Genomic DNA, 56,753 nt, shown 5'->3' with positions numbered 1-56,753 from the left:
GTCGCCGGGGAGCGGGCCCTCGCCCACGCGCGGCGGGTGCTGCGGCTCCTGGAGGTGATGGGTGCCGAGGTGCGCGCGGCGGGGGAGGGCGCCGCCGGGGCCGGAACGGGCGCTGTCGCCGGGCCCTTGCGGATCGCCGCCTTCCGCAGCGCCGCGCTGCGGCTGCTCCCGCCCGCCCTCGAACGGCTCGCGGCCCGGCATCCGGGCATCGTCCCCGAGGTGCGGATCGTCCGGGAGGTCGGGCGCGGGGCGGCCGGCGAGGTCCTCGACGGGCGGGCGGACCTGGGCATCGCGACGATCGGGACGACCTCTCCCGTACCGCCGGAGCTCGTGGGCGGCGTGCTGGTCGAGGAGGGGTACGCGCTGGTGCACCCGGCCGGGCACGCGGCGCCGCGCACGCTGCCGCTGGTGGACTGGGTGGAGAACTGCACCTCGTACACCCGCCGCTGGTGGGCCGAGCAGGACTGGCTGCCCGCGGCGACCGTCGAGGCCGAGGACGACGGAGCCGTCCTCTCGATGGTGAGCAGTGGCTTCGGCATGGCCGTGATGCCGGAGCTCTCCCTGATCGGAGCACCGCCCTCGGTGGAGATCGCCGATCTCGGTCCGGCCCGCCCGACCCGGTCCGTCGGCTATGTCACCACCCCTGAGCTGGCGAAATCCCTCGCCGTGCGGGCGCTCATCCGGGAACTGCGCGCCGGCGCGCGCTGATCGGAGCCCTGTGGCCGTCTCAGATAGTAGGAAGTCCGAGTAATTGTGGAGACAGATGAGGGCGGCTGTCCTAGCTTTGTAGGAGCCGAACGTCTCGCTCCATCAGCGAATGGCGGTCGTGAGCGCGCTGCCCCTCGTGCAGGCAACCCCTGCGGGCCCGCTCCCCGCCTCTTCCGGCGCCTTCGATCACCACTGAGCTCCGCTCTCGGAGCACCACTGATCTCAAGGAGTCGATCCCCCATGGCCGCTGAGACCGCCCGCCGAGTCCGTCACTCCGTCGCCCGCCCGGGTGCCGACGACGCCCGCAAGAACGCCGCCGCCGCCCTCCAGCGCGCCCTCGACCGCCGTGACAACGGCGGGTCCACGGGCCACTGACCCGACCTGCCCGCGCGCCGTCGTGCCCGCCGGACGTGACCGGCGGGCGCAACGCGCCACCGTCCGCATCGTGGACGATGAGTGTCAGACGATGGGACGAGGAGTAGGGTGCCGACATGTCTCACAGCATCAATCTCGCAGTCATTCCCGGCGACGGCATCGGCCAGGAGGTCGTGGCCCAGGGCCTCAAGGTCCTCGCTGCCGCGCTTCCGCAGGATGTGAAGCTGGAGACGGAGGAGTACGACTTCGGCGCCAAGCGCTACCACGCGACCGGTGAGACCCTCACCGACGCCGACGTCGAGAACCTCAAGCGCCACGACGCCATCCTGCTCGGCGCGATCGGCGACCCGTCGGTCCCGTCCGGCGTGCTGGAGCGCGGCTTCCTGCTGAAGCTCCGCTTCCTCTTCGACCACCACGTCAACCTGCGGCCGTCGAAGCTGCTCCCGGGCGTCTCGACCCCGCTCAAGGGCGCGCCCGAGATCGACTTCATCGTGGTCCGCGAGGGCACCGAGGGTCCGTACACCGGCAATGGCGGCTCGATCCGCACCGGCACCCCGCACGAGGTCGCCACCGAGGTCTCGGTCAACACGGCCTTCGGCGTCGAGCGCGTCGTCCGTGACGCCTTCGCCCGCGCCCAGGCCCGCCCGCGCAAGAAGCTGACGCTGGTCCACAAGAACAACGTCCTGGCGTACGCCGGTCACCTCTGGACCAACATCTTCAACAAGGTGGCCGAGGAGTTCCCCGAGGTCACCACCGACTACCTGCACGTGGACGCGGCGACGATCTTCCTCGTCACGCAGCCCGAGCGGTTCGACGTGATCGTCACCGACAACCTCTTCGGCGACATCATCACGGACCTCGCCGCGGCCGTCTCCGGCGGCATCGGCGTCGCCGCCTCCGGCAACATCAACCCGAGCGGCGAGTTCCCGTCCATGTTCGAGCCCGTCCACGGCTCCGCGCCCGACATCGCGGGCCAGGGCAAGGCCGACCCGACGGCCACCGTGCTCTCCGTCGCTCTCCTCCTGCGCCACCTCGGCTACGAGACCGAGGCCGGCCGCATCGAGGCCGCCGTCGCCGCCGACCTGACCGAGCGCGGTGACTCCGTCCGTACGACGGACGAGATCGGCGACGCGCTCGCGGTACGCGTAGCGAGCTGACCCGCCGACTGAACGCCACACAGCCGCCGGGTCGCCATCGAGCACCCGGCGGCTGTACCTATGCGGTCGCAGGGTGCCACCATCGAACCCTGGACCGCGTCACACCGTTTTCCGCAGGGCCCTCCACGGGCGATAATCGAACGTGGGGCCGCGGCATGCGGTAAAGCTCGGACGTCCTAGCAGAGCACTGATAGCGGCGTGAGCGCGGTCCGTCACACACAACCGGTGAAGGACTAGCACTGATGACGACGACGCCCACGATCGAGCTCAAGCCCTCCTCCAGCCCGCTGTCCGACGCGGAGCGCGAGACGATCCTGGCCAACCCCGGGTTCGGCCGCCACTTCACCGACCACATGGTGACCATCCGCTGGACGGAGGGCCGCGGCTGGCACGACGGCCAGCTCGTGCCGTACGGCCCGCTCGCCCTCGACCCGGCGACGAACGTCCTGCACTACGCCCAGGAGATCTTCGAGGGCCTGAAGGCCTACCGCCGTCCCGACGGCTCCGTCGCGACCTTCCGCCCGGACGCCAACGCCCGGCGCTTCCAGGCCTCGGCCCGCCGCCTCGCCATGCCGGAGCTGCCGGTCGAGACCTTCATCGAGGCGTGCGACGTCCTCGTCCAGCAGGACAAGGCATGGGTCCCGGCGCACGGCGGCGAGGACTCCCTCTACCTGCGCCCGTTCATGATCGCGACCGAGATCGGCCTCGGTGTGCGGCCGGCGAACGAGTACCTCTTCGTCGTCATCGCCTCGCCGGCCGGACCGTACTTCCCCGGTGGCGTGAAGCCCGTCTCGATCTGGCTCTCCGAGGACCGCGTCCGCGCCGTCCCGGGCGGCGTGGGCGACGCCAAGACCGGCGGCAACTACGCGGCCTCCCTGCTGGCCCAGGCCGAGGCCGCCGCGAAGGGCTGCGACCAGGTCGCCTACCTCGACGCGGTGGAGCACAAGTGGGTCGAGGAGCTCGGCGGGATGAACCTGTACTTCGTGTACGGGGACAAGATCGTCACGCCGACCCTCACCGGTTCCCTGCTCGCGGGCATCACCCGTGACTCGCTCCTCCAGCTCGCCAAGGACCTCGGCTACACCTCCGAGGAGGGCCGGGTCTCCATCGACCAGTGGCAGGCCGACTCCGCGAACGGCACCCTCACCGAGGTCTTCGCCTGCGGCACGGCCGCGGTCATCACGCCCGTCGGCACGGTGAAGTCGGCGCGCGGCGAGTGGCAGCAGTCGGGCGGGCAGCCCGGCGAGGTCACGATGAAGCTGCGCGACGCGCTCCTGGCCATCCAGACGGGCAAGTCCGAGGACGTGCACGGCTGGACGCACCAGCTGGGTCAGTAGCCAGAAGCCCGTGGTCCCGTCGACCGATGGATCGGCCGACGGGACCACGGGTCTACGGGATCACGGGATCACTGGTCTACGGGACCACGGGTCTACGGGATCACGGGACCACGGGTCGACTAGTCGACCAGGGCCTCCGCGGCCGCCGGCCGCGCGGTGCGCGCGGTCCCGGAGGCGGGCGTCAGGGCGGCGTACAGCGCGCCGCCCACCAGTCCCGACAGCACGAAGCTGCAGTCGATTCCGCCCGTCAGGGCCAGCAGCGGCCCTTCGTACAGCGGTGTCGACACCGCCGCGAGGCCCACGCCCGCACCCAGCGCCCAGCTCAACGTCGCCCGCGGGTGCCAGCCGGCCGTGTACCAGTACGCGCCGCCCCGCGCCCGGCGGTTGTAGACCTGGAGCGCCTCCGGGTCGTACTCGCCCCTGCAGCGCGCGTGACCGATCAGCGTGATGACCGCCCACGGCGTGCCGATCGCCGTCAGGAGCAGGACGAACGAGGTCATCGCCGACTGCGCGTCCGAGGCGAAGTGGCCGAGGAAGACGAAGGCCGTCGCCACCGCCGCCACCACCAGCGTCGCCCGCGCCCGGGTCGCCCGGGGCAGGATCGCGTCCAGGTCCAGGCCCATCGAGTACAGCATCAGACCCGCGTTGCCGACCGTGCCGGCGGTCGCGGCGAGCAGCAGCGGCACCACGTACCAGGCGGGGGAGGCCGCGACCAGCGGGCCCGCGTAGTCCAGGGCGCCGCGCGCCGCCAACGCCGTGTACGTACCGAAGAGCTGAGGGATCAGCAGGCCGGCGACCAGGCCGATACAGGTGGTCCTCCAGACGGTCCTGGAGCTGTACCGCGCGGGGGATATGTAGCGGGTGTAGTCGCCCAGCAGGGTGATGAAGGCGACCGGGCCGCTCAGTCCGGCCGCCACCGCCGCCAGCACCCAGGTCGGCCAGAACGAGCCGAGCAGATACGGGGTGTCGGCGACCGGGGCCGTGGTGAAGTCGCCCGCGTACGCGACCAGGCCGAGGCCGAGGAGCAGGGTCATGCCGATCGCGAGCGCCTTGCTGAGCCGGAGCAGCAGGCCGTAGCCGTACACCGCGCCGACCACCGTGCAGGCGGCGAGCACCGCGTACACCGCCGCGTGGGCGGCGCCGCCGGTGGGCAGGCCGGTCAGCCGCGCGAGCGTGCCGACGACGACGTCCCCGCCGATCCACAGCGTCAGGGCCGTGTAGCCGAGGGAGAGCAGCAGCCCCACCACCGAGCCGACGAGCCGGCCGCGCACGCCGAAGAAGGCGCCGCTGGAGGTGGAGAGGTTCGTCGCGGTACGCAGCGAGACGAGGGCGAGCGGGGCGGTCACGGCGACGCCGACGAGCGTGCCGGTGACCACGGCGGAGACCGAGGCCCACAGGCCGAGGCCGAAGGAGACCGGCAGCCAGCCGAAGACGATCACTCCGAGGCAGAGGTTCGAGCCGAGGAGGATGGCCAGGAGGTCACGCGGGCCGCTGGTGCGTTCCGCTTCGGGGATGGTGTCGACTCCGCGCTGTTCGATCGGCATGGGCGCTCCTGCGGGGGCAAGCGGGCGGACAGAGGTCGGTTCTCGTTTTAGAGTGGCGCTCAATGTGACGCACTACTGTCCCGTACGTCAATCCTTGGATACCGCGCGTTCACCGTTTAGAGTGTCGCTCAAACAGGAGGTGAGTGGACGTGCGTCTGACCCCCACGGAACGCGACCGGCTGCTGCTCTTCGGCGCCGCCGAGCTCGCCCGGGCCCGTCGGGCCCGGGGCCTTCGGCTCAACGTGCCGGAGGCGACGGCCCTCATCGCGGACACCGTCTGCGAGGCGGCCCGCGACGGCCGGCGGCTCGCCGAGGCGATCGCCGCGGCCCGCTCCGTCCTGGGCCCCGCCGACGTGCTGCCGGGTGTGGCCGATGTCGTCACCGAAGTGCATGTCGAGGCCGTTTTCGACGACGGCTCGCGGCTCGCGGTCGTCTCCGACCCGATCGGCGGCCCCTCCCTGGGCGAGTCCGCTCCCGGTGCGCTGCTGCCGGGCCCCATCGAGGCCGAGCAGCCCCCCGCGCTGGTGCTCACCGTCCGCAACACCGCCACCGTGCCGGTCAGCGTGACCTCGCACTTCCACTTCTTCGAGGCCAATCCCCGCCTGGACTTCGACCGCGCCGCCGCCTACGGCATGCGGCTCGCCGTCCCCGCGGGCTCCTCCTTCCGCTTCGACCCGGGCGGCCAGGAGGAGGTCGGTCTCGTCCCGATCGGCGGCGAGCGGATCGCCATCGGCTTCGCGGGCCTGGTCGACGGCCCGCTGGACGCGCCGGGCGCGAAGGCCTCCTCCGACGCGCAGGGGATGGGAAGGGCCGGCGAGGCCCCGATCCGCTCCGAACCGGTCGAATCCATGTCTCTGAACCGTCTCTACTTCCTCTGAGGATCCCTCCCATGAACTCCGCGACCTTCCGCATGCCGCCCGAGTGGGCCCCGCACGAGCGCACCTGGATGGCCTGGCCGGGCCCCAACCCGACCTTCACCAACGACGAGGAGCTGGCGCAGGCCCGCTCCGCGTGGGCCTCCGTCGCCCGTGCCGTCCGCCGCTTCGAGCCGGTCACCGTGGTGGTCGGCCCCGGCCAGCTGGACTCCGCGCGCGCCCTGCTCGGCGACGCGATCGACCTCGTCGAGCGCGACCTCGACGACGCCTGGATGCGCGACATCGGCCCCACCTTCGTCAGCGACGGCACCGCCCTCGCGGCCGTGAACTGGGTGTTCAACGGCTGGGGCGCCCAGGACTGGGCCCGCTGGGAGCACGACTCCAAGATCGCCTGCCATGTCGCCGACCTCGCGGGCGTCCCGGTGCACGACAGCGCCCTGGTCAACGAGGGCGGCGCGATCCACGTCGACGGTGAGGGAACGGTTCTGCTGACCGACACCGTCCAGCTCGGCGCGGGCCGCAACCCGGAGTGGAGCCGCGCCGAGGTCGAGGCGGAGATCCACGCCAAGCTCGGCACGACGAAGGCGATCTGGCTCCCGCACGGCCTGACCGGCGACTACGGCCTCTACGGTACCCAGGGCCACGTCGACATCGTCGCCGCCTTCGCCCGGCCCGGTGTCGTGGTCGTGCACAGCCAGCAGGACCCGGCCCACCCCGACTTCGAGCGCTCGCGGATGTACGTCGACATCCTCAGCCGCGCGACGGACGCCAAGGGCCGGCAGCTGGAGGTCGTGGAGATCCCGGCCCCCACCGTCCTCAAGGACGAGGAGGGCGACTGGGTCGACTACTCCTACATCAACCACTACCTCTGCAACGGCGGCGTGGTCCTGTGCGGCTTCGACGACCCGAACGACGAGATCGCGGCGGGCATCTTCCGCCGCCTCTTCCCCGAGCGGATCGTCACGCTGGTCGACGCGCGCGCGATCTTCGCGGGCGGCGGCGGCATCCACTGCATCACGCAGCAGCAGCCGAAGGTCTGACCCGCGGGACCGGTCCGCGACGGCCGCACGTGGGGCGACCACGTGGGCCGTCGCGTCCGGCGACGAACGGGTCCGCGACACCGCGGCCGAGCCGATCGGGTAGAACGTACGAGTGAGCAGCATCAGCCCGAATTCCCCCGCTTCCTCCGAGGCTTCCGCCGGGGCCTCCGCCGCCTCGGCGCCGTCCGCGGCGTCCGCCTCGCGCCGCCGCCGCAACCAGGCGGCGCCGCCCCGGGAGGACGTCCTCGCCGCCGCCATGGCCACCGTCGCCGAGCGCGGGCTCGACGGGCTGACCATGGCCGGGCTCGGGCGCGAGGTCGGGATGAGCAGCGGGCACCTGCTCTACTACTTCCGCACCAAGGACGAGCTGCTGCTGCAGACCCTGGAGTGGAGCGAGGGGCGGCTCGGCGCCGAGCGCAGCGCGCTGCTGTCCCGGCCCGGCAGCTGCGCCGGGCGGCTCGACGGCTACGTCGACGTCTACGTGCCGGACGGGCCCCGCGACCCCCACTGGACCCTCTGGCTGGAAGTCTGGAACCGCTCCCAGAACGCCGACGACGACGCCCGCGCCCGCCAGGCCGCCATCGAGGGAGCCTGGCACCGCGACCTCGTCGCACTCATCGCCGAGGGCGTCTCGCGCGGCGAGTTCCGGCCCGTCGACCCCGACCGGTACGCCACCCGGATGCGCGCCCTGCTCGACGGCTTCAGCGTCCATGTCGCGGTCGGCATCCCCGGCACGAGTCGCGACCATGTCCTCGCCCACGTACGGGAGTTCGTGGCCGAAACCCTGCTGCTGCGACCGTAACGCACGCAAGTAGACCCGATCGTTGCCGCTTCCACCCTTGTTGCGCCCGCCGCGCGTCCGGCACGGTTCCGGATCATGGGACGAGAGCACTGGAAGAAGATCTGGGTCGGGTCGGCCGGCAACATGGTCGAGTGGTTCGACTGGTTCGTGTACGCGAGCTTCGCCACGTACTTCGCGGGGGCCTTCTTCCCCGAGGGCAACGACACCGCCAAGCTCATGAACACCGCCGGCATCTTCGCCGTCGGCTTCTTCATGCGCCCCGTCGGCGGCTGGCTGCTCGGCCGGGTCGGCGACCGCAAGGGCCGCAAGGCGGCGCTCACCCTGACCGTGACGCTGATGTCCGCCTCCGCCGTGCTGATCGCCGTCGCCCCGACGTACTCCGTCGCGGGCTACGGAGGCGCGGCCGTCCTGCTGATCGCCCGCCTCCTCCAGGGCCTCTCCGTCGGCGGCGAGTACGCGGCCAGCGCGACCTACCTCACGGAGGCCTCGGCCCCGCAGCACCGGGGCTTCGCCTCCAGCTTCCAGTACGTCTCGATGACCGCGGGCCAGATCCTCGGCCTCGGCCTGCAGATCGTCCTCCAGCGCACGATGTCGACGGAGGCGCTGCACAGCTGGGGCTGGCGCATCCCGTTCATCATCGGCGCGCTCGGCGCCGCGGTCGTCTTCTACCTGCGGCGGAACATGCTGGAGACGGACGTGTACGAGGAGACCGCCGACGACGGCGTGGCGCGCGGCGAGAAGGGCACGCTCAAGGCGCTGTGGGCGCACAAGCGGGAGGCGTTCCTCGTCATCGCCCTCACCATGGGCGGGACGGTGGCCTACTACACGTACACCACCTATCTGACGAAGTACCTCTCCAACTCGGCGGGGCTGCCGAAGCAGACCGCGACCCTGGTCTCCTTCTGTGCGCTGATCGTCTTCGCCTGCCTGCAGCCGCTGGCCGGCCGGCTGTCGGACCGGATCGGCCGCAGGCCGCTGCTGATCACCTTCGCGCTGGGCTCGACGTTCCTGACCGTGCCGATCATGACGATGCTGCGGCACGCGGGCTCCTTCTGGCCGGCGTTCGGCCTCTCGCTGCTCGCGCTGGTCGTCATCACCGGCTACACGTCCATCAACGCGTGCGTGAAGGCGGAACTCTTCCCGACCGGCATCCGCGCGCTCGGCGTCGCCCTCCCGTACGCCATCGCCAACGCCCTCTTCGGCGGCACGGCGGAGTACGTGGCCCTGTGGTTCAAGGACGCGGGCATCGAGTCCGGCTACTACTGGTACGTGGCGGGGTGCGCGGCGGTGTCGCTGGTGGTGTACCTGACGATGCGGGAGACGCGCGACATCGACCTGGGGAGGGTGGGGCGCCGTTCGGCGGAGCCGAAGGACGGCGCGCGGGAGACGGCGCCCACGCCGGCGGTCTGACGGGCGTCACTGCTGGGCGGTGGTGGAGGCGGCCTCCAGGCGTTGCTGGAGTTCCTGGAGGGTGTCCTTGCCACGCTTGTTCAGCGCCGCCGCGTTGGCCGGCTCGTCCAGCGCGATGGTGATCAGCACGGTGTTGCCGACGCGCCCGGTGAAGTAGACGTAGCGGAAGTCGGTCTTCTTGCCCTCGGAGTCGGCCGATTGCGTCCCCTCCTCGGCCACGACCTCGTCGAAACCTGTCACGGAGGGGGCGGTCGCCTCGCGGATTCCGGTCCACCGAGACTTGCCGCTGTGCTGGGAGGGGCACCGATGAGTGTTGGCTTCGACATCGCGCATGTACGACTCCGCCGTCGCGGCGTCGGTGAAGACACGGACCTCGGTCGACGAACTGTTGCCTGACGACTCGTAGTAGACACCGCGGTACACCGAGGCCAAGGTGCCTGCTCTGCTGGCACGGGTGACCCACTCGCACCCAGAGGTCACATGGGATTCGTCTGCGGGGTCGGCCTCGTAGTCCTCGCTCTTCGCGTACCCGGCGCCCCAGTCCTGAGGTGCCATGGCCACACGGGTCGCCACCGCGTGCGCCTCCGCCTGGCCGGCCGAGAGGCCCGTCGCCGTGACGGAGGCCGCGGGACTGGACGCGTCCGCCGATCCGCCGCCCCCGTCGTCACCCCCCTGCAGCACCGCCACCAGCGCCACCGCCAGGCCGAGGGCGACGAGCACGCCGGCCCCGGCGATCATGAGGGTGCGGCGGCGCCGGCCGTCCGGGGGAGGGGGCTCGGAGCCGTCAGGGGGAGGCGGTGGGACGTTGCCGCCACCGGAGCCGGAGCCTGGGGGCGGTGGGACGTTGCCGCCGCCGGAGTCGGGAGGAGGGGGGACGCTTCGGCCGCCCGAGCCTGGGGGGATGCTGCCGCCACCAGAGCTCGGCCCCAGTGGCCCAGGTGGTGGTCCCTCTGGCTGGCCGGAAGGAGGCTGAGTGCTCATACAGGGACCCGTACCACCCGACCCCCGCCCGCATCCTGAGACCGCTATCCCGCCACCCGTACGGATGTGGCAGACTGCCCGCGTGCTCGCTACCACCATGATTATCGGCAGCAGCGCGCCGGTCCGCAGTGGCCACTGAACCGCGATCCCACCCCCGCGGCAGTGGACACCGTGCCTCAGACCCGCGCGCAGACCTCTCGCACCCGCGAGGGGTTTTTTCGTTTTACGGCCCCACCATCGGCCCGAAACGGACAGCGCGTGAGAATGGGGGCAAGTGGATCCAGACTTCCGGAGCCACATCCGACAGGAGCCATCAGAGCCATGACCACGGAGAACGACGAGAGCTCGCGTCTCGACGACAGCTTCCACGTCTTCGACACGACGCTGCGCGACGGAGCCCAGCGTGAAGGAATCAACCTCACCGTCGCGGACAAGCTGACCATCGCGCGGCACCTCGACGACTTCGGCGTCGGCTTCATCGAGGGCGGCTGGCCCGGTGCCAACCCGCGCGACACGGAGTTCTTCGCCCGCGCGCAGCAGGAGATCACCTTCAAGAACGCGCAGCTCGTCGCGTTCGGCGCGACCCGCAGGGCCGGGGGCCGCGCCGCCGAAGACCCGCAGGTCAAGGCGCTCCTCGACTCCGGCGCCCCCGTGATCACGCTGGTCGCCAAGTCGCACGACCGGCACGTCGAGCTCGCCCTGCGCACCACCCTGGACGAGAACCTGGAGATGGTCCGCGACACCGTCGCCCACCTCCGCTCCCAGGGCCGCCGTGTCTTCGTCGACTGCGAGCACTTCTTCGACGGGTACAAGGCCAACCCGCAGTACGCCAAGGACGTCGTCCGCGCCGCCTCCGAGGCCGGCGCCGACGTCGTGATCCTGTGCGACACCAACGGCGGCATGCTCCCCGCCCAGATCCAGGCCGTCGTCGCCACCGTCCTCGCCGACACCGGCGCGCGCCTCGGTATCCACGCCCAGGACGACACCGGCTGCGCCGTCGCCAACACCCTCGCCGCCGTCGACGCGGGCGCCACGCACGTCCAGTGCACCGCCAACGGCTACGGCGAGCGGGTCGGCAACGCCAACCTCTTCCCGGTGGTCGCCGCCCTGGAGCTCAAGTACGGCAAGCGGGTGCTGCCCGAGGGCGCCCTCGCCGAGATGACCCGGATCTCGCACGCCATCGCCGAGGTCGTCAACCTCACGCCCTCCACCCACCAGCCGTACGTGGGCGTCTCGGCCTTCGCCCACAAGGCCGGCCTGCACGCCTCCGCGATCAAGGTCGACCCCGACCTCTACCAGCACATCGACCCCGAGCTGGTCGGCAACACCATGCGGATGCTGGTCTCCGACATGGCCGGTCGCGCCTCCATCGAGCTGAAGGGCAAGGAGCTGGGCGTCGACCTCGGCGACGACCGGGAACTCATCGCCCGGGTCGTCGCGCGGGTCAAGGAGCGCGAGCTCAAGGGCTACACCTACGAGGCCGCCGACGCCTCCTTCGAGCTGCTGCTCCGCGAGGAGGCCGAGGGCCGCGCCCGCCGCTACTTCCGTACCGAGTCCTGGCGCGCGATCGTCGAGGACCGGCCCGACGGCACCCACGCCAACGAGGCCACCGTGAAGCTCTGGGCCAAGGGCGAGCGGATCGTCGCCACCGCCGAGGGCAACGGCCCGGTCAACGCCCTCGACCGGGCGATGCGGGTCGGTCTGGAGCGGATCTACCCGCAGCTCGCCAAGTTCGAGCTGGTCGACTACAAGGTCCGCATCCTGGAGGGGCGCCACGGCACGGAGTCCACGACCCGGGTCCTGGTCACCACGAGCGACGGCCACGGCGAGTGGTCCACGGTCGGCGTCGGCGAGAACGTGATCGCCGCCTCCTGGCAGGCGCTGGAGGACGCCTTCACGTACGGGCTGCTGCGGGTGGGGATCGACCCGGCCGAATAGGCGCGTCGTGCCGTCCGATACGTCCTGGTACGCCGCAGCATGGGCGGCATGGCAAGGACGCTCCGCAGTACCCGTACGAGAACGGCGGCGGCCCTGGTGGCCGCCGCCGTTCTGACCGGATGCCTCACGGCCGCCTCGGCCGCCACGGACCCGGCCGTCACGGACCCGAACGCCACCGACCCGGTCCGGATCGTCGTCGCGCCGGTCACGACCGTGGCCGAGGGTGCCACGGCCCGGGTCCGCGTCACCCTCCGGTCGGCCAGGGCCCTCACCGAGCCGGTGACCGTGGCGTACGAGACCGGCGCCGGAACCGCCCGCGCGGGCACCGACCATCCGGGCGCCGGCGGTCGCCTCACCTTCCCCCGGGGCACCGCCCCCGGCGCCACCCGGACCATCGCCGTCCCCACCTCCCGCGACCGCGTCGCGGAAGCGGCCGAGACCATCCCGCTGCGCCTCACCGTCCAGGGCGCCAGGGGGCCCGCGGACGCCCCCCGGGTCGTCGTCGACGCCCATGGCCTGCCCTACCTCGACGCCACGCGCCCGGTGCGCGAGCGGGCCGCCGACCTGCTCGGCCGGATGACCCTCGCCGAGAAGACCGGCCAGATGACGCAGGCCGGCTCCAACTCGCTGGCCTCGCCCGAGGACATCACCACGTACGCCGTCGGCGCCTTCGTCTTCGAGGGCGAGGCCAAGCCCGTCGCCCGCACCCCCGAGGAGTGGCGGCGGGCAGCCGACGCGCAGCAGGCCCGCGCCCGCGCCACCCGGCTGCAGATCCCGCTCCTGCTGGCGTCGGACGCCGTCCACGGCCACGCCTTCGTCAAGGGCGCCACCGTCATGCCGCACAACATCGGAGTCGGCGCCGCCCGCGACCCCGCGCTCGCCGAGCGGCTCGCGGCCGTCACCGCCCGTGAGGTCCGTGCCACCGGCGTCAGCTGGAACTTCGCGCCCTGCCTCTGTGTCGTCCGCGACGAGCGCTGGGGCCGTACGTACGAGTCCTTCGGGGAGGACCCCGATCTGGTCACGTCCATGGCGACCGTCGTCCGCGGCCTGCAGGGCGCCCCCGACGGGCGGGACCTGGACCGCGACGACAAGGTCCTCGCCACCGCCAAGCACTTCATCGCGGACGGCGGCACCGCCTACGGCACGGGCCGGGCGCCCTACACGATCGACCAGGGTGTCGCGCGGATCGGCACCAGTGAGCTGGAGAAGGTCCACCTGCCCCCGTTCCGTGAGGCCCTCCGGCTCGGCGCGGGCTCGGTCATGCCCTCGTTCTCCTCCCTCGCGCTCGACGGCGACCGCAGGGGCGAGATGAAGATGCACGGCTACCCGGAGATGCTCGACGGGCTGCTCAAGCGGCGGCTCGGCTTCCCCGGGATCGTGGTCAGCGACTGGGAGGCCGTGGAGCAGATGCCCGGCGAGGCCGTCGCCAACCTGCGGGACGCGGTCAACGCCGGCATCGACATGAACATGGCCCCGCTCACCTACCGGGACTCCGTGCGGATCATCGCCGACGAGGTGGCCGCCGGGCGCGTCCCGCAGTCCCGGGTCGACGACGCCGTCCGCCGGATCCTGGAGCAGAAGTTCCGCCTCGGGCTCTTCGAGCGCCCGTACGCCGACACCACCCAGGCCGGCACGATCGGCTCCGCCGCGCACCGGGCCCTGGCGCGCGAGGCCGTCGCCAAGTCGCAGGTGCTGCTGAAGAACACCTCGGGCGCGCTGCCGCTCTCCGCCGGACAGCGGGTCTACGTCGCCGGGTCCAACGCCGACGACCTCGGCCACCAGACCGGCGGCTGGACCGTCACCTGGCAGGGCACCTCCGGCCGGATCATTCCCGGCACCACGATCCTGGAAGGCATCCGCGCCGTCGGCGGCGGCCGTGTCACGTACTCCAGGGACGCCTCCGCGCCCTTCGCCGGACACGACGTGGGCGTGGTGGTGGTCGGCGAGACCCCGTACGCCGAAGGCGTGGGGGACGTCGGGGTGAACGGACACGACCTGGAGCTCTCCGAGGCCGACGGCAAGGCCGTGGACGCGGTGTGCTCCGCGATGAAGTGCGTGGTGCTGGTCGTCTCCGGGCGTCCGCAGCTGGTCGGCGACCGGCTGGCGCGGATGGACGCCCTGGTCGCCTCCTGGCTGCCCGGCACCGAGGGCGCGGGCGTGGCCGACGTCCTCTACGGCAAGCGGCCCTTCACCGGAAGGCTCCCGCTGACCTGGCCGAGGAGCGCGGCACAGGTGCCGATCAACGTGGGAGACGCCGCCTACGACCCGCAGTTCCCCTACGGCTGGGGCATCACCACGGGGCACATCGGGCAGAGCGGCTTCCCGTGGCTCCGCGGGACCGTCCAGGAGCAGGTCCAGAGCGGCGGCGCGCGCGGTATGACCCCGGCCGTGGCGAAGCCGTTCGCCGAGGCCGAGCGGAAGTTCGCACGGGGTGACCGGGCGGGCGCGCTCGCGGAGCTGAAGTCGGCGCAGCGGGCCGTGGAGCGGGCGGTGCGCAGATAGTCCGACGACTATGGCCTGCTTTGCCTCCTTTCGGGTACTTTCAAGGCATGAGGACCAGGCCGTTCCACCTTCTGTCGGCCCTCGCGGGGCTGGCGTTGCTGCTGCTCCTGGTCCTGGCCCCCTCCGCGGGGGCCGGGACCACCGGGATCATGGGGATCCCGGACGCCAGCGCGGCCCTGAAGCAGGGGCCGGTGTACGTCGATCCGGGCGCTCGTGACCAGCTCTCGACGGCCGAGGCGGACGCCCTGGCCCAGAAGATCAAGGACGCGGACAAGCCGCTCTTCGTCGCCGTGCTGCCCGCGACCAGCGAGTATCCCCCGGAGAACCTGCTGCGCAATCTGCGCACCGAGACAGGGGTGACGGGGCTCTACGCGGTCCGGCTCGGGGACGGCTTCGACGCGGCCGCCGACCGCACGGTGATGTCGGCGAACGCCGTGGACAACCTGGTCACCGCCGTGCGCCAGCCCGGGGTCGACGCGGCCACCGAGTTGAACAACTTCGTGGACCAGGCCCTGCCGACCCTGCGCGGCACCGCCCCCGCCTCCTGGGGCTCGGTCGGTGCGGACGACGGTGTCCCCGTGGGCGGCCTGATCACGCTCGGCGCGGTCGTCGCCGCAGGCGGCGCGGGCGCGTACGCGATCGTCCGGCGCAACCGGCTCCGCAAGGAGGCCGAGGAGCGCGAGGCCCTCGACAAGCTGCGGGTCGTCGTGGACGAGGACATCACCGCCTTCGGCGAGGAGCTGGAACGGCTCGACTTCCACCCCGCCGAGCCCGGAGCCGACGACGCCAAGCGCGGCGACTACGAACGCGCGCTCGACTCCTACGACAAGGCCAAGTCCCTGATGGGCTCGGCCACCCGCCCGCACGACGTCAAGCCGGTGACCCAGGCCCTGGAGGACGGCCGCTTCTCGCTCGCCGTCCTTGCCGCGCGCCGCGAGTCCCGGCCGCTGCCCGAGCGCCGACCGCCGTGCTTCTTCGACCCGCGCCACGGCCCGTCCCTGGAGGACAGGACCTGGACCCCGGCGGGCGGCTCCGCCCGTGAGGTCCCGGTCTGCGCCGCCGACGCCGCCCGCCTCGACGACGGCCAGGAGCCCCTGGCCCGTACCGTCGACACCTACGACGGCCGCCGCCCGTACTGGGAGGCGGGACCGGCGTACGGCCCCTGGGCCGGCGGCTACTTCGGCGGGGGCATGCTCCCCGGCCTCCTCGTCGGCACCATGCTCGGCTCGATGCTCGCCACCCCGGCCTACGCCGGTGAGTACGGCGGCGGGGAGTTCGAGGGCGGCGACTTCTCCGGGGCCGACTTCAGCTCCGGCGACTTCGGTTCGAGCGACTTCGGCGGAGGCGGAGGCGGCGGCTTCGGGGACTTCGGCGGCGGCGGCGACTTCGGAGGCGGCGGCTTCTAGGCCGCCCGGTCCCCCCCCGTGAGGGACGGGCCTTGCGGCCCGTCCCCGCGCAGTCCGTCCCCTACGGACCGATCTCGAACACGGGCGGCTGGAGACCGGCGAGGCACCGCGTGTCCGCCGCGCCCGGAGTGGCGAAGAACGAGCGGGTGATCGTCTGCGCACAGGGCGAGTCGGCGAAGACCACGTGGGCGACGTAGGGAACCGTGACGGCGGTCGACCGGCTCAGCGTCCGCGCGGCGTACGGTCCGCTGCTCGGCGCGGTCTGGGCGTCGAACCCTCCGGACAGGACGAGCGTCGGGATGTCGCTGTACGTCCGCTGCCGGATCGAGCGGTCCGCCGGGGGGACGTCCCAGGCGCGGCAGTCCGCGTGCATCCAGCTGAGCAGCGGGGCGTTGGCCAGCACCGAGCGGGGGAACGACGGGAACGCGCGCCGTCCTGCGCGGATCACGTCGGCCTCGCTCTCGAACGGTGTCCACTCCCTGCAGAAGACGCCGAAGACGAGCCCGTGGGAGACCCTGCCGATGGCCTGCGGGCTGTACTTTCCGCCCGCGTACTGCTCGGCGATCCGCTGCGCGTTGCCATGGGCCAGTTCGTCGATGGAGCGGGGCACTCCGGCCGCGAGATGGCTGGCGAAGGTCAGCCAGTTCACCAGGAGCCCGCCGTCCACCACGACCTTGACCGGCTCCGGCTGACCGGGAACCGTGACGGTGGTGGTGAGCGGCTTGGCCTCGAGATCGACCACGAGGCGCTCGAAGGTGGCCTTGAGGTTCGGATAGCGGGTGTTGCAGGCGGGCTGCTGCGCGCATGCCGTGAAGATGCCGTCGAAGCCCTCGCGTGCGGCCTTCCAGGTCACCGCGCCGCCGGCCAGGGACGGCGGCAGGACGCCGTCGATGCCGACCGACCGGATGCCCTTCGGGTGCAGGCGCATGTACTGGAGCGCCAGGTCGGTGCCGTAGGAGATGCCGAACACGTTCCACTGCCTGATGCCGAGAGCCTTGCGCAGGGCGTCGTAGTCGGCGCTGCTCTCGGTGCCGTTGTAGGCGCTGAGGTCGGCTCCGCGCCGCACCAGCTGGTCGCGGCACTTGCGGGTCTCCTGGACGTGCAGACGTCCGGTGGACGGCGCGCCGAAGACGAGACCGAGCGAGCGCGCGGCGAATTCGTCGACGTTCCGGCAGGTGAGCTCGGGGTCGGCCGAGTAGGTCCCGCGCTGGGACATGAAGATCACGTCCCGGTCGCGGTTCAGACCGCCCGCGACCGCCATCGGGATCTCGGAGACCGCGTCGTCGCCGGGCCCGCCGGCGAACCACACGATCGGGTCGGGTGCCGGTCTCGTGGCGACCGCGGGGATGATCGCGACCGCGAGGGTGATCTTCCGCCCCTTGTGCCGGGGGTGCCGGGAACGGTTCTCCGGGACGGTGAGCGTTCCGCAGCGGGCACGCGCCAGATCGGGGATCGGGTCCGCCGTCCGCGGGCAGGGGCCGGGCTCGAAGCGGGCGTCGCCCGCCGTCCGGGCGACGGTGCCGAGCGATGTTCCGGTGCCGGACTCGGCCCGGGCGGGCAGCGCGGCCAGGCCGGCGACGAGGGCGCCGACGGTGGCTCCGGCCAGCGCGGCCGGGAACCGGCGCGGCGCGCGCCGGTGGCGGGGTGGGCTGAAGGACATCACGTTCTCTCCGGTTCGGGGGTGAGGGTGAACGGACCAGGGGCGAGCCCCGCCACGCAGCCGGTGTCGGGCGAGGCCGGACGCGCGAGGAAGGAGGTCAGGACGCTCGCCGCACAGGGCGACTGGGGGACCACGAAGTGGCCGATGCCGGGAATCAGCACGGCGGTCGAGCGGGGCAGCGTGCGGCCGGCGTACGGCCCCCAGCTCGCGCCCGTCTTCGCGTCGAACGAGCCGGAGATGATCAGCGTCGGGACCTTGCTTCGGGTGGTCACCCGCTGGATCGCGGTGCGGTCCGGGACGTTCCAGACGCGGCACAGCTCGTACTGGAAGGGAAGCTGCGGCGCATGGGTCAGGACCGTGTCCGGCCACCCGGGGAACGCCCGGCGCCCCGCCTGGAGGATGTCGGACTTCGTGAAGCCCGGCGCCCACTCGGCGCACACGACCGAGTGCGTCAGACCGTAGGCCTGGGGGACGACGGGCGTCCCCGCGCCGGCGGCCTGTGCCCGCGCCAGGCGTTCCGGATTGCCGCGCGCGAGTTCGTCGAGCGCCGCGGGGACCTGGGCGGCCGGCAGGGCGCTTCCGTTGGTGACCAGCAGGTTCACCAGGGTGCCCCCGTCGAGGACGACCTTCACCGGGCTGCCGCCGCCGGGCGGCTCCACCGTCAGCGACAGGGGATTCGCCTCGAGGCGCCTGACCTGCTCCGTCAGCGTGCGCGAGAGGTTCGGGTAGCGGCTCTTGCAGCTCGGCTGGGCCTCGCACGCCGCGAAGATCGTGTTGATCCCCTCCTGGGCGCTGTCCCAGGCCCACGGCAGGCTCACGATCTGCGGCGGCACGACCGAGTCGATGGTCACCGTGCGGACGCCCTCGGGGTGCCGGCGCAGGTAGGTGAGGGCCAGGTCGGTGCCGTAGGAGTAGCCGTAGACGTTCCACCGCTTGAGGCCGAGCGCCTTGCGCAGGTCGGCGAAGTCGGCCGCGTTCTCGGTGGTGTTGTAGCTGCTCAGCCGGATTCCGTCGGCCGTCAGACGGTCCTTGCACTCCTTCGCCGCGCGGACCAGCAGCCGTCCGGTCGAGGGCGCGTCGTAGGGCAGTCCGACGGCGGTCGCGTTGAACCGGTCGATCTCCGGGCAGGTGAGGTACGGCTGGGAGTAGGGCCCGCCGCGCTGGGTCATGACGATCAGATCCCGATCCCGGTTCACGCCGGAATCGATCAGGAAGGGGATCGCCCCGATCGCGTCGCCGCCGGGCCCCCCTTCCATGAAGACCACCGGGTCCCCGGCGGGTTTCTTCGACGTGGCCGGAATGATGGCGACGGCCAGTTTGATGGTCCGTCCGCCGCGGTGTGTGCGGTTCTCGGGGACCTCCAGAACCCCGCACCGCCCGGGGATCTCTTCGGGCGCCTCCGGGCAGGGACCGGGCACGAACCGCGCCGGACCTCCCGGGCGGGGCCCGCCGAGGGGTGGGACGGCGCTGGTCGGTGCCGCACCGACCGCGCCCAGGAATGCCAGACCGGCCGCGGCGAGTGCAAGCCCGGTGGGTGACCGCCGGGAGCGGCGCGGTGGGTGGCGCGGCGTCCGATGTCGTACCGGCCTGCCGCTCCCGCGTGCGAACGGCAGGCAGCCGTGTGTGATGTCCTGTTCCGCCATGTGATTCCGTCTCTCTGACGTCCGCGGCGGCCCCGGACAGGGGCACTGCCGCGCGGCTCCGCCCGCCGCCGCGTGATCGGGGCGGGCACTGCGTACGTCAGCCTGAGCGGGCGGAAGGACGCCCACCACTCGTGGGCTCCACTTGGGGCGTGGGTGTCACTCCGAGGGCGGTCACGACGGAGAGACCGGAGGTGGAAGGGCCGGGGCGGGAGCTACACCAGGGGCTTCACCGACATGAGCAGGTGCTGATGGCGCCCGTCCGCCCGGTCCGTGATCAGGGCGCGCTGGCCGGGGCCGAGCAGGTGGAGGCGGACCGTGTCGGTGTCGAAGGAGCCGAGCGCGTCCAGCAGATACCCCGGATTGAAGGCGACCGTCATCGCCTCCGCGCCTTCCAGGGCCGCCGCGAGCCGCTGCGAGGCCACGTCGTCCTCGTAGCCCGCCTGGAGGTGCACGGCGTCCGGGGTGAAGGCGAGCTGGACCGGACTGTCGCCCTCCGCGACCACCGCGACCCGCTTCACGGCCTCGACCAGCGGAGCCCGCTCCGTCACGGCGACGGCGTGCTCGCCGAGCGAGAACAGCTTGTCGTGGCGGGGGAGCCGGCCGTCGAGCAGCCGGGTCGTCGTCCGGGTGCCCCCGCTCTCGAAGCCGATCGAGCCGCCGTCGAGGGCGAGCCGGACCGGTCCCGCGGCCGAGGCCAGCGAGCGGGCGATCTCGGTCAGCCGCCGCGCGGGCACGACCACGTCCGCACCGGCCTCACCCCCACCCTCGCCCTCCGGCTTCCACTCCAGCGCCCGCACCGCGTACCGGTACCGGTCGGTCGCGGCCAGCGTCATCGTCGACCCGTCCAGGGCCAGCCGGATGCCCGTCAGGACCGGCAGCGAGTCGTCCCGGCCGGCCGCCACGGCGACCTGCCCGACCGCCGCGGCGAAGGCGTCCGCCTCCACCACGCCCCGGAACGCGGGCAGTTCCGGCTGCGCCGGATAGTCGTCCAGCGGCAGCAGCGAGAGCCCGAACCGGGCGTCCCCGCCCGTCACCGAGAGCCGCGCCCCCTCGATCGCGCTCTCCACCGGCCCCTTGGGCAGCACCTTGCAGATGTCGAGCAGCCGCCGCCCGAGCACCAGCGCGCGGCCCTCCCGTACGGTCTCCGCCTCGACCTCGATGCGCGCCGACGCCTCGTAGTCGAGCCCGGAGACCCGCAGCCGCCCGTCTCTCGCCTCCAGGAGCAACCCGCCGAGCACGGGCACGGGGGACCGCGCGGGGAGAACGCGCGCGGCCCAGGCCACGGCGTCGGTCAACTCACTGCCGTCGATACGGAATTCCATGCCGCCGACGCTAACCGCCCCCACTGACAACGGCGCTGACCAGGCGATTCATCCAAAGAGCGGCCGCCCGGTCGTCCGTGCCGCCGTGGAACGCCGAGCGCCCGCCCTCCGTCGTGGCGGAGAGGCGGGCGCGCTCGTTGTGCTGCGGCTGTGCGCCGCGACGGATCAGGCGGCGGCCTTGATCGCGGAGATGTCGAAGTTCAGCTTCACCTTGTCGCTGACCACCACACCGCCGGTCTCCAGCGCGGCGTTCCAGGTCAGGCCCCAGTCGGAGCGCAGGATCTCGGCCGAGCCCTCGAAGCCGACGCGCTCGTTGCCGTAGGGGTCCGTGGCGGTGCCGTTGAACTCCAGGTCGATCGAGAGCGGCTTCGTGACGTCCTTGATCGTCAGTTCGCCGGTGATGCGGTACTTGTCGCCGCCCAGCTGCGCGGCCTCGGTCGAACGGAAGGTCATCAGCGGGAACTGCTCGGCGTCGAAGAAGTCGCCGCTGCGCAGGTGGCCGTCACGGTCGCCGATGCCGGTGTCGATCGAGGCGATCTTGACGTCGATCGTGGCGGTGGAGGCGCCCGGGTTCGAGCCGTCCAGGTTGAGGGTGCCCTCGTGCTCGCCGAAGGAGCCGCGCACGTTGGTGACCATCGCGTGACGGACGGTGAAGCCGATGCTGCTGTGCGCCGGGTCGATCGCGTACGTGCCGGTCAGCGCGGCCAGTGCCGGGTCGACGGGGAGGGTGGCGACTGCGGTGGTGGCGTCGGTGTTCTTGCGGCCGAAGATGCCCATGACGTGCTCCTTGGGGGGACGGAGTTCCAGTTCGTTGAACCTTCAACAAGAACCACCGTAGCGCTATTCCGTTCAACATTCAACATCTCTGCCCGATGTTCCCTCGATCGGCCCCGACGTCCACCCGCTTGGACTAACCGGAGGCGGTTCTTGGACTGCCGGAGCCGACGGGCCGCGATCTCGTTGACGGTGCCCGCCGCGCGGGCCCAACTAGTCCCCATGCCCCTCCCCAAGTCGCGAAGAATCCGTGCCGCCTGCGCGCTCGCCGCAGCGTCGTCCGCCGTGTTCGCCCTGTCGGGACCTGCCCTCGCGCAGGAGGAGAGCCCGGCGGGCGCCACCGCCGAGAGCGTCATCCACTCCGACCGGCTCTCCGTCGCCGTCGCCCAGGACTTCCCACGCGTCCTCTCGTACACGGACCGCGCCACCGGCGCCCGCCTCCTCGGCAGTACGGCCCCGGTCACCCAGGTCGTCCTCAACGGGACGGCCTACCCCGTCCAGGCCAAGGGCGCGCCCGTCCTGACCGCCGCCGGCGCGGCGTACACCCTCACCTTCCCGGCTCTGGCAGGCGTCGAGATCGACGCGCGCCTGAGCGTCAGCGGCCGGACCACCACCTTCAAGGTCACCGCCGTCCGCGACACCGAGGCCTTCCGCGTCGGCACGATCGACATACCCGGCCACGACCTGGTCTCCGTCGGCTCCTCCGACGCCGGCGCCGAGACCGCCTTCACCCGGCTCGACCCCGACTCCACCCGTACCGCCGACGTCTTCGCCGACATCACCGACGCCACCCCGGCGGAGGCCGCTCCCACCGGCGCGAGCTACGCGATCGTCAACACCGGCTCCCTCGCCGCCGCCGTCGAGTCCAACTCCTCGTACGACAAGCCCTCGGGCCAGAGCGCCCGCGACGGCGCCCGCTTCTGGCACCAGGCCCGCAAGAACGGCGCCGAGACCCGCGTCGGCGTCTGGTCGGGACAGTGGACCTACCGGGGCGCGGGCGCGCCCGCCCCCGAGAGCGGCGACAACCTCCCCTGGGCCAAGGTCGTCGTCACCCCCGACGCCAACGCCGACGGGCGGACGGACTGGCAGGACGGCGCGCTCGCCTTCCCCGCCATCGGGATCAAGGCCCCGGGCGGTGACGAGACCCCGGACCGGGTGATCGCCCACATCCCGTTCAACTTCGCCTCCAACGCCACCCACCCCTTCCTGCGCACCCTCGACGACGTCAAGCGGATCTCCCTGGCCACCGACGGGCTGGGCCAGTTCGCCCTGCTCAAGGGGTACGGCTCCGAGGGCCACGACTCCGCGCACCCCGACTACGGCGGCAACTACAACAAGCGCGCCGGCGGTCTCGCCGACCTCAACACCCTCCTGAAGGAGGGCCGGAAGTGGGGCGCGGGCTTCGGCGTCCACGTCAACGCCACCGAGTCGTACCCCGAGGCGAAGAACTTCAGCGAGACGCTCGTCGACAGGACCAAGCCCGGCTGGAATTGGCTCAACCAGAGCTACTACATCGACCAGCGCCGCGACATCAACAGCGGCGACCTCGCCCGCCGCTTCCAGCAACTCCGCGACGAGACCGACCCGAACCTGTCGATGCTCTACATCGACGTCTACTACACGCACGGCTGGATCGCCGACAAGACGATGCAGGCCGTCCAGGGGCAGGGCTGGAACGTCGCCACCGAGTGGTCCGAGAAGTTCGAGCGGGCCTCGCTCTGGTCCCACTGGGCCAACGACCTGAACTACGGCGGCGCCACCAACAAGGGCCTCAACTCCCAGATCGTCCGCTTCATCCGCAACGGAGAGAAGGACGTCTGGAACAACCACCCGGTCCTCGGCCAGACCGCCCTGGAGGACTTCGAGGGCTGGACCGGCGAGACCGACTGGAACCACTTCTACGCCAACATCTGGCAGAAGAACCTGCCCGCCAAGTACCTCCAGCAGCAGCGGATCACCCGCTGGAACGGCAACGACCTCACCTTCACCGGCGGCGTGCGCGGCACCGTCGAGGACGGCCGCCGCACGTTCTACGAGAACGGCCGCAAGGTCCTCGACGGCGAGAACTACCTGCTGCCCTGGGACGGCGGGAAGAAGCTCTACCACTACAACAGGAGCGGCGGGCGGACGACCTGGGCCGTGCCCGCCGGCACCCGCTCGTACACCGTCCACAAGCTCACCGACAACGGCCGCGTCCAGACCGCGACCGTCCGGCCGGTCGACGGCCGCGTCACGCTCGACGCCGTCGCCGGTCAGCCCTACGTCCTCTACCCCGACCGCGCCCCCGCGCCCCGCGACCCGCACTGGGGCCAGGGCACCCCGGTCGACGACCCCGGCTTCAACGACGCGCGGCTGCGGGCCTGGTCCACGACCGGCACGGTCGCCCGCCACACCGACGACCAGGGCCGCAACAGCGCCGCGCTCACCGGATCCACGACCGCGTCCCTCCAGCAGCGGATCACCGGACTCACCCCCGGCACCCGATACACCGCCTCCGCGCTGATCGAGGTCGAGCCCGGGAAGACCCGCCCGACCACGCTCTTCGTCGGCGGGAGGTCCGTCACGGTGGAGCGCTCTGCCGTCGAGGACAGGGTCGCCGCCTCCGACTGGAACGGCACCCGCTTCCAGCGCGCCAAGGTCACCTTCACCGCGCCCGCCGACGGCTCCACCACCTTCAAGCTCCAGGCGGCGGGCGGCTCCGCCGCCACCGTCCGGGTCGACGACGTCCGGATCGTCGCGAACGCCCCCGCGACCAAGGCCGGCGCCCTCGCGTACGAGGACTTCGAGGCCGTCGACCAGGGCTGGGGCCCCTTCCTCAAGGGCGACTCCGGCGGGACGACCGACCCCCGCACGCACATCGCCCAGCTCCACGCCCCGTACACCCAGTCCGGCTGGAACGGGAAGCTGATCGACGACGTCATCGGCGGCGCCGAGTCGCTGAAGTCCCACGACGAGAACAGCGGCCTGGTCTACCGCACCGCCCCCTGGACGGTCCCGATGAAGGACGGGCACCTCTACCGCGTCGCGTACGACCACCAGTCCAGCCACGCCGGCGCCTACGAGTGGGTCACCGGCTACGACCGCGCCGACGGGACCTCGGTGGAGACCCGCCGTACGCCGCTGGGACAGCAGCGCACCACCGGGCACTTCACCGAGACCGTGACGGCCGGCTGCGGCGACACCTGGACCGGGCTGCGCAAGCGCGCCGACGCCCCCGACGGCGCCGACTTCGTCCTGGACGGCTTCACCGTGACCGACCTGGGCCCCGCGCCCGAGAAGGCCGCCTGCGGCACCCTGGCCCTCGCCGCCCCGGAGACCCTGGAGCCGGGCCGCCCGAACCAGGTCACGGCCACCTTCACCAACGACGAGAGCGGCGCGGTCTCCGGCGCCTCCGCCACCCTCGAACTGCCCGCGGGCTGGACCGCCGAACCGGCCGCCCCGGTGGCCCTCGGCACGGTCGCGGCCGGCGCCAGGGCGACCGCGACCTGGCAGGTGACACCCCCGGCGGACGCCGCCCACCAGCCGTACGCCCTCGGGGCGGCGCTCACCTACACCGTCGGGGGAGAGGCCCGGAAGCTGACCGCCGGCACCACGGTCCGCACCCTTCCCCCGGCGCCCACCGCCGACAGCTGGGCGAGCGACCTGGAGTGGACCTCGGCCACCAACGGCTGGGGGCCGGTCGAACGGGACGGCTCCAACGGCGAGACGGGCACCGGCGACGGCGGCCCGCTCAAGGTCGGGGGCGTGACGTACACGAAGGGCCTGGGCACCCACGCCCCGGCCAAGGTCCGCTACTACCTGGGCGGGAAGTGCACCTCCTTCACCGCCGAGGTGGGCGTGGACGACGTCCAGACCACGCGGGGTACGGTCGCGTTCAGCGTCCTCGCCGACGGTACGGAGAAGGTCGCGTCCCCGGTCCTGAAGGCGACCGACCCGGCCTGGTCGCTCACCGCCGACGTCACCGGAGCCGACTACGTCGAGCTGGTGGCGGGCGACGGCGGCGACGGCAACGGCAACGACCACGCGGACTGGGGGAACGCCCGGTTCCACTGCGGAGCCTGACCGCGACGGCGCCCCACCGCACCTACCCGGTACGGTGGGGCGCCGCTGTGTCGCCCATGGGCGACCTCCGGTGGCTATGTGGAGAACCCACAAAGACGGGGGCCCCTGGGCTGTCGACTCGGTCGGCATCGATCCCGGTTCTGTCTTACTCCACCAGGATTCGGCTCGGGAGACTGTACGGAGTCGACGGCGGGATTTCCTTGGTCGACTTCGTAGGGTCGGTACATGACCGTTGTGGACCAGATCCCGAGCGAGCCGACCGACGCCCGAGGCCGTGTGGCCGAGCTGCACGCCCTGCGCGAGGAGGCCCGACGCGGGCCGAGCGACCGGGCGACCGAGGCGCAGCACGCCAAGGGCAAGCTCACCGCTCGTGAGCGCATCGAGCTGCTCCTCGACGCCGGTTCCTTCAACGAGGTCGAGCAGCTGCGCCGGCACCGTGCGCAGGGCTTCGGCCTGGAGGCCAAGAAGCCGTACACCGACGGTGTCATCACCGGCTGGGGCACGGTCGAGGGCCGGACCGTCTTCGTCTACGCGCACGACTTCCGGATCTTCGGCGGCGCCCTCGGCGAGGCCCACGCCACCAAGATCCACAAGATCATGGACATGGCGATCGCGGCCGGTGCGCCGCTGGTCTCCCTGAACGACGGCGCGGGCGCCCGGATCCAGGAGGGCGTCTCCGCCCTCGCCGGCTACGGCGGCATCTTCCAGCGCAACACCCGCGCCTCGGGCGTCATCCCGCAGATCTCCGTGATGCTCGGCCCGTGCGCCGGTGGCGCCGCCTACAGCCCGGCCCTCACGGACTTCGTCTTCATGGTCCGCGAGACCTCGCAGATGTTCATCACCGGCCCGGACGTCGTCAAGGCGGTCACCGGCGAGGAGATCACCCAGAACGGCCTCGGCGGCGCGGACGTGCACGCCGAGACCAGCGGCGTCGCGCACTTCGCGTACGACGACGAGGAGACCTGCATCGCCGAGGTGCGCTACCTCCTGTCGATGCTGCCGCAGAACAACCGCGAGAACCCGCCGACCGTGGCCTCCGAGGACCCGGCGGACCGCCGCTCGGACGTCCTGCTCGACCTGGTCCCGGCCGACGGCAACCGCCCGTACGACATGCACAAGGTGATCGAGGAGCTCGTCGACGACGGCGACTACCTGGAGATCCACGAGCGCTGGGCCCGCAACATCATCTGCGCCCTGGCCCGTCTCGACGGCCAGGTCGTGGGCATCGTCGCCAACCAGCCGCAGTCCCTCGCGGGCGTCCTGGACATCGAGGCCTCGGAGAAGGCCGCCCGTTTCGTCCAGATGTGCGATGCTTTCAATATTCCGATCGTCACCCTTTTGGACGTGCCCGGCTTCCTCCCGGGCGTCGACCAGGAGCACGGTGGAATCATCCGCCACGGCGCGAAGCTGCTGTACGCGTACTGCAACGCGACCGTGCCCCGGATCAGCCTGATCCTGCGCAAGGCGTACGGCGGCGCGTACATCGTCATGGACTCCCAGTCCATCGGCGCCGACCTGACGTACGCCTGGCCGACCAACGAGATCGCGGTGATGGGCGCCGAAGGGGCCGCCAACGTCATCTTCCGCAAGCAGATCGCGGAGGCCGAGGACTCGGACGCCATGCGGGCCCGCATGGTCAAGGAGTACAAGGCCGAGCTGATGCACCCGTACTACGCCGCGGAGCGGGGTCTGGTCGACGACGTGATCGACCCCGTCGAGACCCGGGAGGTCCTCATCCGGTCCCTCGCGATGCTCCGCACCAAGCACGCCGACCTGCCGTCCCGCAAGCACGGCAACCCGCCTCAGTAAGAGGAGCCACAGACGTGACCACGCCTGCCACAGCCAACCTTCTCCGCGTCGAGAAGGGCCACGCCGACCCCGAGGAGCTGGCCGCGATCACCGCGGTCCTGCTCGCCCGCGCCGCCTCCACGACCGGTGACGACACGACGCCGTCCGGCCGCTCCACGGCCGGCTGGCGCCGCCTGGAGCGCGAGAACGGCTTCCGCGCCCCGCACAGCTGGCGCTGACCCCCAGCGCACCGAAGGCCCCGTCTCCACCCGGAGACGGGGCCTTCGCCATACCACCGACGCGCACCTGTACGACGAAGGGCCCGCCGCACCGTCGGACGGTGGGGCGGGCCCTTTCGTAGCCGAACCGGCGGAGTGCTACCGCAGGCGGGCCATCAGCGCGTGCTCGACGAGCGTGATGAGCGCGCTCTTGGCGTCCGCGCGGTGGCGGGCGTCGGTGGTGATGATCGGCGTGTCCGGGCCGATCTGGAGGGCCTCGCGGACCTCCTCCGGGTTGTACGGCTGGTGGCCGTCGAAGCCGTTGAGGGCGATGACGAACGGCAGGCCGCTGTTCTCGAAGTAGTCGACGGCGGGGAAGCAGTCGGCGAGGCGGCGCGTGTCGACCAGCACGACGGCGCCGATGGCACCGCGCACCAGGTCGTCCCACATGAACCAGAAGCGGTCCTGGCCCGGCGTACCGAAGAGGTACAGGATCAGGTCCTGGTCCAGGGTGATACGGCCGAAGTCCATCGCGACAGTCGTCGTCGTCTTGTCGCCGGTGTGCGTGAGGTCGTCGATGCCCGCGGACGCAGACGTCATGACGGCCTCGGTACGCAGCGGGTTGATCTCCGAGACGGCGCCGACGAACGTGGTCTTGCCCACGCCGAAGCCACCCGCCACCACGATCTTCGCGCTGGTGGTTGAACGGGCCGCGCCGCCGCTAGAGCTTGCGAAGTCCACTGAGCACCCTTTCGAGCAGTGTCACGTCTGGCTGACCGCCGGCGGCCTCGTCGCCGCCGGGCTGGTGGATGGCGACAAGTCCGGCCTCCGCCAGGTCGGCGACGAGGATCCGGGCAACGCCGAGGGGGATGGAGAGAAGTGCCGAGATCTCGGCGACCGACTTGATCTCGAAGCACAGTCGGCAGATCCGCTGGTGCTCGGGCAACTGCCCCTGCAGCCGGGACGGATCGGCCGTCGTACTGACCAGCGCCTCGATGGCGAGCTGGTACCGCGGCCGGGTCCGGCCGCCGGTCATGGCGTACGGGCGCACGAGCGGGTTGTTGTTCCCGCTCTGGCTGCCGCCCGTACCTCGCGCGCCGCCCGGATTCCGCTGGGCGGCGGGCGCACCCACCTGCGGCTGCTGCGCCTGCGGGTGCTGGTAGGGCTGCTGCACGCCCTGTCTGCTCGGGGCAGAGGGGAAGTTGAACCGGTTCTGCGCGGTGTCTGCCTGCGCGTGCGCGTCAAAACCGTTGTACGGGTGTCCGCCCGGGGGTGTCCCCACGTCTCCTCCTCCGACTGCCTCGCGGTCCATGTCCCTGTGGAGCCGCGCCACCGCACCTTACGGTGCGGTGGCGTGAAACGCACTGTCTGTCTGTTAGTTGAGAAGACTTCCCTGAAGTTCCGCCCGGAGGTCAGGCGTCAGGACACTGCCCGCACGGTCGACCAGCAGAGCCATCTCGTAGCCCACGAGACCGATGTCGGCCTCCGGGTGCGCGAGCACGGCCAGCGAGGAGCCGTCCGAGATCGACATGATGAAGAGGAAGCCGCGCTCCATCTCCACGACGGTCTGGTTGACCGCACCGCCCTCGAAGATCCGGGACGCGCCCGCGGTCAGCGAGGTCAGTCCGGAGGCGACGGCCGCAAGCTGGTCGGCACGGTCCCGGGGGAACCCCTCGGACATCGCCAGCAGGAGTCCGTCGGCGGAGACCACCACCGTGTGGGACACCCCGGGGGTGTTGTCCACGAAGTTGGTGATCAACCAGTTCAGATTCTGCGCCGCCTGGCTCATGCTCACACTAACGCTCCTGGTTGTAGGTACTGCCCGGGCCGAGGCCCGATCCGTTCGTGTCCGTTCCCGCGGTGCGTCCCTGCTGGACACCCCGGCGCAGGTTGCTCAACCTGCCCCGGACGTCCTCAGGAGCGCGGGAGACCTGGGGGCCGCCCTGCGGGGTCTGCTCCGCCGTGCCCTCGACCAGGTTGGCCTTGGGGACCCGCTTCGGCAGTCCGGAGGAGGTGACCCCGCCGGCCTTCGGGTCGCGGAGCTTCTCGGCCCGCTGCCAGCGCTCGTCGTTCGTCGAGCGCCATTCGTCGGAACCGTCGGCTTCGTTCTGGTGGACCGGCACCGGCTGCTGAACCGGAGCCTGCGCCGACTGCCGCGTGGGCTGCGGGCCCTGCGCGGCGGTGCTGCCGCGACGCGGCAGACCGGCGTCGGTCAGCGCGTGGCCGGCGTCCGGGGTGGGGTTCGGAGTCGAACCCGGACGGTCGAAGCCTACGCGGTCGGCGGCCGCTTCGGGAGCGCTGGGAACAGATTCCGCTTCCGCCCCGTAGCTCTGCTCGTAGCCGCCCTGGTAGAGAGCCTGATCCGGCCACTGTGCCTGCTGGCCCTGGGGCTCGTAGCCGTGCTGGTACGACCCCTGGTCGGCCTCGTGGACCGGATAGCCCGCTTCCGCATAGCCGTTCTCGGGGTAGCCGCCGGCGGCCTGGTCGTAGCCGTCGTAGCCCTGCTGGGCGTAGTCGTAGCCGTCGTGCTGCTGAGCCTGCTGGGGCTGGCCGTAGTCGCCCGCGTACTCCTGGGCGTACTCCTGCTCCTGCTGCCCGTACTCCTGCCCGGCGTACTCCTGCTCCTGGGGCGCGTAGCCCTGGTGCGCGGGGTCGACCTCGTCCCGGAACATCGGACGGTCGCCACCGTGCGCCTGCGACTCCAGGGCCGCCCGGCGCTCCTCGCGCTGGAGCGAACGGTTCACCGGGTCGAGCTGGCGGTCCTCCGCCGGCTGCTCGTAGCGGGAGTCGTCGAAGCCCAGCTCCGCCGCGGTCCGCATCTGCGGCTGCACCGGCTCGAAGGCGTGGCCCTGCTGCTGCGGGATGATCTGCGAGACCGTGAAGTCGTTCTCGGGGAGCTGCTCGCCACCACCACCGTGGGTGATCGCGTCCGGCAGCATGACGAGCGAGGTCGTACCGGCCTGCTCGCCCGAGGGGCGCAGCTGGACCCGGATGCCGTGCCGGTCGGCCAGCCGGCCGACCACGAACAGGCCCATGCGCTGCGAGACGGCGGCATCCACGGTCGGCGGGTTGGCCAGCTTGTGGTTGATGTCCGCGAAGTCCTCGGCGGTGAGGCCGATGCCCTTGTCGTGGATCTCGACCATCACGCGGCCGTCGGGCAGCCGGGTCGCGGTGACGCGGACCTTGGTCTGCGGGGAGGAGAACGTGGTGGCGTTCTCCAGGAGCTCGGCGAGCAGGTGCACGAGGTCGGTCACGGCCTGGCCGTGGATCTCGGCCTCCGGGACACCGGCCAGCTCGATGCGCTCGTACTGCTCCACCTCGGAGGAGGCGGCGCGCATGACGTCGACCAGCGGCACCGGCTGGTCCCAGCGGCGGCCCGGCTCCTCGCCGGCGAGGACGAGGAGGTTCTCGCCGTTGCGGCGCATACGGGTGGCCAGGTGGTCCAGCTTGAAGAGGTTCTCCAGCTGGTCCGGGTCGGCCTCGTTGTTCTCCAGGTCCGTGATGAGGGTCAGCTGGCCCTCGATCAGCGACTGGTTGCGGCGCGAGAGGTTGGTGAAGATCGCGTTGACGTTGCCCCGCAGCATGGCCTGCTCGGCGGCGAGCCGGACGGCCTCGCGGTGGACCTGGTCGAAGGCGCGGGCGACCTCGCCGATCTCGTCCTGGGAGTCGATCGGGATGGGCTGGACGCGGGTGTCCACCCGGCCCGGCTCGGTCCGCGAGAGCTGGTCGACGAGCATCGGCAGGCGCTGCTCGGCGATGGCGAAGGCGGCGGTGCGCAGCTCGCGCATCGAGCGGCTCATCTGCCGGGCCATCATCCCGGCGAGGATGAAGGCGGCGAGGAGCGCGATGACGGTGATGCCACCGGTGACGTAGGCGTCGGTCTGGGCGTCGGAGGAGATCTCGGCGGCCTCGGCCACGGCCTTGTCGACGAGCTCCTTCTCGATCTCGGTGTAGCCGTCGAACTTGCCGGTGGCCACGGCCATCCAGGTCTCGGGCGTGATGCCCTTCTGCTGGAGGTCCTTGATCGCGTCGGCGTCCTTGGCGGAGCCGATCTCCTTGGCCATCCCGGTGAAGACCGAGCCGTCCGGGCCCTTGGGCAGCGTGATGCCGGCCGCCTGCATCTTCTTCTCACCCTCGGCGGCCTTGCCGGACATGACCTGCTTCAGCCGGTCCACGTCCGCCTGGGTACCACCGGAGTTGTACTCGCCGAGGGCGATCTGCTCCAGGTAGTTGTACGAGTTCAGGGCCACCGACTGCTGAGCGAAGACGGCGTCCGTCTTGCTGGGCCGGACCAGGAGCTGGGTGCCGATCGAGCGCTGGAGCGACTCGGCGCCCTTGGCGAGCTGGACGGCGTAGAGCGTACGGCCGTAGGCGGTCACGTTGGTCGTGCCGAGACCGAGCTCGTTGGAGAACTCCATCAGGTAGTGCTGCACGCCGGTGTAGCCGAGCTGCGTGTTCACCGGGTCGAGAGCGGTGGTGTACGCGGCCTGGCGAAGCTTCTCGAGCTTGGGCTCCTCGTCCTGGAACAGCCGCAGGCGGCGCTCCAGGCCCTCGCCCTCCGGCATGTCCTTGACGGCCTCGTCGAACTTGACCTTGGCGGCGTCGGTGGCGGCGTAGGCCTTCGTGACCTCGTCGCTCTTGCGGTCCTCGGCGGACTTGGCCGTCAGCAGGGGGACGGCGGTGAGGTCACGCTCGTCCAGCAGGGCCTGGCTGTACTCCGAGGCGGCGCGCACGATCAGCGCCGTCTTCTCGGCGTTCTGGGCCTCCTGCCACGTGTTGATGGCCCCGTTGACCTGGAAGCCGCCCATGACCAGGCCGACGAGCACGGGTATGAGGAGGATCGCGTTCAGCCTGGTCGGTACGCGCCAGTTGCGCGGGGACAGCTTGCTGGAGCTGCCCTTGCCGCTCGAGGCAGGGGGCGTCACGGGCACCGCGATGTCGGCGGGGGACGCCACCGTGCGTGCCGGCGGCGTGAAGTTGCCGCGCGCCTGCTGCTCCGCGGAGCTTTCCTTGCTTCGCCTCACTCGACCAACAACCTCTCGGCGTCGGCACCTACGTTGTGCCGGTGTTTCGTTCAGGGCCGTACTACTCGGGAGTTCATGAATTGCAGCACGTGAAAGGGCTCCCTTCCAAACAGCCCGGAGCTTCCGGTTTCCGCCGCCCGCGGCCCAGATAAAACGGGCATAAAGAACGAGCCCCGCCAAATGACGGGGCTCATGTGAGCGCAGTGGTACCGCTCGGATGCGTCGGGTGTCCGAGGCGCCGCAATTCTCTGTCGAAACGTTATGAAGGGAGAGGCGGACCGTGGCAAAGGACACAGACCGCCTCCCGAAGGGCGTACGACAACTTCCGTACGCGTTCTCCTACTTGAGTCGTGCCATCAACGCGTGCTCCACCAGCGTGATCAGAGCACTCTTCGCGTCCGCGCGGTGACGGGCGTCGGTGGTGATGATCGGAGCGTCCGGACCGATCTGGAGGGCCTCGCGGACCTCCTCCGGGTTGTACGGCTGGTGGCCGTCGAAGCCGTTGAGGGCGATGACGAACGGCAGGCCGCTGTTCTCGAAGTAGTCGACAGCGGGGAAGCAGTCGGCGAGGCGGCGCGTGTCGACCAGCACCACGGCGCCGATGGCGCCCCGGACCAGGTCGTCCCACATGAACCAGAAGCGGTCCTGGCCCGGCGTACCGAAGAGGTACAGGATCAGGTCCTGGTCCAGGGTGATACGGCCGAAGTCCATCGCCACCGTCGTGGTGGTCTTGTCGCCGGTGTGCGTCAGGTCGTCGATCCCGGCCGAGGCCGAGGTCATCACGGCCTCGGTACGCAGCGGGTTGATCTCCGAGACGGCGCCGACGAACGTGGTCTTGCCCACGCCGAAGCCACCCGCCACCACGATCTTCGCGCTGGTGGTAGAACGGGCGGCACCGCCGCTAGAGCTTGCGAAGTCCACTGAGCACCCTTTCGAGCAGTGTCACGTCCGGCGTGCCGCCGGCCTCTCCGTTACCCGGCTGGTGGATCGCCACCATGCCCGCCTCCGCCAGGTCGGCGACGAGGATCCGGGCCACACCGAGCGGCATCGACAGAAGCGCCGACACCTCGGCCACCGACTTGACCTCACGGCACAGGTGGCAGATGCGCTGGTGCTCGGGAAGCAGGGTGGCGAGATGCGCCGGGTCGGCCGTGGTGCTGACCAAGGCCTCTATGGCGAGTTGGTACCTCGGCCGGGTCCGGCCGCCGGTCATGGCGTAGGGCCGGACCAGCGGCTGGTCGCCCTCATGTCCGTACGACTCGTCGAGGGAGGCGCCGTACGGATCGTGAGAGGCGGGGGGCGGGGTCATGAATCCTCCGGGCGTGACGGCACGAGGTCATGCCGTCTGATGGGGCCGGTGGGGGGCCGGATGGGGCGGCCGGACGGTTTCTGGTGCCCAGAGCGGTACGGAGGGGCGTACCGCTCTGTCGCTACGTGCAACGGTGCGGGGCTAGTGCAGCAGGCTGCCCTGGAGCTCCGCACGGAGATCCGGGGTGAGGACACTGCCGGCCCGGTCGACCAGCAGCGTCATCTCGTAGCCCACCAGGCCGATGTCGCACTCCGGGTGCGCGAGCACGGCCAGCGAGGACCCGTCGGAGACGGACATCAGGAAGAGGAAGCCGCGCTCCATCTCCACGACCGTCTGCGCCACGGGTCCGCCCTCGAAGATCCGGGACGCTCCCGCGGTCAGCGAGGTCAGTCCGGACGCGACCGCCGCCAGCTGGTCGGCGCGGTCGCGGGGGAATCCTTCGGACATGGCAAGGAGCAGACCGTCGGCGGAGACCACCACCGTGTGGGACACCCCGGGGGTGTTGTCCACGAAATTGGTGATCAACCAGTTCAGATTCTGCGCCGCCTGGCTCATCGCGCTCAACTAACGCTCCTGCTGGTGGGTGGGGCCGGTGTGGAAGGTGCCCGTGGTGGAGTTGCCCGCCTGGCGGCCCTGCTGGATGCCGCGGCGCAGATTGGTGAGCCGGCCGCGGACGTCATCGGGTGCACGCGAGACCTGGGGGCCGGCCGTGTGGGCCTGCTCCTGTGCGGTCCCGGGTACGAGGTTGGCGCGCGGAACGCGCTTGGGCAGCCCGGAGGTGGTGATCCCCCCGGCCGCCGGCTTACGGACCCGCTCGGCCTGGCGCACCAGCTCGTCGTTGGGCGAGGTCCGCCAGGAGGCGGGCCCGGCCGGCTGCTGCTGGCCACCACCGGTGCCGCCACCCTGCTGCTGCGGGGCGGGGCGACGCGGGGGAGCGGACTGCTGGGGCTGCTGCGGCGCGGCCGGAGCCTGCGGAGGCTGCTGACCGTGGCCGCCCTGACCCTGGCTCTGGTTGAACCAGTTGGTCTCCAGCGTGTCGTACAGCGGGGTCCGCGCCTCGGCCGAGTTACCGGCCGGCGGCAGCGCCTCGGGCTGACGGGGCTGCTGGAGCTGGGGCTGCTGCGGCTGCTGGGGCAGGTTCCCGGCCGGGCGCGGCGCGCCGTAGTCGTTGCCGCCGCGCTGACGCGGGGCCTGCTGCTGGTACCCCTGCGGAGCCTGCTGCTGGGGCGCCTGCTGCTGACCGAAGTCCGGGCGCGCGAACTGGGCGGTGGACGCCGGGTCCTGCGGTCCGGGCTGGTACGCCTGCGGGGCCTGCTGCTGACCGAAGTCGGGGCGCGGGAACTGACCCGTGGAGCCCGGGCCCTGAGGGGCCGCGGGACGGGCGAACTGGCCCGTGGTCTCCGGCTCCTCGTGGCCGCGCGGGGCGTCCAGCGGCGTCATGTCCTGCTGCGGGCGGCGGACCGGCTGCGCCTGGTCGTTGCCCCAGCTCGTGGACTGCTGACGCTGCTGCTGCGGGTTGCCACCGGGCAGCTCGGCACGCGGGAAACCGCCCTGCGGGGCCTGGTTGCCCGGACCCTGCTGGCCCTGGTTCTGCCGGCCCTGGCCGTTGTTGCCCTGGCTCTGGTTGCCCTGGCCGCCCCAGACGTCCGTACGGGACGGGATGGCGCTCTGCGCGCCGCCGAAACCGCCGGCACCGAGACCCGGCCGCTGCTGCTGCGGGTCCGCGGGGACCTGCGGCATCTGAGCGGTCTGGGCGCTCTGCGCGTTCTGGGGCTGCTGCTGCGGGGCCTGGCCCTGCGGCCGGTCCTGCGGACCGTTCTGCCGCGGAGCGCCGTCCCTGCCGGGCAGCGCCGCACGCGGACCGCTGCCCGCGCCGACCTGACCACGGGCGGCACCCGCACCGGCGGCGAGCCGGCCCGCGGCCGAACCGTTCGGAGCGCCGCCGAGACCCGGGCGGGCACCGGCACCGGCGCCGCCGGCCGCGCCGGGGCCACCGGCCAGCCGGCCGCCGGGAGCGGACGGAGCCTGTCCCATGGCGCCCTGGCCACCCGGGCCCGCCTTGGGCACGGGCTTCTTGCCGCCGTGGGCGACGTCGACCGGGAGCATGACGAGCGCGGTGGTGCCGCCGGAGTCCGACGGGCGGAGCTGGATACGGATGCCGTGTCGCAGGGACAGGCGGCCGACCACGAAGAGACCCATGCGGCGGGAGACGGAGACGTCCACGGTGGGCGGCGAGGCGAGCCGCTCGTTGATCGCGGCGAGGTCCTCGGGGGAGAGGCCGATGCCGGTGTCGTGGATCTCGACGAGCACGCGGCCGTCGGGCAGCGCGTGACCGGTGACCCGGACCTTGGTCTGCGGCGAGGAGAACGACGTGGCGTTCTCGAGCAGCTCGGCCAGGAGGTGCACGAGGTCGTTGACCACGCGGCCGGCGACCTCGGTCGCGGGCACGGCGGCCAGTTCGATGCGCTCGTACTGCTCCACCTCGGAGGCGGCGGCACGGAGCACGTCGACCAGCGGGACCGGGCGGGTCCACCGGCGGCCCGGCTCCTCACCGGCGAGGACGAGGAGGTTCTCGCCGTTACGGCGCATGCGGGTCGCGAGGTGGTCGAGCTTGAAGAGCGAGGAGAGCTGGTCCGGGTCGGCCTCGCGGGACTCCAGCTCGGAGATGAGCGAGAGCTGACGCTGGATGAGGCCCTGGGAGCGGCGCGAGAGGTTGGTGAACATCGCGTTGACGTTGCCCCGCAGAAGGGCCTGCTCGGCGGCGAGGCGGACCGCCTCGCGGTGCACGTCGTCGAAGGCCGCGGCCACCTGGCCGATCTCGTCCCGGGAGTGCACACCGACGGACTCGACGGAGGTGTCGACGTCCTGCGGGTCCGACTCGGAGAGCTGCTTGACGAGCTCGGGCAGCCGGTCCTGGGCGACCTTGGTGGCGGTGTCCTGGAGCCGGCGCAGCGAGCGGATCATGGACCGGGCCACGACGAAGGCGCCGACGAGGGAGACACCGAGGACGAGCAGGATCAGCGCACCGTTGATGATCGCTTCGCGCTGCGACTCGGCGCGCAGTTCACGGGCCTTGGTCTCCATCTTGTCGAGGAGGTCGGCCTCGATGACGGTCATGGCCTGGATCTTGGTGCCGTACTCGTCGGTGAAGTTCAGGTGACCGCGGGGGGCGCGGCCGGCCATGCCGGAGTCGATGGACAGCACGCGGTCCGCGTACTTGTCGGCGGCGTCGATGGACGGGTTGCCGGTGGTCAGCGAGCTGGTGAGCTGGTCGGCGTCGCCGCCGGCGGACTCGTAGATGGTCTGGAACTGCTTGAGTTCGACCTTCTCGCCCTGCTGGGCGGCGTAACCGTAGAGACGGTCACCCTGCTCCAGGTTGCCCTTCCGGCTGTCGCTCGACGGGAGCGCGGAGGCGATGATCGCCTGCTGGACGGAGGCGTACTCCTTGGCGGACGAGAAGGCCGCGAGGGCACGGGTCCGCTTGATCATCTCGGGGTTGCTGGTCGCCTGCGCCATGTCCTGGGAGAGGCTGAGCAGCGAGCGGATGAGTCGGCTGTACGCCTCGACCGTCACCGACTTGGCGACGCCGCTCTTGTACGCCTCCTGCCGGATGCCGCCGATCTGGACGACCTGGGAGGCGATCTGGGAGACGTTCTGGCGGATGCTCTGCAGCGCCTCGTCGCCCTCGGTGGCCGGGATCTCCGCGGTGGCGTCCATGAACGCCTTCTGGGCCCGGTCGGTGTTCTTGCGCGGGTTGGCGACCTGGTAGTCGTTGGCCGACTTGCCGTTGGAGAGCGGACCGGCGGACAGGTCGCGCTCGGCCTGGAGGGCCTTGGCGAGGTCGGTCGCCTCTTCGGTGAGCTTGGTGAGCAGCTGCATGTGGTCGAGCTGCTCCATGTCCTGGAGCGACTCGCTGATGCGGATGCCGCCGAGGCTGGTGGCCGCGACCACGGGGAGGGTCAGCAGTGCCACGAGGCGCGTCGAGATGCGCCAGTTGCGCAGGGCTATTCGAGGCCCGACCTCGTTCTCGGCCCGGGGCTTCTTGGCGGCCGAGGCGTTGGACTCGGAGGAGGCGTTCGCGGCGCCGCTGCGCGCGGCGCCGTCACCCCCCTCGCCGGCCGGACCCTGGCCCGGGTTCTGGGCGCGGTCGGTTCCGGCGCGGGGCTCCTGCTCGGCAGCAGCGCTGTCCCTCTTGAATCGTCCCTGCACTAGCGTCGCAACCTCTGGACCAGGCGTCCTTCCGCGTGAACGGAGTGGACGGTGTCGGCGTCTCGGGGCGCGAATGCGCCCCCGTGGTGGTCGTCGATGACCGGCGCAACTCCCCCTTTCCCGCCGCTCACCCGGCGCTGCGTTGCGCCCCCTGCGCGCCGGCTCCAAACCGCGGCGGTGCGTGGAATTCCAGCACAGTGCCGGATCTCCAACAAGGGCCGCGTGTCAGGGCACGGGTCGCATGACAATTCGTGCACACCATGTCACCCCATGTAGAAGATGATCACGGAGGAATCGGACGTATTAGCTCCAAAGAGTCATGCAGTGCTGGTGTCCCAGTCGCCATGATCAGGAGCGGAATGGAGCATTCAGTGGTGCATTGTCCGTTTCCGTGACCCCGGATGACGGTCCGTAATGCCTGGTTTGTCACCGGATTGGTGAGCAAACTCACACCCGGGTGGATGTCTCCTCCATGTATTCGAAGGGAATGAGGCGTTTAGCCTGACGCTTTACAAACCAACCGCTCTGTAAAGGCGCCCGATGAAGACGACGATGCTGCTCCGCTCCACGGCCAACCCCCGCCGCACCACCCTCACCCACCTCGAGGACGCCGAGCAGCTCGGCCGCGGCGCGCAGCCGGAGCACGCGCTCGATCTTCCGACGCAGACGGCCAACCCCCGCCGCACGGTCCTCATGACCGCCCCCGAGGCCGCTCAGCCCGCACAGTAATACGCGGGCGGCCGCCCCTTGCCGCGTTAGCCTGGAGCGTCAGACTCCAGCCAGTACCAAGTGAGGGGCGACAGCACTCGTGCGCATCGCCAGATTCTCCATCGACGGCAATGTCGCCTTCGGCGCCGTCGAGGGCGAGGGAACCGTCGAGTCCGGCGGCCTCGTCCTCGACATCATCAAGGGCATCCCGTACACCGACTTCGAGCTGAGCGGCACCAAGGTCCCGCTCAGCAAGGTACGGCTCCTGCCGCCCGTGCTCCCCAACAAGGTCGTGGCCATCGGCCGCAACTACGCGGAGCACGCCGCCGAACTCGGCAACGAGGTCCCCGACGTACCCGTCGCCTTCTTCAAGCCGACCACGTCCGTCATCGGATCCGGCGACGCCATCGAGTACCCCTCCTTCTCGAACGAGCTGCACCACGAGGCCGAGCTGGCCGTCGTCATCGGCCGCATGTGCCGTGAGGTGCCGCGCGAGCGGGTCAAGGACGTCGTCTTCGGCTACACCTGCGCCAACGACGTCACCGCGCGCGACGCACAGCAGCGCGAGAAGCAGTGGGCCCGGGCCAAGGGCTTCGACACCAGCTGCCCGCTCGGCCCCTGGGTGGAGACGGAGCTCGACCCGAGCGACCTCACCATCCAGGCCACGGTCAACGGCGAACAGCGCCAGCTGGGTCGTACGAGCGACATGGTCCGCTCCATCGAGGATCTGGTCGTCCACATCACCGAGGCCATGACGCTGCTCCCGGGCGACGTCATCCTCACCGGCACCCCCGCCGGGGTCGGCCCCCTCAACGTCGGCGACGAGGTCGCCGTCACCATCGAAGGCATCGGCACTCTCACCAACAAGGTGATCAAGCGTGGCTAACGCGATCCGCGTACGTTTCTGTCCCTCCCCGACCGGCAACCCCCACGTGGGCCTGGTCCGCACCGCCCTGTTCAACTGGGCCTTCGCCCGGCACAACCAGGGCACCATGGTCTTCCGCATCGAGGACACCGACGCGGCCCGCGACTCCGAGGAGTCGTACCAGCAGCTGCTCGACTCGATGCGCTGGCTCGGTCTCGACTGGGACGAGGGCCCGGAGATCGGCGGCCCCCACGCGCCGTACCGCCAGTCGCAGCGGATGGACATCTACCGGGACGTCGCCGAGAAGCTGCTCGCCGGCGGGTACGCCTACCACTGCTTCTGCACCGCCGTGGAGCTGGAAGCCCGCCGTGACGCCGCCCGCCTGGCCGGCAAGCCCTCCGGCTACGACGGCACCTGCCGGAACCTGAGCGCCGAGCGCATCGAGCGCTACCGCGCCGAGGGCCGCGAGTCGATCGTCCGCTTCCGGATGCCCGACGAGCCGATCACCTTCACCGACCTGGTACGCGGCGAGCTCACCTTCACCCCGGACAACGTCCCGGACTACGGCATCGTGCGCGCCAACGGCGCCCCGCTGTACACCCTGGTCAACCCGGTCGACGACGCCCTGATGGAGATCACCCACGTCCTGCGCGGCGAGGACCTGCTCTCCTCCACCCCGCGCCAGATCGCGCTCTACAAGGCGCTGATCGAGCTGGGCGTCGCCAAGGAGATCCCCTCCTTCGGCCACCTGCCGTACGTGATGGGCGAGGGCAACAAGAAGCTCTCCAAGCGCGACCCGCAGGCCTCCCTCAACCTCTACCGGGAGCGCGGCTTCCTGCGCGAGGGCCTCCTGAACTACCTCTCCCTCCTGGGCTGGTCGTTCTCGGCGGACCAGGACATCTTCACCATCGAGCAGATGGTCGGGAAGTTCGACATCGCGGACGTCAACGCGAACCCGGCGCGCTTCGACCTGAAGAAGGCCGAGTCGATCAACGCCGACCACATCCGCATGCTGGACGTGAAGGCCTTCGCCGAGGCCTGCGAGCCCTGGCTCCAGGCCCCGCACGCCAACTGGGCCCCGGAGGACTTCGACGCGGAGGCCTGGAACCGGATCGCCCCGCACGCCCAGACCCGCCTCACGGTCCTCTCGGACATCACGGCCAACGTGGACTTCCTCTTCCTGCCCGAGCCGGTCTTCGACCAGCCCTCGTGGGACAAGGCCATGAAGGGCGAGCCGACGGCCCTGCTGACCACCGCCCGCGCCAAGCTGGAGTCGGCCGACTGGAACGACCCCGAGTCGCTCAAGAACGCCGTCCTGGCCGCCGGCGAGGAGCACGGCCTGAAGCTCGGCAAGGCCCAGGCCCCGGTCCGCGTCGCGGTCACCGGCCGCACGGTCGGCCTGCCGCTCTTCGAGTCCCTGGAGATCCTGGGCAAGGAGAAGACCCTGACCCGCATCGACGCGGCGCTCGCGAAGCTCGCCGCGTAGCGCTCTCGCGCACGTGGACGGAGGGGCGACGACCAGGACGGTCGTCGCCCCTCCGGCGTTCCTCCGCCCTCCTCCGCGCCTACGCTCCTGCTCATGACGATCAACTGGCTGGAGATCTCGAAGCGCCTGGTCAGGTCGGACCGGGCCAAGGCGAGGTGCTGTCCCAGGTGGCAGCGGTCCGGGTCCCCGGACGCCCCGCCGCCGCTGTCCGAGGCCGAGGTCCGCGACGCCGAGGATCAGCTGGGGATCACGTTCCCGGAGGAGTACCGGCACCACCTCCTGTTCCACAGCGCGGGCGGTCAGCCGAACCGCCTCCACCGCTCGGCGGCCGGCTGGGGCTGGGAGGGCGACACCAGTACCGATCTCCACCTCCTGGCCACGCCCTTCCCCCACCCGGACTCCTATGTGGAGCGCGAGAACGAGCTGGACGACCGTGAGCCGCGGGAGGAGGACTTCCCCGACGTCGCGCGTCACCAGGCGGCCTGGAAGGCCTGGGACGACGAGTACGGGGTCCTGCAGGACCACAAGACGTCGGGCGCCGTGTACATCGCGGAGCACGGCTGCGGTTTCTCCACGCTGCTCGTCGTCACCGGTCCGTACCGGGGGACGATGTGGTTCGACGGTCGCGCCACCTGCGACCTGATCCTGCCGCTGACCCTGGAGGACCGGCCCCTGACCTTCGCCGAGTGGATCGGCCGGCACTCGATGGACGTGGTCCGCTGGTGAACGTTCGCGAGTAGATTCGGTCACATGGCCATCCGCGCGGTCCTCTGGGACATCGACGACACCCTCTTCGACTACTCACGCGCGGACCTGGCCGGCATGCGCGACCACCTCACGGCCGAGGGCCTGGTGGACGGATTCGACTCCGTCGACCAGGCCCTCCGTCGTTGGCAGGAGCTCACGGTCGTCCACTGGCGGCGCTTCGAGGCCGGCGGGGTGGACTTCCAGGACCAGCGGCGCGAGCGCGTGCGGGAGTTCCTCGCGGCGCCCGGCCTGACCGCCCCCGAGGCAGACGCCTGGTTCGCCCGGTACGTCGCGCACTACGAGGCGGCCTGGGAGCTCTTCCCCGACGCGCTGCCCGTGCTCGATGTGCTCGCGGGTGACTACCGTCACGCGGTCCTGTCGAACTCCTCGATCCACAACCAGGACCGCAAGCTGCGCGTGCTCGGCGTACGGGACCGCTTCGAGGCCGTCGTCTGCGCCGCGGAGCTCGGGGTGGCCAAGCCCGCCGCCGAGGCCTTCCACGCGGCCTGCGACGCCCTCGGCCTGGACCCGGCCGAGGTGGCGTACGTCGGCGACCAGCCGGACATCGACGCCTCGGGGGCGGACGGCGCGGGGCTCCGGGGCATCTGGCTCGACCGGGCAGACACCGGCGGACGCCCCGAGCTGACCCGCATCACCGGCCTCGCCCAGCTCCCCGGACTGCTGCGCGGGGATACCCGTTTTGGAGCGCCGGACACCTTCAGGTAATGTTCTTCCTGCGCCGAGGGGAGCAAGCCGAAAGGCAGAAACCCACCGGAGCACAACCCGAACAAGATCCCCGTCGCCGGGGGTCGCGTTTTGGTGGCCTATGGTGTAATTGGCAGCACGACTGATTCTGGTTCAGTTAGTCTAGGTTCGAGTCCTGGTAGGCCAGCTCGCAGAGCTCATCTGCACCGTACGCGGATCTCATCCGCAAAGCCCCCGTTGTGTAGCGGCCTAGCACGCTGCCCTCTCACGGCAGTAGCGCCGGTTCGAATCCGGTCGGGGGTACAGATCCTTCCCGCGGGATCACCTGGGTCGCACCCGGTGAACCCGATGCAGGATCGCTAGGGCCCCCGTTGTGTAGCGGCCTAGCACGCCGCCCTCTCAAGGCGGTAGCGCCGGTTCGAATCCGGTCGGGGGTACTGGTCTAAACCACCATGGCCTATGGTGTAATTGGCAACACTACGGTTTCTGGTACCGTCATTCTAGGTTCGAGTCCTGGTAGGCCAGCTCGCAGAGCTCATCTGCACCCGCGGATCTGATCCGCAAGGCCCCCGTTGTGTAGCGGCCTAGCACGCCGCCCTCTCAAGGCGGTAGCGCCGGTTCGAATCCGGTCGGGGGTACAGAACGAAGAAGCCCTTCCCTTCGGGGGAGGGCTTCTTCGCTGTTCCGTCCCGCGCACACAACTCCGGCCCACCGCTGCGGCGTTGAAGCGGTGGGCCGGGATGTACGTACGGGCAGGAGGGACAGGAAGCGCGTCAGCCGTTGCGGCGGAGCGCCTCGGAGAGGCGGGCGGCGGCGTCGATGACCGCCTGGGCGTGCATACGCCCCGGGTGGCGCGTCAGGCGCTCGATCGGACCGGAGACCGACACGGCGGCCACCACGCGGTTCGACGGGCCGCGTACGGGCGCGGAGACGGACGCCACGCCCGGCTCGCGCTCGCCGATCGACTGGGCCCAGCCGCGGCGCCGTACGCCCGAGAGGGCCGTCGCCGTGAAGCGGGCGCCCTGCAGGCCGCGGTGCAGCCGCTCGGGCTCCTCCCAGGCCATCAGGATCTGCGCCGAGGAGCCGGCCTTCATCGTCAGCGTCGAACCGACCGGGACGGTGTCCCGAAGGCCGGACAGGCGCTCGGCGGCCGCGACACAGATGCGCATGTCGCCCTGCCGCCGGTAGAGCTGCGCGCTCTCGCCGGTGACGTCGCGCAGATGCGTCAGTACCGGGCCCGCCGTGGCGAGCAGGCGGTCCTCACCGGCCGCGGCGGCGAGCTCCGCCAGGCGCGGTCCGAGGATGAACCGGCCCTGCATGTCGCGCGCCACCATCCGGTGGTGTTCCAGTGCCACGGCGAGGCGATGTGCCGTGGGTCGTGCGAGTCCCGTCGCCGCGACCAGACCTGCGAGGGTGGCCGGACCGGACTCCAGGGCGCTCAGGACAAGGGCTGCCTTGTCGAGAACACCCACGCCGCTAGAGTTGTCCATGCAACGATATTCACGTCTCACTCTGTGAAACGCAAGTTCAATTTTCCTGGGAACTTGTCACTCTGGTGGGGCGGCCGCACAACGGCTCGCGAAACGGGTCTCTAGTTGTGCCGGCGATCACGTCGGCCGGAGGGAAAGCGATGGGTAGGACACTCGCGGAGAAGGTCTGGGACGACCACGTCGTCCGGCGCGCCGAGGGCGAGCCCGACCTCCTCTTCATCGATCTTCACCTGCTGCACGAGGTGACCAGCCCCCAGGCGTTCGACGGTCTGCGTCAGAACGGCCGGCAGGTACGGCGCCTCGACCTCACCATCGCGACCGAGGACCACAACACCCCGACCCTCGACATCGACAAGCCGATCGCCGACCCGGTCTCCCGCGCGCAGTTGGAGACCCTGCGCAAGAACTGTGCCGAGTTCGGCGTCCGCCTGCATCCGCTGGGCGACGTCGAGCAGGGCGTCGTCCACGTCGTGGGACCGCAGCTGGGCCTGACCCAGCCCGGCACCACCGTGGTCTGCGGCGACTCGCACACCTCCACGCACGGCGCCTTCGGCGCGCTGGCGTTCGGCATCGGCACCAGCCAGGTCGAGCACGTGCTCGCCACCCAGACGCTGCCGCTGGCCCGCCCCAAGACCATGGCCATCACGGTCGACGGCGACCTGCCGGCGGACGTCACCGCCAAGGACCTGATCCTGGCGATCATCGCCAAGATCGGCACCGGCGGCGGCCAGGGCTACATCCTGGAGTACCGCGGCTCCGCCATCGAGAACCTCTCGATGGAGGCCCGGATGACCATCTGCAACATGTCGATCGAGGCCGGTGCCCGCGCGGGCATGATCGCCCCCGACGAGACCACCTTCGCGTACCTGAAGGGCCGCGCCCACGCCCCCGAGGGCGAGGACTGGGACGCCGCCGTCGCGTACTGGAAGACCCTGAAGTCCGACGAGGACGCCGTCTTCGACGCCGAGGTCGTCATCGACGCCGCCTCCCTGGCGCCGTTCGTGACCTGGGGCACCAACCCCGGCCAGGGCGCGCCGCTTTCGGCGAACGTCCCCGACCCGGCTTCGTACGAAGACGCTTCGGAGCGCTTGGCCGCCGAAAAGGCCCTGGAGTACATGGGGTTGACCGCCGGGCAGCCGCTGCGGGACATCAAGGTCGACACCGTCTTCGTAGGCTCCTGCACCAACGGCCGCATCGAGGACCTGCGCAACGCCGCCGCCCTGCTGGAGGGCCGCAAGGTCGCCGACGGGGTGCGGATGCTGGTCGTCCCCGGCTCGGTCCGGGTCGCCCTGCAGGCCGTGGAGGAGGGCCTGGACAAGGTCTTCAAGGAGTCCGGCGCCGAATGGCGCCACGCGGGCTGCTCGATGTGCCTGGGCATGAACCCCGACCAACTCGCGCCCGGTGAGCGCTCCGCGTCCACCTCCAACCGCAACTTCGAGGGCCGGCAGGGCAAGGGCGGCCGGACCCACCTGGTCTCGCCCCAGGTCGCCGCCGCCACCGCCGTACTGGGCCATCTGGCCTCCCCGGCCGATCTGTCCGACGTCGCTACGCCCGCGGGGGTCTGAGGAACCATGGAAGCTTTCACCACGCACACCGGCCGGGCCGTCCCGCTGCGCCGCAGCAACGTCGACACCGACCAGATCATCCCCGCGCACTGGCTGAAGAAGGTCACCCGCGACGGCTTCGAGGACGGGCTCTTCGAGGCCTGGCGCAAGGACTCCGAGTTCGTGCTCAACCGCCCCGAGCGGCAGGGTGCCACGGTCCTGGTCGCCGGTCCCGACTTCGGTACGGGCTCCTCCCGCGAGCACGCCGTCTGGGCCCTCCAGAACTACGGCTTCAAGACCGTCATCTCCTCCCGGTTCGCCGACATCTTCCGCGGCAACTCGCTGAAGAACGGTCTGCTGACCGTCGTCCTCGACCAGCCGACCGTGGACGCCCTCTGGGAGCTGACCGAGGCCGACCCGACGGCCGAAATCACTGTTGACTTGGAGCGCCGGAAGGTGCTCGCCGCCGGGATCGACGCCGACTTCGAGCTCGACGAGAACGCCCGCTGGCGGCTCCTGAACGGCCTGGACGACATCAGCCTCACCCTTCAGAACGAAGCCGACATCGCCGCCTACGAGGCGGCCAGGCCGGCCTACAAGCCCCGTACAATTACGGTCTGAGCAGCGCTTTTCCACGACTGCGCCCCCCACCCTCCGGTGGGGGGCGCAGTCGCTTGTTGAGACCCCGTCGGGCGACAACTCGCCCTAGATGGCACAATCGGTGCATGGAACGCGACAGCCAACTCGAGCTCTACGAGGCAGTCGCCGCCCGATTGAAGGAAGCGCACACAAGGGTGCGCGAACTGCAAGTCCCGGAGGGCGTAAGGATGGCGCTGTCCCGGAAGCTGCTGGTCGTCACGGCAGCGGCGAAGCACGATCTAGCGGACGCGGCAACGCGTCTGGACCGGTTGATGAAGGACCTCGACGAGGGCCGATTCCCTGAAGACGACTGACACCAGGAACTCCGCGACGGCACTTCTGCGTTGCGGCACTAGGGTGATTAGCCCGTTTCGTGTTTGATTTGCGGTATATACATGCCTAACGTGCGAAAAAGCTTGAACACTTTCGTTCTGGCAATGTCTCCGAAGGGGAAGACGTGAACAAGGCGCAGCTCGTAGAAGCGATTGCCGACAAGCTCGGCGGCCGTCAGCAGGCCGCGGACGCCGTCGACGCGGTGCTGGACGCGATCGTGCGTGCCGTGGTCGGCGGGGACCGGGTCTCGGTCACCGGCTTCGGCTCGTTCGAGAAGGTCGACCGCCCCGCCCGGTACGCCCGCAACCCGCAGACGGGTGAGCGCGTCCGGGTCAAGAAGACCTCGGTGCCGCGCTTCCGTGCGGGGCAGGGCTTCAAGGACCTGGTCAGCGGCTCGAAGAAGCTCCCCAAGGGCGGCGAGGTCGCCGTCAAGAAGGCGCCCAAGGGCAGCCTCACGGGTGGCGCTTCCGCGACCGTGAAGAAGGCCGCGGCCAAGAAGGCCACGACCGCCAAGAAGGCGGCGGCCAAGAAGGCCACGCCGGCGAAGAAGGCCGCGGTCAAGAAGACCACCGCCGCCAAGAAGACCGCCGTGAAGAAGACCACCGCCGCGGCGAAGAAGACCACGGCGGCGGCCAAGAAGGCGGCCCCGGCGAAGAAGACGACGGCCGCGGCCAAGAAGACCGTCGCCAAGAAGACCGCGCCGGCGAAGAAGGCCACGGCGAAGAAGGCGCCCGCCAAGAAGACGACGGCGCGCAAGACCACCGCCAAGAAGGCCGCCGCCAAGAAGTAGAGGTAAGCGGCACACGGACCTGGAGCCACTCACACGCCGGGCCGGGCTCCCCTCGGGGAGGCCGGCCCGCGGCGCATCCGCACCCTGTTCGGCCCAGTCGGGCCGGAGAGATCGGTCAGTTCGGCCGCGGAGGCGTCCCGTTCAGAGCGTCTGCAGCGTGACCAGCGTGATCCGGAGCCCCGCACCGGCGGTGCCCGGCTCCGTCTCGATCCGCACCCGCTGCCCCGGACGCAGCAGCAGCAGCCCGCCCGCGTCGAAGGCCTCGGCCCCGAACTCCACCGGGGTGCCGTCGTCGAGCAGCACACTGCCGCTGCGGGTCTCGGGATCGTACGTGTACGCGGTCGCCTGCATGGCCCGCAGCCTATCCGGCCGCGCGATCAGCGGCCGTCCCGTCCCAACGGGCGGCCGTGCGCGGCCCGACGCCCAGCGCGAGCGCCGCCGCCAGATCCTCGCCGGTGTCCACGTCCCGGCGTACGGAATCCACCCCCGCCAGTCGTATTTCCACCGCGCCCGACGACAAATGGCGGCAGCGTGAAGCACCCCCGAATGCAGGTGCCAATTCCACCCCCGGCCCCGCCGAGAGGAATGTCGTACCTATTTCGGCGGCATCCGCGAGAAATGTCCGGGGGAATTCCCCGGCGGCTTCGAGGACCCGGGCGAGCTCGGCGGGCCGCAGCGCCGGGAGGTCCGCGTTGAGCGCCGCCACGCGCGCGTGCGGCCGGGCCTCCCGCACCGTCCGGGCCCCGTGCGCCAGCGCCGCGTTGAGCCCGGCCGCGGGGGAGTCGGGCACGATCCGCGCCCCGAGCGCCGCGAGCGCCGCCGCGGCCGACTGATCGTCCGTGACGACCACCACATCCCGCACCCGCCCGCACTCCAGCGCCGCCGCCACCGTGTCCTGCGCGAACGCCAGCGCGAGCCGCGGCCGCAACAGCGCCCCCGCGGCCGCGGCGAGCCTGCTCTTCGCCCGCGCAAGGGGCTTCAGGGGCACGACCAGGGACCAGCCGTCGTCCGGATCGATGTTCATCGCGGCCCATTGTGACCCGACACCGTGCCCCCGCGTCCGGCGGAACGAAACGCCCGCTGCCCGACGGCGCCGCCGGGCCGGGGCGTACCGTGTCCTCGACAGACCAGGAGCATGGGGCGAGACTTGACCCCCTGCACGCCAGTCCCACAGGAAGGTGCACGAGTGTCCCGCCGCAGAATCGGCTTCTGGTACCGCCTGGCGGCGGTCATCGCCAAACCCCCCCTGGTGGTTCTGTTCAAGCGGGACTGGCGCGGAACGGAACACATTCCGGCCGACGGCGGATTCATCACCGCCGTCAATCACAACTCGTATCTGGACCCGCTGTCCTACGCGCATTACCAGTACAACACCGGACGCGTCCCGCGCTTTCTCGCCAAGGCCGGCCTCTTCAAGGGCTCGTTCGTCGGCACCATGCTGCGCGGCACCGGACAGATCCCCGTCTACCGCGAGACGACCAACGCCCTGGACGCCTTCCGGGCCGCCGTCGACGCCATCGAGCGCGGCGAGTGCGTCGCCTTCTACCCCGAGGGCACCCTCACCCGCGACCCCGAGATGTGGCCGATGGCGGGCAAGACCGGCGCCGCCCGCGTCGCGCTGCTCACCAAGGCCCCGGTCATCCCGGTCGCCCAGTGGGGCGCCAACCTCGCGATGCCGCCGTACGCCAAGGAGAACAAGCTCAGCCTGTTCCCCCGCAAGACGCTGATCGTGCAGGCCGGTCCGCCCGTCGACCTCTCCCGCTTCTACGGCCAGGAGCCCACGCCCGAGGTGCTGCGCGAGGCGACCGAGGTCATCATGGCCTCGATCACCGCGCTCCTCGAGGACGTCCGCGGCGAGAAGGCGCCGGCCGAGCCGTACGACCACCGCAAGGCCCGTCTTGAGCAGCGGCGCAAGGCCGCGGGGGAAGGCAAGAAGTGACCAAGGCTGCCGTATTCGGAACCGGGTCCTGGGGCACGGCCTTCGGCATGGTGCTCGCCGACGCGGGCTGCGACGTGACCCTGTGGGGCCGCCGCGCCGAACTCGCCGAGACGATCAACACCACCCGTACCAACCCGGACTACCTCCCGGGCGTCGAACTCCCCGCCACCGTGCGGGCCACCACCGACCCCGCCGAGGCCGCCCACGACGCCGACTTCACCGTCCTGGTCGTGCCCTCGCAGACCCTGCGCGCCAACCTCGCCGAGTGGGCCCCCAAGCTGGCCCCCGACACCGTCCTCGTCTCCCTGATGAAGGGCGTCGAACTCGGCACCGCCGAGCGGATGAGCGAGGTCATCATGGAGGTCGCCGACGTGCCCGCCGAGCGCGTCGCCGTCCTGACCGGCCCCAACCTGGCCAAGGAGATCGCCGCCCGGCAGCCCGCCGGCGCCGTCGCCGCCTGCGCCGACGAATCGGTCGCCCGGCGGCTCCAGACCGCCTGCATGACCCCGTACTTCCGCCCGTACACCAGCACCGACGTCGTGGGCTGCGAGCTCGGCGGGGCGGTGAAGAACGTCATCGGGCTCGCCGTCGGCATCGCCAACGGCATGGGACTCGGTGACAACTCCAAGGCCACGCTCATCACCCGCGGTCTCGCCGAGACCACCCGGCTCGGCCTGGCCATGGGCGCCGACCCGCTCACCTTCGCCGGCCTCGCCGGCCTCGGCGACCTGGTCGCCACCTGCTCCTCCCCGCTCTCCAGGAACAACACCTTCGGCACCAACCTGGGCCGGGGCATGACCCTGGAGGAGACCATCGCGGCGACCAAGCAGACCGCCGAGGGCGTCAAGTCCTGCGAGTCGGTGCTCGATCTGGCCCGCCGCCACGGCGTCGACATGCCGATCACCGAGACGGTCGTCTCGATCGTCCACGAGGGCAAGCCGCCGATCGTCGCTCTCAAGGAGCTGATGTCGCGCAGCGCCAAGTCCGAGCGCCGCTGACACCGCGGCCGACGGCCCTGCGCCGTCGGCCCCGCCCACGGACCGCCGCACGCGTACTACGCCGGACGCGCGCGCGGCGGCCAGGGCTCTTAAACGCGTCGAACACGCAAGGTACGCTCAACGCGTTATGAGCGAGAACACCCAGAGCCCCCGCAAGCCGCGCGTGGCCGTCGTCTTCGGCGGACGCAGCTCCGAGCACGCCATCTCCGTCGTCACGGCCGGTGCCGTCCTCAAGGCCATCGACCGGACCAAGTACGACGTGCTGCCCATCGGCATCACCACGGACGGGCGCTGGGCGCTGACCGCCGACGCCCCGGAGCGGATGGCGATCGCCGACCGCGCCCTGCCGAACGTCACCGACCTCACCGAGTCCGAGACGGGCGGCGTCGTCCTCTCCGTCGACCCGGCCAACCGCGAGGTCGTGTACACCGAGCCCGGCTCCGTGCCCAAGGCGCTCGGCGAGGTCGACGTCGTCTTCCCGATGCTGCACGGCCCGTACGGCGAGGACGGCACCCTCCAGGGCCTCCTGGAGCTCTCCGGCGTCCCCTACGTCGGCGCGGGCGTGCTCGCCTCCGCCGTCGGGCAGGACAAGGAGTACATGAAGCGGGTGTTCACCTCCTTCGGGCTGCCGGTCGGCCCGTACGAGGTCATCCGGCCGCGCGAGTGGGAGCAGAACCCCGCGGCCGCCCGCAAGAAGATCGTCGAGTTCGCCGCCGACCACGGCTGGCCGCTCTTCGTGAAGCCGGCCCGCGGCGGTTCCTCCATGGGGATCACCAAGGTCGACGACCTCTCCGGCCTGGACGAGGCCATCGAGGAGGCCCGCCGCCACGACCCGAAGATCCTCGTCGAGTCGCTGCTGCGCGGCCGCGAGATCGAGTGCGGCGTCCTGGAGTTCGAGGACGGTCCGCGCGCCAGCGTGCCGGCCGAGATCCCGCCGGTCACCGACCACGACTTCTACGACTTCGAGGCCAAGTACATCGACTCGGCCTCCGGGATCGTCCCCGCGCCGATCGGCGACGAGGCCACCGCCGAGGTCCAGCGCCTCGCCGTCGCCGCCTACGAGGCCGTCTCCTGCGAGGGCCTGGTCCGCGCCGACTTCTTCCTCACCGAGGAAGGCGAGTTCGTGATCAACGAGATCAACACCATGCCGGGCTTCACCCCGATCTCGATGTACCCGCGGATGTGGCAGGAGAGCGGCGTCAGCTACCCCGAGCTGGTCGACCGGCTGATCCAGGCCGCGCTGACCCGCTCCACGGGCCTGCGCTGACGACAGGCGCCGGGCACGAGCGCGAGGGGCGGCCGTCGAGGCCGCCCCTGGGCGCGTTCCGCCGCGGTCGCCCCGTCGCCCTCGTCCCGTCGCGGTCGTCCGTCGTGGTCGTCCCGCCTCAGTCGCACTCCGGATCGAGCGCGCACGGCACGGCCTTCTTCACGGGGGCGGCGAAATCCGCCAGCGGGCCTGCGTCGTGCGCGTACCGCTCGGCCAGACTCACCTCGACGTACGTCTCGCGGTACACCGAGGTGAACCGGGGTCCGTCGCCCTCCCGCGGCTCCAGCATCCAGCGCACACCGCCCACCGAGAGGCCCTGCGACTGGGGATCGCTCATCTTTTCGGGCCGGGGGACTCCGCAGCGCAGTACGATCGCCCCGTCCCCCCACCCGGCGGTCAGGTCGGAGTCGGGCTCCGGGTCCTTCCGGTCCAGCCCCGCCACGGTGTCGGGAAGCTCCTTCGCCAGTGCCTGGCAGAGGGCGGCTTCCGCGGCCGGCGGGCTGGGAACCGGGACCGAGGCCCCGGCGTCCGTGGAGGAACAGCCCGCGGCGGTGAGCAGCACCAGGAGGGAAGCGGCCGCGACGGGCAGGCCGAAGGGCCGGTGGGAAGACTTCACCGGCCAAGGGTAGACGGGGGCTACAGATGCACGACCGGGCAGGTGAGGGTCCGCGTGATGCCGTCCACTTGCTGGACCTTGGCGACCACCATGCGGCCCAGTTCGTCGACCGTGTCGGCTTGGGCGCGGACGATGACGTCGTAAGGACCCGTCACGTCTTCCGCCTGGATGACTCCCGGGATCTTGGAGATGGTCTCGGCGACGGTCGACGCCTTGCCCACCTCGGTCTGGATGAGGATGTACGCCTGTACCACGGAACCTCCAGGGCGGCCACGAGGATCTTGTGGGAGAAAGAGACGCCACGGTACCGCGTCGCCGCGGGCCGCGGGGAGACCTGCGCGTCCCGAGGCGCCCGCAGGGTGGCTTGGGTACGACAGCAGTTGACGTTCCAGACGGTTCCTCATCGACGGTACCGCACGACAACACGAGGTGAGACGCGGTGAAGGGCACAGTAGGAGAGCTGGGGGAGTTCGGGCTCATCAGGGAGCTCACCTCCCGGCTCACCTCCACCCCGGCGGTACGGATCGGACCCGGCGACGACGCCGCGGTCGTCTCCGCGCCCGACCGGCGCGTGGTGGCCAGTACGGACGTCCTCCTCGAAGGACGTCACTTCCGCCGCGACTGGTCGACGGCGTACGACGTGGGCCGCAAGGCCGCCGCGCAGAATCTGGCCGACATCGCCGCCATGGGCGCCGTCCCCACCGCGCTCCTCCTCGGCCTGGTCGTCCCGGCCGAACTCCCGGTCACCTGGCCGACCGAGCTGATGGACGGGCTGCGGGACGAGTGCCAGGTCGCCGGCGCGGCCGTGGTCGGCGGCGACGTGGTGCGCGGCGACACGATCACGGTCGCCATCACCGCCCTCGGCGACCTGCGCAACCACGACCCGGTGACCCGGGGCGGCGCGCAGCCCGGCGACGTCGTCGCGTACACCGGCTGGCTCGGCTGGTCCGCCGCCGGCTACGCGGTGCTCTCGCGCGGCTTCCGCTCCCCGCGCGCCTTCGTCGAGGCGCACCGCAGGCCCGAGCCGCCGTACCACGCGGGCCCCGCGGCCGCCGGGCTCGGCGCCACCGCCATGTGCGACGTCAGCGACGGACTCATCGCCGACCTCGGGCACATCGCGGAGGCCAGCAAGGTCCGGATCGACCTGCGCTCCGGGCTCATCGACATCCCGAGCCAGATGAACGACATCGGCCAGGCCGTCGGCGTGGACCCGCTGCAGTGGGTGCTCACCGGGGGAGAGGACCACGCCATCGTGGCGACCTTCCCGCCGGACGTGAAGCTCCCGGCCCGCTGGAAGGTCATCGGCGAGGTGCTCAACCCGTCCGCGATGCCCCAGGTGACCGTGGACGGCGCGCCCTGGCACGCCAAGGGCGGCTGGGACCACTTCGGCGGCCACGAGTGAGCCGCCCGCCGCTGGTCCTGACCGTCGCCGGATCCGACTCCGGCGGCGGCGCGGGCATCCAGGCCGACCTGAAGACGATGCTCGCTCTCGGCGTGCACGGCATGAGCGTGATCACCGCCGTGACCGCGCAGAACTCGCTGGGTGTGCGCGGCGCCTGGGAACTGCCCGAGGAGGCGGTACGCGCCCAGTACCGCGCGGTCGTCGACGACATCGGCGTCCAGGCCGTGAAGACCGGCATGCTGGCGTCGGCCGCGCTGGTGGAGACGGTGGCGGAGCTGCTGGCCGACACGGACGCGCCCGTCGTCGTGGACCCGGTCGGGGTCTCCAAGCACGGTGATCCGCTGCTCGCGGCCTCGGCGCTGGACTCCGTACGGACGAAACTGCTGCCGGTCGCCACGGTGGCCACGCCCAACCTGGACGAAGTGGCGCAGCTCACGGGCGTCCGGGTCGGTTCGGCGGCGGATCTGCGCGAGGCGGCGGCGGCGATCCTGTCGTACGGCCCGCGCTGGGCGCTCATCAAGGGCGGGCACCTGGCGGGCGGGGAAGCGGTCGACCTGCTCACCGACGGCTCCGAGGAGCTGTGGCTGCGCGCGCCGCGTCACGACAACCGGCACACGCACGGCACGGGCTGCACGCTCGCGTCCGCGGTGGCCTCGGGCCTCGCGAAGGGCCTGTCCGTGCCGGAGGCGGTGCGGGCGGCCAAGGAGTACGTGACCGGGGCCATCGCGGCCGGCTTCGCGCTCGGCGCGGGGATCGGCCCGGTGGACCACGCCTGGCGGTTCAGGTCCTAGCGTTTCAGGGCATGGCCCCGGCGTTTCGGGGCATGGCGAAAGGCCGGTTCACCGAGGTGAACCGGCCTTCAAGGCAACCGCAGGGGCTGCGCTACGACGAAACGTCGGCGTTAGCGCGAGACCTTGCCGGCCTTGATGCACGAGGTGCAGACGTTGAGCCGCTTCGGCGTCCGACCGACCACGGCACGCACGCGCTGGATGTTCGGGTTCCAGCGACGAGACGTACGGCGGTGCGAGTGCGAAATGTTGTTGCCGAAGCCCGGCCCCTTGCCGCAGACGTCGCAGTTGGCAGCCACGGGTCACTCCAAAGACTTCAGATTTACAGTGAAATCCGGCGCACCGGAATCAGAGTTCTGAAGTGGCTTGCCGGGGGAATGGCCCGACTCTCGCCGGGCAACCGAAGCAGCATACAACGGCTGCTCCCGTAGAACGAAACTACCACGATCGTCCCGGCCCCCGCCCCGGCCCCAGGTCACGACCGGGTCTACCCTGCGGTGAGCCCGACGCAGAAGCCGCTCCCGGCAGGAGGACCACCCGTTGCCCCAAGCCCCGCAGACCCTCGACGCCGAAGCGGTCAGATCCTGGTGCGCACGGGCGCTGGAGGCGCTCGGCCGGGAGCGGGAGGAGATCGACGCGATCAACGTCTATCCGATCGCCGACGGGGACACCGGCACCAACCTGTACCTGACGGTCGAGTCCGCGGCCCAGGCCGTCGAGGCGGTCTTCGCCGCCGACGACCCCGACGCGGTGGACGCCGTCCGGGCCATGGCGCACGGGGCCCTCATCGGCGCCCGGGGCAACTCCGGGACCATCCTCTCGCAGCTGCTGCGCGGTATGGCGTCCGTGCTCGCCGAGGGGCGTGACGGGGATCACCTGGCCCGATCGCTCGCGGCGGCGGCCGGCGCGGCCAGGGACGCCGTGGCGCACCCGGTCGAGGGAACGATCCTGAGCGTCGCCACGGCCGCGGCCGGCGCCTGCGCGGGCGGCGGCAGCCTGGTGACGGTGGCCAGGGGGGCGTACGAGGGGGCCAGGACGGCCCTGGAGGCGACCCCCGGGCAACTGGCCGTCCTGGAGCGCGCCGGGGTCGTGGACGCGGGCGGACGGGGTCTGGTGGCCGTCCTCGGAGCGCTGGTGGAGGCGGTGTCGGGCGAGGCGCAGGTGCGGCCGTCCGGCGGGTCCGTCGTACCCCTGCCTCCGGTCGACGACTGCGCCCAGGAGGACGGCCCGGCCTTCGAGGTGATCTACCTCCTGGAGGCGGAGGACGCCGCCGTGGACCGGCTGCGCGCCCGCCTCGACGCCCTCGGCGACTCCCTGGTCGTCGTCGGCGGGGACGGGCTGTGGAACGTGCACGTCCATGTCGACGACGCGGGCGCGGCGGTCGAGGCGGGTGTGGAGGCGGGGCGCCCGCACCGGATCCGGATCACGCACTTCGGCGGCGCCCCCGAGGTACGGGAACGGTTGGGGCGGGCGGTCGTGGCGGTCGTCCCGGGGGAGGGGCTCGCGGGCCTCTGCGCGGAGGCGGGCGCGACGACCGTGCTGGCCAGGCCGGGCGAGCCGCCGGCCAGCGGGGAGCTCGTCGACGCGATCCGGCGCGCCCACGCCTGCGAGGTCGTGCTGCTGCCGAACGACACCGACCTGCGCCACACGGCGGGCGCGGCGGCCGAGCAGGCCCGCGCCGAGGGCGTGCGGGTCGCTCTCATCCCGACCCGGGCGGCGGTCCAGGGCATCGCGGCGCTCGCGGTCCACGAGCCGGACCGGCGCTTCGACGAGGACGTGGTGGCGATGACGGCGGCCGCGGGCGCGACCCGGTACGCCGAACTGGCCGTCGCCGAGCGCCAGTCCTTCACCTCGGCCGGGGTCTGTCAGGCCGGCGACATCCTCGGCCTCATCGAGGGCGATGTCGCGGTCATCGGCCAGGACCCGACGACGACCGCCCGCACGGTCCTGGACCGCATGCTCTCGGCGGGCGGCGAGCTGGTCACCCTGATCGTCTCGGACGAGACCCCGCCGTCCCTGGCGGCCACCCTGGAACGCCACGTCCGCGAGACGTACTTGGCCGTGGACACGACCACGTACCACGCGGGCCGGGGCGCGCCGGTCCTGCTGATCGGCGTGGAGTAGAAGTCCGTTCCCCACTCGTGGGGAACGCCTGGCCCGGCGGTGCCCACCCGTAGGACGTGTACGTGGGCCTTCGGCCCGGCGGTGACCCCTCGCGCTCACGCGTAGCCCTCGCGCGAGGGGTCGGTCGGGGTGGAGCCCCGGTCTCGTCAGGGTTTCGGGAAGGGGCGGGGTGGGGGAATCGCCCCCGGCACCCTAGCAACTACGACTTCAAGGGGTCGATTTGCAGAC

49 protein-coding genes and 5 tRNA genes (1 of these 54 running past the window's edge) are annotated in these 56,753 nt (G+C 71.3%); 34 read left to right on the top strand and 20 right to left on the bottom strand.

Annotation, left to right across the window (positions count from 1 at the left end; translation table 11 throughout):
• From AB0E14_RS02160 to AB0E14_RS02145, 4 genes are all read left to right on the top strand, one after another.
• Window positions 1-708 carry the 3' portion of a LysR family transcriptional regulator gene (locus AB0E14_RS02160; protein ID WP_362410478.1) on the top strand. Its footprint begins 183 nt before the window's first position, so the window shows 708 of its 891 coding nt (coding positions 184-891); the start codon falls outside the window, past its left edge; the stop codon is at window positions 706-708.
• Between the two features lie 240 nt (window positions 709-948).
• Window positions 949-1,083 (top strand): hypothetical protein, encoded by a 135-nt coding sequence (locus AB0E14_RS02155; RefSeq protein ID WP_362410475.1) that lies wholly within the window; start codon window positions 949-951, stop codon window positions 1,081-1,083.
• Window positions 1,084-1,199: 116 nt separating this feature from the next.
• Entirely contained in the window at window positions 1,200-2,240 is a 1,041-nt protein-coding gene (locus tag AB0E14_RS02150; protein ID WP_362003519.1) for a 3-isopropylmalate dehydrogenase, read from the top strand.
• 242 nt (window positions 2,241-2,482) lie between these two features.
• On the top strand, window positions 2,483-3,577 hold the full coding sequence (locus AB0E14_RS02145; protein WP_362410471.1) for a branched-chain amino acid aminotransferase: 1,095 nt from the start codon (window positions 2,483-2,485) through the stop codon (window positions 3,575-3,577).
• A 119-nt stretch (window positions 3,578-3,696) separates the two neighbouring features.
• Here AB0E14_RS02145 and AB0E14_RS02140 read toward each other — a convergent pair whose 3' ends face one another.
• A complete protein-coding gene (locus AB0E14_RS02140; RefSeq protein WP_362410468.1) occupies window positions 3,697-5,121 on the bottom strand; it encodes a cytosine permease in 1,425 nt (474 codons plus the stop codon).
• Between the two features lie 149 nt (window positions 5,122-5,270).
• Here AB0E14_RS02140 and ureA point away from each other — a divergent pair, with 149 nt between their 5' ends.
• The 4 genes from ureA (at window position 5,271) to AB0E14_RS02120 (ending at window position 9,248) form a co-directional block, all read left to right on the top strand.
• On the top strand, window positions 5,271-5,999 hold the full coding sequence (gene ureA, locus AB0E14_RS02135; protein WP_362410464.1) for an urease subunit gamma: 729 nt from the start codon (window positions 5,271-5,273) through the stop codon (window positions 5,997-5,999).
• A gap of 11 nt (window positions 6,000-6,010) precedes the next feature.
• A complete protein-coding gene (locus tag AB0E14_RS02130; protein WP_362410461.1) occupies window positions 6,011-7,036 on the top strand; it encodes an agmatine deiminase family protein in 1,026 nt (341 codons plus the stop codon).
• Between the two features lie 256 nt (window positions 7,037-7,292).
• Window positions 7,293-7,838 carry a TetR/AcrR family transcriptional regulator gene (locus tag AB0E14_RS02125; RefSeq protein WP_362410835.1) on the top strand — a complete coding sequence of 182 codons (546 nt, stop codon included), beginning with the start codon at window positions 7,293-7,295 and terminating at the stop codon, window positions 7,836-7,838.
• Between the two features lie 75 nt (window positions 7,839-7,913).
• Window positions 7,914-9,248, top strand: a complete 1,335-nt coding sequence (locus AB0E14_RS02120) for an MFS transporter (protein WP_362410458.1) — start codon at window positions 7,914-7,916, stop codon at window positions 9,246-9,248.
• Window positions 9,249-9,254: 6 nt separating this feature from the next.
• On the opposite strand, the gene AB0E14_RS02115 is transcribed toward AB0E14_RS02120, so the two are convergent.
• Window positions 9,255-9,986 (bottom strand): hypothetical protein, encoded by a 732-nt coding sequence (locus AB0E14_RS02115; RefSeq protein ID WP_362410455.1) that lies wholly within the window; start codon window positions 9,984-9,986, stop codon window positions 9,255-9,257.
• A gap of 564 nt (window positions 9,987-10,550) precedes the next feature.
• On the opposite strand from AB0E14_RS02115, the gene cimA reads away from it, so the two are divergent.
• From cimA to AB0E14_RS02100, 3 genes are read left to right on the top strand one after another with little or no spacing between them, the layout of a single operon-like run.
• Window positions 10,551-12,167 carry a citramalate synthase gene (cimA, locus tag AB0E14_RS02110; RefSeq protein ID WP_362410452.1) on the top strand — a complete coding sequence of 539 codons (1,617 nt, stop codon included), beginning with the start codon at window positions 10,551-10,553 and terminating at the stop codon, window positions 12,165-12,167.
• A gap of 48 nt (window positions 12,168-12,215) precedes the next feature.
• Window positions 12,216-14,669 (top strand): glycoside hydrolase family 3 N-terminal domain-containing protein, encoded by a 2,454-nt coding sequence (locus AB0E14_RS02105; protein ID WP_362410449.1) that lies wholly within the window; start codon window positions 12,216-12,218, stop codon window positions 14,667-14,669.
• Between the two features lie 47 nt (window positions 14,670-14,716).
• Entirely contained in the window at window positions 14,717-16,075 is a 1,359-nt protein-coding gene (locus AB0E14_RS02100) for a hypothetical protein (protein ID WP_362410446.1), read from the top strand.
• A 61-nt stretch (window positions 16,076-16,136) separates the two neighbouring features.
• On the opposite strand, the gene AB0E14_RS02095 is transcribed toward AB0E14_RS02100, so the two are convergent.
• The 4 genes from AB0E14_RS02095 to AB0E14_RS02080 form a co-directional block, all read right to left on the bottom strand.
• Window positions 16,137-17,735, bottom strand: a complete 1,599-nt coding sequence (locus AB0E14_RS02095) for an alpha/beta hydrolase (protein ID WP_362410443.1) — start codon at window positions 17,733-17,735, stop codon at window positions 16,137-16,139.
• Window positions 17,735-19,153 (bottom strand): alpha/beta fold hydrolase, encoded by a 1,419-nt coding sequence (locus AB0E14_RS02090; RefSeq protein WP_362410440.1) that lies wholly within the window; start codon window positions 19,151-19,153, stop codon window positions 17,735-17,737. Before AB0E14_RS02090 ends, AB0E14_RS02095 begins: the two co-directional genes overlap by 1 nt.
• Window positions 19,154-19,590: 437 nt before the next feature.
• Window positions 19,591-20,700 carry a DNA polymerase III subunit beta gene (gene dnaN, locus AB0E14_RS02085; protein ID WP_362410437.1) on the bottom strand — a complete coding sequence of 370 codons (1,110 nt, stop codon included), beginning with the start codon at window positions 20,698-20,700 and terminating at the stop codon, window positions 19,591-19,593.
• A gap of 165 nt (window positions 20,701-20,865) precedes the next feature.
• Complete coding sequence (locus tag AB0E14_RS02080) at window positions 20,866-21,477, bottom strand: YceI family protein (protein WP_362410434.1); 612 nt, start codon at window positions 21,475-21,477, stop codon at window positions 20,866-20,868.
• 219 nt (window positions 21,478-21,696) lie between these two features.
• Here AB0E14_RS02080 and AB0E14_RS02075 point away from each other — a divergent pair, with 219 nt between their 5' ends.
• From AB0E14_RS02075 to AB0E14_RS02065, 3 genes are all read left to right on the top strand, one after another.
• Window positions 21,697-25,536 (top strand): endo-alpha-N-acetylgalactosaminidase family protein, encoded by a 3,840-nt coding sequence (locus tag AB0E14_RS02075; RefSeq protein ID WP_362410431.1) that lies wholly within the window; start codon window positions 21,697-21,699, stop codon window positions 25,534-25,536.
• A 225-nt stretch (window positions 25,537-25,761) separates the two neighbouring features.
• Complete coding sequence (locus AB0E14_RS02070; protein ID WP_362410428.1) at window positions 25,762-27,345, top strand: acyl-CoA carboxylase subunit beta; 1,584 nt, start codon at window positions 25,762-25,764, stop codon at window positions 27,343-27,345.
• 14 nt (window positions 27,346-27,359) lie between these two features.
• On the top strand, window positions 27,360-27,563 hold the full coding sequence (locus tag AB0E14_RS02065) for an acyl-CoA carboxylase subunit epsilon (protein WP_362410425.1): 204 nt from the start codon (window positions 27,360-27,362) through the stop codon (window positions 27,561-27,563).
• A gap of 138 nt (window positions 27,564-27,701) precedes the next feature.
• Here AB0E14_RS02065 and AB0E14_RS02060 read toward each other — a convergent pair whose 3' ends face one another.
• The 8 genes from AB0E14_RS02060 to AB0E14_RS02025 form a co-directional block, all read right to left on the bottom strand.
• Window positions 27,702-28,283 (bottom strand): ATP/GTP-binding protein, encoded by a 582-nt coding sequence (locus tag AB0E14_RS02060; RefSeq protein ID WP_050791473.1) that lies wholly within the window; start codon window positions 28,281-28,283, stop codon window positions 27,702-27,704.
• Entirely contained in the window at window positions 28,264-28,824 is a 561-nt protein-coding gene (locus tag AB0E14_RS02055) for a DUF742 domain-containing protein (protein ID WP_362410422.1), read from the bottom strand. The genes AB0E14_RS02060 and AB0E14_RS02055 overlap by 20 nt, the downstream gene beginning before the upstream one ends.
• Before the next feature lie 93 nt (window positions 28,825-28,917).
• Window positions 28,918-29,331, bottom strand: coding sequence for a roadblock/LC7 domain-containing protein (locus AB0E14_RS02050; protein WP_005311461.1), 414 nt, complete (start codon window positions 29,329-29,331; stop codon window positions 28,918-28,920).
• A gap of 7 nt (window positions 29,332-29,338) precedes the next feature.
• Window positions 29,339-32,566: a nitrate- and nitrite sensing domain-containing protein gene (locus AB0E14_RS02045; protein ID WP_362410419.1), complete on the bottom strand. Its 3,228-nt coding sequence runs from the start codon at window positions 32,564-32,566 to the stop codon at window positions 29,339-29,341.
• A gap of 339 nt (window positions 32,567-32,905) precedes the next feature.
• Window positions 32,906-33,487, bottom strand: a complete 582-nt coding sequence (locus AB0E14_RS02040) for an ATP/GTP-binding protein (protein WP_137993156.1) — start codon at window positions 33,485-33,487, stop codon at window positions 32,906-32,908.
• Window positions 33,468-33,875 carry a DUF742 domain-containing protein gene (locus AB0E14_RS02035; RefSeq protein ID WP_147979834.1) on the bottom strand — a complete coding sequence of 136 codons (408 nt, stop codon included), beginning with the start codon at window positions 33,873-33,875 and terminating at the stop codon, window positions 33,468-33,470. Before AB0E14_RS02035 ends, AB0E14_RS02040 begins: the two co-directional genes overlap by 20 nt.
• A gap of 141 nt (window positions 33,876-34,016) precedes the next feature.
• Window positions 34,017-34,430, bottom strand: coding sequence for a roadblock/LC7 domain-containing protein (locus AB0E14_RS02030; RefSeq protein ID WP_030325548.1), 414 nt, complete (start codon window positions 34,428-34,430; stop codon window positions 34,017-34,019).
• Between the two features lie 9 nt (window positions 34,431-34,439).
• Window positions 34,440-38,084 carry a nitrate- and nitrite sensing domain-containing protein gene (locus AB0E14_RS02025; protein ID WP_362410415.1) on the bottom strand — a complete coding sequence of 1,215 codons (3,645 nt, stop codon included), beginning with the start codon at window positions 38,082-38,084 and terminating at the stop codon, window positions 34,440-34,442.
• Window positions 38,085-38,624: 540 nt separating this feature from the next.
• On the opposite strand from AB0E14_RS02025, the gene AB0E14_RS02020 reads away from it, so the two are divergent.
• The 10 genes from AB0E14_RS02020 to AB0E14_RS01975 all read left to right on the top strand — a co-directional run bounded on the left by AB0E14_RS02020 (window position 38,625) and on the right by AB0E14_RS01975 (window position 43,233).
• Window positions 38,625-38,813, top strand: a complete 189-nt coding sequence (locus AB0E14_RS02020) for a hypothetical protein (protein ID WP_362410413.1) — start codon at window positions 38,625-38,627, stop codon at window positions 38,811-38,813.
• Window positions 38,814-38,892: 79 nt separating this feature from the next.
• Window positions 38,893-39,678, top strand: coding sequence for a fumarylacetoacetate hydrolase family protein (locus AB0E14_RS02015; protein WP_362410410.1), 786 nt, complete (start codon window positions 38,893-38,895; stop codon window positions 39,676-39,678).
• A complete protein-coding gene (gene gltX, locus AB0E14_RS02010; RefSeq protein ID WP_362410407.1) occupies window positions 39,671-41,143 on the top strand; it encodes a glutamate--tRNA ligase in 1,473 nt (490 codons plus the stop codon). The genes AB0E14_RS02015 and gltX overlap by 8 nt, the downstream gene beginning before the upstream one ends.
• A 93-nt stretch (window positions 41,144-41,236) precedes the next feature.
• Window positions 41,237-41,869: an SMI1/KNR4 family protein gene (locus AB0E14_RS02005; RefSeq protein ID WP_362410404.1), complete on the top strand. Its 633-nt coding sequence runs from the start codon at window positions 41,237-41,239 to the stop codon at window positions 41,867-41,869.
• A gap of 24 nt (window positions 41,870-41,893) precedes the next feature.
• Window positions 41,894-42,616 carry an HAD family hydrolase gene (locus AB0E14_RS02000; RefSeq protein ID WP_362410401.1) on the top strand — a complete coding sequence of 241 codons (723 nt, stop codon included), beginning with the start codon at window positions 41,894-41,896 and terminating at the stop codon, window positions 42,614-42,616.
• Window positions 42,617-42,710: 94 nt separating this feature from the next.
• Window positions 42,711-42,782: transfer RNA gene (locus AB0E14_RS01995), tRNA-Gln, on the top strand.
• Window positions 42,783-42,825: 43 nt separating this feature from the next.
• Window positions 42,826-42,898: transfer RNA gene (locus tag AB0E14_RS01990), tRNA-Glu, on the top strand.
• A gap of 61 nt (window positions 42,899-42,959) precedes the next feature.
• A tRNA-Glu gene (locus AB0E14_RS01985) sits at window positions 42,960-43,032 on the top strand.
• Between the two features lie 16 nt (window positions 43,033-43,048).
• Window positions 43,049-43,120, top strand: a tRNA-Gln gene (locus tag AB0E14_RS01980).
• A gap of 40 nt (window positions 43,121-43,160) precedes the next feature.
• Window positions 43,161-43,233, top strand: a tRNA-Glu gene (locus AB0E14_RS01975).
• A 135-nt stretch (window positions 43,234-43,368) separates the two neighbouring features.
• On the opposite strand, the gene ndgR is transcribed toward AB0E14_RS01975, so the two are convergent.
• Complete coding sequence (gene ndgR / locus AB0E14_RS01970; RefSeq protein WP_005311436.1) at window positions 43,369-44,085, bottom strand: IclR family transcriptional regulator NdgR; 717 nt, start codon at window positions 44,083-44,085, stop codon at window positions 43,369-43,371.
• Window positions 44,086-44,225: 140 nt separating this feature from the next.
• On the opposite strand from ndgR, the gene leuC reads away from it, so the two are divergent.
• From leuC to AB0E14_RS01950, 4 genes are all read left to right on the top strand, one after another.
• A complete protein-coding gene (gene leuC / locus AB0E14_RS01965) occupies window positions 44,226-45,650 on the top strand; it encodes a 3-isopropylmalate dehydratase large subunit (RefSeq protein WP_362410398.1) in 1,425 nt (474 codons plus the stop codon).
• Between the two features lie 6 nt (window positions 45,651-45,656).
• The gene (gene leuD / locus AB0E14_RS01960) at window positions 45,657-46,250 is read left to right on the top strand and encodes a 3-isopropylmalate dehydratase small subunit (RefSeq protein ID WP_362410395.1); all 594 of its coding nucleotides are present in this window, start codon (window positions 45,657-45,659) and stop codon (window positions 46,248-46,250) included.
• A 104-nt stretch (window positions 46,251-46,354) separates the two neighbouring features.
• Window positions 46,355-46,582: a hypothetical protein gene (locus AB0E14_RS01955; protein ID WP_260227783.1), complete on the top strand. Its 228-nt coding sequence runs from the start codon at window positions 46,355-46,357 to the stop codon at window positions 46,580-46,582.
• A 143-nt stretch (window positions 46,583-46,725) separates the two neighbouring features.
• Complete coding sequence (locus AB0E14_RS01950) at window positions 46,726-47,391, top strand: HU family DNA-binding protein (RefSeq protein WP_362410392.1); 666 nt, start codon at window positions 46,726-46,728, stop codon at window positions 47,389-47,391.
• A 141-nt stretch (window positions 47,392-47,532) separates the two neighbouring features.
• On the opposite strand, the gene AB0E14_RS01945 is transcribed toward AB0E14_RS01950, so the two are convergent.
• Window positions 47,533-47,742, bottom strand: a complete 210-nt coding sequence (locus AB0E14_RS01945; protein WP_362410389.1) for a hypothetical protein — start codon at window positions 47,740-47,742, stop codon at window positions 47,533-47,535.
• A 10-nt stretch (window positions 47,743-47,752) separates the two neighbouring features.
• Window positions 47,753-48,415, bottom strand: a complete 663-nt coding sequence (gene cofC, locus AB0E14_RS01940; protein ID WP_362410386.1) for a 2-phospho-L-lactate guanylyltransferase — start codon at window positions 48,413-48,415, stop codon at window positions 47,753-47,755.
• A gap of 162 nt (window positions 48,416-48,577) precedes the next feature.
• Here cofC and AB0E14_RS01935 point away from each other — a divergent pair, with 162 nt between their 5' ends.
• The 3 genes from AB0E14_RS01935 to AB0E14_RS01925 all read left to right on the top strand — a co-directional run bounded on the left by AB0E14_RS01935 (window position 48,578) and on the right by AB0E14_RS01925 (window position 51,595).
• Complete coding sequence (locus tag AB0E14_RS01935; RefSeq protein WP_362410383.1) at window positions 48,578-49,330, top strand: lysophospholipid acyltransferase family protein; 753 nt, start codon at window positions 48,578-48,580, stop codon at window positions 49,328-49,330.
• Window positions 49,327-50,328 (top strand): NAD(P)H-dependent glycerol-3-phosphate dehydrogenase, encoded by a 1,002-nt coding sequence (locus AB0E14_RS01930; RefSeq protein ID WP_362410380.1) that lies wholly within the window; start codon window positions 49,327-49,329, stop codon window positions 50,326-50,328. The genes AB0E14_RS01935 and AB0E14_RS01930 overlap by 4 nt, the downstream gene beginning before the upstream one ends.
• 127 nt (window positions 50,329-50,455) lie before the next feature.
• Complete coding sequence (locus tag AB0E14_RS01925) at window positions 50,456-51,595, top strand: D-alanine--D-alanine ligase family protein (protein ID WP_362410377.1); 1,140 nt, start codon at window positions 50,456-50,458, stop codon at window positions 51,593-51,595.
• A gap of 118 nt (window positions 51,596-51,713) precedes the next feature.
• Here the strand turns inward: AB0E14_RS01925 and AB0E14_RS01920 are convergent, their stop codons facing one another.
• Both AB0E14_RS01920 and AB0E14_RS01915 read right to left on the bottom strand, forming a co-directional pair.
• Window positions 51,714-52,211 carry a DUF3515 domain-containing protein gene (locus AB0E14_RS01920; protein WP_362410374.1) on the bottom strand — a complete coding sequence of 166 codons (498 nt, stop codon included), beginning with the start codon at window positions 52,209-52,211 and terminating at the stop codon, window positions 51,714-51,716.
• 20 nt (window positions 52,212-52,231) lie between these two features.
• Window positions 52,232-52,465 (bottom strand): Lrp/AsnC ligand binding domain-containing protein, encoded by a 234-nt coding sequence (locus AB0E14_RS01915; RefSeq protein ID WP_028802415.1) that lies wholly within the window; start codon window positions 52,463-52,465, stop codon window positions 52,232-52,234.
• Window positions 52,466-52,650: 185 nt separating this feature from the next.
• On the opposite strand from AB0E14_RS01915, the gene AB0E14_RS01910 reads away from it, so the two are divergent.
• Together AB0E14_RS01910 and thiD are read left to right on the top strand one after the other, a co-directional pair.
• Window positions 52,651-53,613, top strand: a complete 963-nt coding sequence (locus AB0E14_RS01910) for a thiamine-phosphate kinase (RefSeq protein ID WP_362410371.1) — start codon at window positions 52,651-52,653, stop codon at window positions 53,611-53,613.
• Window positions 53,610-54,404, top strand: a complete 795-nt coding sequence (thiD, locus tag AB0E14_RS01905) for a bifunctional hydroxymethylpyrimidine kinase/phosphomethylpyrimidine kinase (protein WP_362410368.1) — start codon at window positions 53,610-53,612, stop codon at window positions 54,402-54,404. The genes AB0E14_RS01910 and thiD overlap by 4 nt, the downstream gene beginning before the upstream one ends.
• A gap of 110 nt (window positions 54,405-54,514) precedes the next feature.
• Here thiD and rpmB read toward each other — a convergent pair whose 3' ends face one another.
• On the bottom strand, window positions 54,515-54,700 hold the full coding sequence (gene rpmB, locus AB0E14_RS01900) for a 50S ribosomal protein L28 (protein ID WP_003957616.1): 186 nt from the start codon (window positions 54,698-54,700) through the stop codon (window positions 54,515-54,517).
• Window positions 54,701-54,941: 241 nt separating this feature from the next.
• Between rpmB and AB0E14_RS01895 the strand changes: the two genes are divergently transcribed.
• Entirely contained in the window at window positions 54,942-56,525 is a 1,584-nt protein-coding gene (locus tag AB0E14_RS01895) for a DAK2 domain-containing protein (RefSeq protein ID WP_362410365.1), read from the top strand.
• Window positions 56,526-56,753 lie beyond the last annotated feature (228 nt).

Source organism: Streptomyces sp. NPDC047981 (assembly GCF_040653315.1).
Taxonomy (GTDB): Bacteria; Actinomycetota; Actinomycetes; order Streptomycetales; family Streptomycetaceae; genus Streptomyces.
Note: the sequence above shows the minus strand (reverse complement) of the source record. Positions and strands in the feature narration are given on the sequence as shown.

Bases quoted from the DNA above. Each gene is read 5' to 3' on its own strand.
- AB0E14_RS02020 (WP_362410413.1), top strand. From the start codon at position 38,625: ATGAAGACGACGATGCTGCTCCGCTCCACGGCCAACCCCCGCCGCACC.
- AB0E14_RS01945 (WP_362410389.1), bottom strand. From the start codon at position 47,742: ATGCAGGCGACCGCGTACACGTACGATCCCGAGACCCGCAGCGGCAGT.
- AB0E14_RS02075 (WP_362410431.1), top strand. From the start codon at position 21,697: ATGCCCCTCCCCAAGTCGCGAAGAATCCGTGCCGCCTGCGCGCTCGCC.
- AB0E14_RS02095 (WP_362410443.1), bottom strand. From the start codon at position 17,735: ATGTCCTTCAGCCCACCCCGCCACCGGCGCGCGCCGCGCCGGTTCCCG.
- AB0E14_RS02145 (WP_362410471.1), top strand. From the start codon at position 2,483: ATGACGACGACGCCCACGATCGAGCTCAAGCCCTCCTCCAGCCCGCTG.
- AB0E14_RS02125 (WP_362410835.1), top strand. From the start codon at position 7,293: ATGGCCACCGTCGCCGAGCGCGGGCTCGACGGGCTGACCATGGCCGGG.
- AB0E14_RS02050 (WP_005311461.1), bottom strand. From the start codon at position 29,331: ATGAGCCAGGCGGCGCAGAATCTGAACTGGTTGATCACCAACTTCGTG.
- ndgR (WP_005311436.1), bottom strand. From the start codon at position 44,085: ATGGACAACTCTAGCGGCGTGGGTGTTCTCGACAAGGCAGCCCTTGTC.
- cimA (WP_362410452.1), top strand. From the start codon at position 10,551: ATGACCACGGAGAACGACGAGAGCTCGCGTCTCGACGACAGCTTCCAC.
- AB0E14_RS02005 (WP_362410404.1), top strand. From the start codon at position 41,237: ATGACGATCAACTGGCTGGAGATCTCGAAGCGCCTGGTCAGGTCGGAC.
- AB0E14_RS02115 (WP_362410455.1), bottom strand. From the start codon at position 9,986: ATGATCGCCGGGGCCGGCGTGCTCGTCGCCCTCGGCCTGGCGGTGGCG.
- AB0E14_RS02130 (WP_362410461.1), top strand. From the start codon at position 6,011: ATGAACTCCGCGACCTTCCGCATGCCGCCCGAGTGGGCCCCGCACGAG.
- cofC (WP_362410386.1), bottom strand. From the start codon at position 48,415: ATGAACATCGATCCGGACGACGGCTGGTCCCTGGTCGTGCCCCTGAAG.
- dnaN (WP_362410437.1), bottom strand. From the start codon at position 20,700: ATGGAATTCCGTATCGACGGCAGTGAGTTGACCGACGCCGTGGCCTGG.
- AB0E14_RS02155 (WP_362410475.1), top strand. From the start codon at position 949: ATGGCCGCTGAGACCGCCCGCCGAGTCCGTCACTCCGTCGCCCGCCCG.
- AB0E14_RS02120 (WP_362410458.1), top strand. From the start codon at position 7,914: ATGGGACGAGAGCACTGGAAGAAGATCTGGGTCGGGTCGGCCGGCAAC.
- AB0E14_RS02140 (WP_362410468.1), bottom strand. From the start codon at position 5,121: ATGCCGATCGAACAGCGCGGAGTCGACACCATCCCCGAAGCGGAACGC.
- AB0E14_RS02080 (WP_362410434.1), bottom strand. From the start codon at position 21,477: ATGGGCATCTTCGGCCGCAAGAACACCGACGCCACCACCGCAGTCGCC.
- AB0E14_RS02030 (WP_030325548.1), bottom strand. From the start codon at position 34,430: ATGAGCCAGGCGGCGCAGAATCTGAACTGGTTGATCACCAATTTCGTG.
- leuC (WP_362410398.1), top strand. From the start codon at position 44,226: ATGGGTAGGACACTCGCGGAGAAGGTCTGGGACGACCACGTCGTCCGG.
- AB0E14_RS02100 (WP_362410446.1), top strand. From the start codon at position 14,717: ATGAGGACCAGGCCGTTCCACCTTCTGTCGGCCCTCGCGGGGCTGGCG.
- AB0E14_RS02035 (WP_147979834.1), bottom strand. From the start codon at position 33,875: ATGACCCCGCCCCCCGCCTCTCACGATCCGTACGGCGCCTCCCTCGAC.
- AB0E14_RS02105 (WP_362410449.1), top strand. From the start codon at position 12,216: ATGGCAAGGACGCTCCGCAGTACCCGTACGAGAACGGCGGCGGCCCTG.
- AB0E14_RS01925 (WP_362410377.1), top strand. From the start codon at position 50,456: ATGAGCGAGAACACCCAGAGCCCCCGCAAGCCGCGCGTGGCCGTCGTC.
- AB0E14_RS02070 (WP_362410428.1), top strand. From the start codon at position 25,762: ATGACCGTTGTGGACCAGATCCCGAGCGAGCCGACCGACGCCCGAGGC.
- AB0E14_RS01955 (WP_260227783.1), top strand. From the start codon at position 46,355: ATGGAACGCGACAGCCAACTCGAGCTCTACGAGGCAGTCGCCGCCCGA.
- leuD (WP_362410395.1), top strand. From the start codon at position 45,657: ATGGAAGCTTTCACCACGCACACCGGCCGGGCCGTCCCGCTGCGCCGC.
- AB0E14_RS02000 (WP_362410401.1), top strand. From the start codon at position 41,894: ATGGCCATCCGCGCGGTCCTCTGGGACATCGACGACACCCTCTTCGAC.
- AB0E14_RS02150 (WP_362003519.1), top strand. From the start codon at position 1,200: ATGTCTCACAGCATCAATCTCGCAGTCATTCCCGGCGACGGCATCGGC.